62 protein-coding genes and 1 pseudogene (2 of these 63 running past the window's edge) are annotated in these 54492 nt (G+C 65.7%); 28 read left to right on the top strand and 35 right to left on the bottom strand.

Annotated elements, in window-relative coordinates:
* The 8 genes from TSB10GB4_RS16730 to TSB10GB4_RS16695 form a co-directional block, all read right to left on the bottom strand.
* A protein-coding gene (locus TSB10GB4_RS16730) for a biotin/lipoyl-binding protein (protein WP_186396657.1) crosses the window boundary here: on the bottom strand, positions 1-35 show its start. The gene continues 1285 nt to the left of window position 1, outside the view; only the first 35 of its 1320 coding nucleotides appear in the window; the start codon lies at positions 33-35; the stop codon falls past the left edge of the window.
* 135 nt (positions 36-170) lie between these two features.
* A complete protein-coding gene (locus TSB10GB4_RS16725) occupies positions 171-368 on the bottom strand; it encodes a bacteriocin (RefSeq protein WP_186388245.1) in 198 nt (65 codons plus the stop codon).
* A gap of 28 nt (positions 369-396) precedes the next feature.
* Entirely contained in the window at positions 397-807 is a 411-nt protein-coding gene (locus TSB10GB4_RS16720; protein WP_186396656.1) for an NHLP leader peptide family RiPP precursor, read from the bottom strand.
* A gap of 17 nt (positions 808-824) precedes the next feature.
* Positions 825-1220 (bottom strand): NHLP leader peptide family RiPP precursor, encoded by a 396-nt coding sequence (locus TSB10GB4_RS16715; protein WP_186388247.1) that lies wholly within the window; start codon positions 1218-1220, stop codon positions 825-827.
* Positions 1221-1230: 10 nt separating this feature from the next.
* Complete coding sequence (locus tag TSB10GB4_RS16710; RefSeq protein ID WP_186396655.1) at positions 1231-1632, bottom strand: NHLP leader peptide family RiPP precursor; 402 nt, start codon at positions 1630-1632, stop codon at positions 1231-1233.
* 33 nt (positions 1633-1665) lie between these two features.
* Positions 1666-1860: a hypothetical protein gene (locus TSB10GB4_RS16705; protein ID WP_186396654.1), complete on the bottom strand. Its 195-nt coding sequence runs from the start codon at positions 1858-1860 to the stop codon at positions 1666-1668.
* 171 nt (positions 1861-2031) lie between these two features.
* Positions 2032-3069: a helix-turn-helix domain-containing protein gene (locus TSB10GB4_RS16700; protein WP_186396653.1), complete on the bottom strand. Its 1038-nt coding sequence runs from the start codon at positions 3067-3069 to the stop codon at positions 2032-2034.
* A 96-nt stretch (positions 3070-3165) separates the two neighbouring features.
* Positions 3166-5490: an acetamidase/formamidase family protein gene (locus TSB10GB4_RS16695; RefSeq protein WP_186396652.1), complete on the bottom strand. Its 2325-nt coding sequence runs from the start codon at positions 5488-5490 to the stop codon at positions 3166-3168.
* Positions 5491-5767: 277 nt separating this feature from the next.
* Between TSB10GB4_RS16695 and TSB10GB4_RS16690 the strand changes: the two genes are divergently transcribed.
* Positions 5768-7222, top strand: a complete 1455-nt coding sequence (locus TSB10GB4_RS16690) for an acetamidase/formamidase family protein (protein WP_186396651.1) — start codon at positions 5768-5770, stop codon at positions 7220-7222.
* A gap of 223 nt (positions 7223-7445) precedes the next feature.
* Here TSB10GB4_RS16690 and TSB10GB4_RS16685 read toward each other — a convergent pair whose 3' ends face one another.
* Together TSB10GB4_RS16685 and TSB10GB4_RS16680 are read right to left on the bottom strand one after the other, a co-directional pair.
* On the bottom strand, positions 7446-8807 hold the full coding sequence (locus TSB10GB4_RS16685) for an adenylate/guanylate cyclase domain-containing protein (protein WP_186396650.1): 1362 nt from the start codon (positions 8805-8807) through the stop codon (positions 7446-7448).
* A gap of 225 nt (positions 8808-9032) precedes the next feature.
* Complete coding sequence (locus TSB10GB4_RS16680; RefSeq protein ID WP_186396649.1) at positions 9033-9632, bottom strand: TetR/AcrR family transcriptional regulator; 600 nt, start codon at positions 9630-9632, stop codon at positions 9033-9035.
* 100 nt (positions 9633-9732) lie between these two features.
* Between TSB10GB4_RS16680 and TSB10GB4_RS16675 the strand changes: the two genes are divergently transcribed.
* The 8 genes from TSB10GB4_RS16675 (at position 9733) to TSB10GB4_RS16640 (ending at position 14901) form a co-directional block, all read left to right on the top strand.
* The gene (locus TSB10GB4_RS16675) at positions 9733-10305 is read left to right on the top strand and encodes a carboxymuconolactone decarboxylase family protein (protein WP_186396648.1); all 573 of its coding nucleotides are present in this window, start codon (positions 9733-9735) and stop codon (positions 10303-10305) included.
* 143 nt (positions 10306-10448) lie between these two features.
* Positions 10449-10913, top strand: a complete 465-nt coding sequence (locus tag TSB10GB4_RS16670) for a YHS domain-containing (seleno)protein (RefSeq protein WP_186388256.1) — start codon at positions 10449-10451, stop codon at positions 10911-10913.
* A 218-nt stretch (positions 10914-11131) separates the two neighbouring features.
* Complete coding sequence (locus tag TSB10GB4_RS16665; RefSeq protein WP_186388257.1) at positions 11132-11434, top strand: DUF2282 domain-containing protein; 303 nt, start codon at positions 11132-11134, stop codon at positions 11432-11434.
* Positions 11435-11496: 62 nt separating this feature from the next.
* Positions 11497-12348: a DUF692 domain-containing protein gene (locus TSB10GB4_RS16660; RefSeq protein ID WP_186396647.1), complete on the top strand. Its 852-nt coding sequence runs from the start codon at positions 11497-11499 to the stop codon at positions 12346-12348.
* Entirely contained in the window at positions 12332-13096 is a 765-nt protein-coding gene (locus tag TSB10GB4_RS16655; RefSeq protein ID WP_186396646.1) for a DUF2063 domain-containing protein, read from the top strand. The genes TSB10GB4_RS16660 and TSB10GB4_RS16655 overlap by 17 nt, the downstream gene beginning before the upstream one ends.
* On the top strand, positions 13084-13533 hold the full coding sequence (locus tag TSB10GB4_RS16650) for a DoxX family protein (RefSeq protein ID WP_186388260.1): 450 nt from the start codon (positions 13084-13086) through the stop codon (positions 13531-13533). Before TSB10GB4_RS16655 ends, TSB10GB4_RS16650 begins: the two co-directional genes overlap by 13 nt.
* A complete protein-coding gene (locus TSB10GB4_RS16645) occupies positions 13424-14260 on the top strand; it encodes a sigma-70 family RNA polymerase sigma factor (protein WP_371328913.1) in 837 nt (278 codons plus the stop codon). Before TSB10GB4_RS16650 ends, TSB10GB4_RS16645 begins: the two co-directional genes overlap by 110 nt.
* On the top strand, positions 14257-14901 hold the full coding sequence (locus TSB10GB4_RS16640) for an NrsF family protein (RefSeq protein WP_186396644.1): 645 nt from the start codon (positions 14257-14259) through the stop codon (positions 14899-14901). The genes TSB10GB4_RS16645 and TSB10GB4_RS16640 overlap by 4 nt, the downstream gene beginning before the upstream one ends.
* Before the next feature lie 196 nt (positions 14902-15097).
* Here TSB10GB4_RS16640 and TSB10GB4_RS16635 read toward each other — a convergent pair whose 3' ends face one another.
* The 8 genes from TSB10GB4_RS16635 to TSB10GB4_RS16600 form a co-directional block, all read right to left on the bottom strand.
* Entirely contained in the window at positions 15098-15403 is a 306-nt protein-coding gene (locus TSB10GB4_RS16635) for a DUF2249 domain-containing protein (protein WP_186396643.1), read from the bottom strand.
* 104 nt (positions 15404-15507) lie between these two features.
* Positions 15508-16497: an FAD:protein FMN transferase gene (locus TSB10GB4_RS16630; RefSeq protein ID WP_186396642.1), complete on the bottom strand. Its 990-nt coding sequence runs from the start codon at positions 16495-16497 to the stop codon at positions 15508-15510.
* Between the two features lie 9 nt (positions 16498-16506).
* A complete protein-coding gene (locus TSB10GB4_RS16625; protein WP_244570937.1) occupies positions 16507-17040 on the bottom strand; it encodes a nitrous oxide reductase accessory protein NosL in 534 nt (177 codons plus the stop codon).
* The gene (locus TSB10GB4_RS16620; RefSeq protein WP_186396641.1) at positions 17037-17864 is read right to left on the bottom strand and encodes an ABC transporter permease; all 828 of its coding nucleotides are present in this window, start codon (positions 17862-17864) and stop codon (positions 17037-17039) included. Before TSB10GB4_RS16620 ends, TSB10GB4_RS16625 begins: the two co-directional genes overlap by 4 nt.
* Positions 17861-18778, bottom strand: a complete 918-nt coding sequence (locus TSB10GB4_RS16615; protein WP_186396834.1) for an ABC transporter ATP-binding protein — start codon at positions 18776-18778, stop codon at positions 17861-17863. The genes TSB10GB4_RS16620 and TSB10GB4_RS16615 overlap by 4 nt, the downstream gene beginning before the upstream one ends.
* On the bottom strand, positions 18778-20154 hold the full coding sequence (locus tag TSB10GB4_RS16610; RefSeq protein WP_186396640.1) for a nitrous oxide reductase family maturation protein NosD: 1377 nt from the start codon (positions 20152-20154) through the stop codon (positions 18778-18780). Before TSB10GB4_RS16610 ends, TSB10GB4_RS16615 begins: the two co-directional genes overlap by 1 nt.
* A 3-nt stretch (positions 20155-20157) precedes the next feature.
* Positions 20158-22077: a TAT-dependent nitrous-oxide reductase gene (gene nosZ / locus TSB10GB4_RS16605; RefSeq protein ID WP_186396639.1), complete on the bottom strand. Its 1920-nt coding sequence runs from the start codon at positions 22075-22077 to the stop codon at positions 20158-20160.
* A gap of 21 nt (positions 22078-22098) precedes the next feature.
* A complete protein-coding gene (locus TSB10GB4_RS16600; protein ID WP_244570936.1) occupies positions 22099-24336 on the bottom strand; it encodes a NosR/NirI family protein in 2238 nt (745 codons plus the stop codon).
* Between the two features lie 268 nt (positions 24337-24604).
* Here TSB10GB4_RS16600 and TSB10GB4_RS16595 point away from each other — a divergent pair, with 268 nt between their 5' ends.
* Complete coding sequence (locus tag TSB10GB4_RS16595; protein ID WP_244570935.1) at positions 24605-25465, top strand: ferritin family protein; 861 nt, start codon at positions 24605-24607, stop codon at positions 25463-25465.
* A gap of 148 nt (positions 25466-25613) precedes the next feature.
* Here TSB10GB4_RS16595 and TSB10GB4_RS16590 read toward each other — a convergent pair whose 3' ends face one another.
* Both TSB10GB4_RS16590 and TSB10GB4_RS16585 read right to left on the bottom strand, forming a co-directional pair.
* A complete protein-coding gene (locus tag TSB10GB4_RS16590) occupies positions 25614-26273 on the bottom strand; it encodes a response regulator transcription factor (protein ID WP_186396637.1) in 660 nt (219 codons plus the stop codon).
* Complete coding sequence (locus TSB10GB4_RS16585; protein ID WP_186396636.1) at positions 26270-28465, bottom strand: ATP-binding protein; 2196 nt, start codon at positions 28463-28465, stop codon at positions 26270-26272. The genes TSB10GB4_RS16590 and TSB10GB4_RS16585 overlap by 4 nt, the downstream gene beginning before the upstream one ends.
* Positions 28466-28738: 273 nt before the next feature.
* Between TSB10GB4_RS16585 and TSB10GB4_RS16580 the strand changes: the two genes are divergently transcribed.
* From TSB10GB4_RS16580 to TSB10GB4_RS16555, 6 genes are all read left to right on the top strand, one after another.
* Positions 28739-29137, top strand: coding sequence for a hypothetical protein (locus tag TSB10GB4_RS16580; protein ID WP_186396635.1), 399 nt, complete (start codon positions 28739-28741; stop codon positions 29135-29137).
* Positions 29138-29207: 70 nt separating this feature from the next.
* On the top strand, positions 29208-29723 hold the full coding sequence (locus tag TSB10GB4_RS16575; RefSeq protein ID WP_186396634.1) for a hypothetical protein: 516 nt from the start codon (positions 29208-29210) through the stop codon (positions 29721-29723).
* A complete protein-coding gene (locus TSB10GB4_RS16570; RefSeq protein WP_186396633.1) occupies positions 29720-30340 on the top strand; it encodes a hypothetical protein in 621 nt (206 codons plus the stop codon). Before TSB10GB4_RS16575 ends, TSB10GB4_RS16570 begins: the two co-directional genes overlap by 4 nt.
* 337 nt (positions 30341-30677) lie before the next feature.
* Positions 30678-30944, top strand: coding sequence for a hypothetical protein (locus tag TSB10GB4_RS16565; protein WP_186388275.1), 267 nt, complete (start codon positions 30678-30680; stop codon positions 30942-30944).
* A 23-nt stretch (positions 30945-30967) separates the two neighbouring features.
* A complete protein-coding gene (locus TSB10GB4_RS16560) occupies positions 30968-31138 on the top strand; it encodes a hypothetical protein (RefSeq protein ID WP_186388276.1) in 171 nt (56 codons plus the stop codon).
* Positions 31139-31141: 3 nt separating this feature from the next.
* Positions 31142-32380 carry a hypothetical protein gene (locus tag TSB10GB4_RS16555; protein WP_186396632.1) on the top strand — a complete coding sequence of 413 codons (1239 nt, stop codon included), beginning with the start codon at positions 31142-31144 and terminating at the stop codon, positions 32378-32380.
* Here the strand turns inward: TSB10GB4_RS16555 and TSB10GB4_RS16550 are convergent.
* From TSB10GB4_RS16550 to TSB10GB4_RS16540, 3 genes are read right to left on the bottom strand one after another with little or no spacing between them, the layout of a single operon-like run.
* Entirely contained in the window at positions 32352-32846 is a 495-nt protein-coding gene (locus tag TSB10GB4_RS16550) for a hypothetical protein (protein ID WP_186396631.1), read from the bottom strand. The genes TSB10GB4_RS16555 and TSB10GB4_RS16550 overlap by 29 nt on opposite strands.
* Before the next feature lie 51 nt (positions 32847-32897).
* Positions 32898-33386, bottom strand: coding sequence for a hypothetical protein (locus TSB10GB4_RS16545; RefSeq protein WP_186396630.1), 489 nt, complete (start codon positions 33384-33386; stop codon positions 32898-32900).
* Entirely contained in the window at positions 33383-33907 is a 525-nt protein-coding gene (locus TSB10GB4_RS16540) for a hypothetical protein (protein WP_186396629.1), read from the bottom strand. Before TSB10GB4_RS16540 ends, TSB10GB4_RS16545 begins: the two co-directional genes overlap by 4 nt.
* Positions 33908-33992: 85 nt before the next feature.
* Between TSB10GB4_RS16540 and TSB10GB4_RS16535 the strand changes: the two genes are divergently transcribed.
* The 9 genes from TSB10GB4_RS16535 to TSB10GB4_RS16495 all read left to right on the top strand — a co-directional run bounded on the left by TSB10GB4_RS16535 (position 33993) and on the right by TSB10GB4_RS16495 (position 41953).
* Positions 33993-35285 carry a HEAT repeat domain-containing protein gene (locus tag TSB10GB4_RS16535; protein WP_186396628.1) on the top strand — a complete coding sequence of 431 codons (1293 nt, stop codon included), beginning with the start codon at positions 33993-33995 and terminating at the stop codon, positions 35283-35285.
* Positions 35282-35716 (top strand): hypothetical protein, encoded by a 435-nt coding sequence (locus TSB10GB4_RS16530; protein ID WP_186396627.1) that lies wholly within the window; start codon positions 35282-35284, stop codon positions 35714-35716. The genes TSB10GB4_RS16535 and TSB10GB4_RS16530 overlap by 4 nt, the downstream gene beginning before the upstream one ends.
* Before the next feature lie 165 nt (positions 35717-35881).
* The gene (locus TSB10GB4_RS16525; RefSeq protein ID WP_208984847.1) at positions 35882-36733 is read left to right on the top strand and encodes a tetratricopeptide repeat protein; all 852 of its coding nucleotides are present in this window, start codon (positions 35882-35884) and stop codon (positions 36731-36733) included.
* 71 nt (positions 36734-36804) lie between these two features.
* Positions 36805-38037 (top strand): hypothetical protein, encoded by a 1233-nt coding sequence (locus tag TSB10GB4_RS16520; RefSeq protein ID WP_208984846.1) that lies wholly within the window; start codon positions 36805-36807, stop codon positions 38035-38037.
* 36 nt (positions 38038-38073) lie between these two features.
* Positions 38074-38766, top strand: a complete 693-nt coding sequence (locus TSB10GB4_RS16515; RefSeq protein ID WP_186396624.1) for a hypothetical protein — start codon at positions 38074-38076, stop codon at positions 38764-38766.
* Between the two features lie 8 nt (positions 38767-38774).
* Positions 38775-39362 (top strand): hypothetical protein, encoded by a 588-nt coding sequence (locus TSB10GB4_RS16510; RefSeq protein ID WP_186396623.1) that lies wholly within the window; start codon positions 38775-38777, stop codon positions 39360-39362.
* Positions 39359-40087: a hypothetical protein gene (locus TSB10GB4_RS16505; protein WP_186396622.1), complete on the top strand. Its 729-nt coding sequence runs from the start codon at positions 39359-39361 to the stop codon at positions 40085-40087. The genes TSB10GB4_RS16510 and TSB10GB4_RS16505 overlap by 4 nt, the downstream gene beginning before the upstream one ends.
* 70 nt (positions 40088-40157) lie before the next feature.
* On the top strand, positions 40158-40631 hold the full coding sequence (locus tag TSB10GB4_RS16500; RefSeq protein WP_186396621.1) for a hypothetical protein: 474 nt from the start codon (positions 40158-40160) through the stop codon (positions 40629-40631).
* Positions 40628-41953, top strand: coding sequence for a hypothetical protein (locus TSB10GB4_RS16495; RefSeq protein ID WP_186396620.1), 1326 nt, complete (start codon positions 40628-40630; stop codon positions 41951-41953). The genes TSB10GB4_RS16500 and TSB10GB4_RS16495 overlap by 4 nt, the downstream gene beginning before the upstream one ends.
* 56 nt (positions 41954-42009) lie before the next feature.
* Here the strand turns inward: TSB10GB4_RS16495 and TSB10GB4_RS24070 are convergent.
* From TSB10GB4_RS24070 to TSB10GB4_RS16435, 12 genes and pseudogenes are all read right to left on the bottom strand, one after another.
* A pseudogene (locus tag TSB10GB4_RS24070) lies at positions 42010-42203 on the bottom strand (IS3 family transposase); the annotation flags it as partial.
* Between the two features lie 241 nt (positions 42204-42444).
* Positions 42445-42903, bottom strand: a complete 459-nt coding sequence (locus TSB10GB4_RS16485) for a MarR family winged helix-turn-helix transcriptional regulator (protein ID WP_186388291.1) — start codon at positions 42901-42903, stop codon at positions 42445-42447.
* A gap of 36 nt (positions 42904-42939) precedes the next feature.
* Positions 42940-43641 carry an ABC transporter ATP-binding protein gene (locus tag TSB10GB4_RS16480; protein ID WP_186396619.1) on the bottom strand — a complete coding sequence of 234 codons (702 nt, stop codon included), beginning with the start codon at positions 43639-43641 and terminating at the stop codon, positions 42940-42942.
* Positions 43634-44407: an ABC transporter ATP-binding protein gene (locus TSB10GB4_RS16475; RefSeq protein ID WP_186388293.1), complete on the bottom strand. Its 774-nt coding sequence runs from the start codon at positions 44405-44407 to the stop codon at positions 43634-43636. The genes TSB10GB4_RS16480 and TSB10GB4_RS16475 overlap by 8 nt, the downstream gene beginning before the upstream one ends.
* The gene (locus tag TSB10GB4_RS16470) at positions 44404-46266 is read right to left on the bottom strand and encodes an ABC transporter permease (RefSeq protein ID WP_186388294.1); all 1863 of its coding nucleotides are present in this window, start codon (positions 46264-46266) and stop codon (positions 44404-44406) included. Before TSB10GB4_RS16470 ends, TSB10GB4_RS16475 begins: the two co-directional genes overlap by 4 nt.
* An 87-nt stretch (positions 46267-46353) precedes the next feature.
* Positions 46354-47556, bottom strand: coding sequence for an ABC transporter substrate-binding protein (locus tag TSB10GB4_RS16465; RefSeq protein WP_186396618.1), 1203 nt, complete (start codon positions 47554-47556; stop codon positions 46354-46356).
* Between the two features lie 126 nt (positions 47557-47682).
* Positions 47683-48750, bottom strand: coding sequence for an aromatic ring-hydroxylating dioxygenase subunit alpha (locus TSB10GB4_RS16460; RefSeq protein ID WP_186396617.1), 1068 nt, complete (start codon positions 48748-48750; stop codon positions 47683-47685).
* Between the two features lie 24 nt (positions 48751-48774).
* Positions 48775-49359 carry an amino acid synthesis family protein gene (locus TSB10GB4_RS16455; protein WP_186396616.1) on the bottom strand — a complete coding sequence of 195 codons (585 nt, stop codon included), beginning with the start codon at positions 49357-49359 and terminating at the stop codon, positions 48775-48777.
* Positions 49356-49940, bottom strand: coding sequence for an amino acid synthesis family protein (locus tag TSB10GB4_RS16450; protein WP_186396615.1), 585 nt, complete (start codon positions 49938-49940; stop codon positions 49356-49358). Before TSB10GB4_RS16450 ends, TSB10GB4_RS16455 begins: the two co-directional genes overlap by 4 nt.
* The gene (locus TSB10GB4_RS16445; protein ID WP_186396832.1) at positions 49933-50814 is read right to left on the bottom strand and encodes a UPF0280 family protein; all 882 of its coding nucleotides are present in this window, start codon (positions 50812-50814) and stop codon (positions 49933-49935) included. The genes TSB10GB4_RS16450 and TSB10GB4_RS16445 overlap by 8 nt, the downstream gene beginning before the upstream one ends.
* Before the next feature lie 14 nt (positions 50815-50828).
* The gene (locus TSB10GB4_RS16440; protein WP_244570949.1) at positions 50829-52286 is read right to left on the bottom strand and encodes a 6-hydroxynicotinate reductase; all 1458 of its coding nucleotides are present in this window, start codon (positions 52284-52286) and stop codon (positions 50829-50831) included.
* A gap of 189 nt (positions 52287-52475) precedes the next feature.
* Positions 52476-53309, bottom strand: a complete 834-nt coding sequence (locus TSB10GB4_RS16435; protein ID WP_186396613.1) for a ferredoxin--NADP reductase — start codon at positions 53307-53309, stop codon at positions 52476-52478.
* On the opposite strand from TSB10GB4_RS16435, the gene TSB10GB4_RS23980 reads away from it, so the two are divergent.
* The 3 genes in view from TSB10GB4_RS23980 to TSB10GB4_RS16425 are tightly spaced (at most 60 nt apart) and all read left to right on the top strand, a layout consistent with a single transcriptional unit that may run on beyond the window.
* On the top strand, positions 53308-53436 hold the full coding sequence (locus TSB10GB4_RS23980; protein ID WP_256376448.1) for a hypothetical protein: 129 nt from the start codon (positions 53308-53310) through the stop codon (positions 53434-53436). The two genes, TSB10GB4_RS16435 and TSB10GB4_RS23980, sit on opposite strands and share 2 nt — an antisense overlap.
* A 60-nt stretch (positions 53437-53496) precedes the next feature.
* Positions 53497-54402: a xanthine dehydrogenase family protein subunit M gene (locus tag TSB10GB4_RS16430; RefSeq protein WP_186396612.1), complete on the top strand. Its 906-nt coding sequence runs from the start codon at positions 53497-53499 to the stop codon at positions 54400-54402.
* Positions 54399-54492 carry the 5' end (the start) of a molybdopterin cofactor-binding domain-containing protein gene (locus tag TSB10GB4_RS16425; RefSeq protein ID WP_244570934.1) on the top strand. The gene runs 2642 nt beyond the window's last position, so the window shows 94 of its 2736 coding nt (coding positions 1-94); the start codon lies at positions 54399-54401; the stop codon falls past the right edge of the window. The genes TSB10GB4_RS16430 and TSB10GB4_RS16425 overlap by 4 nt, the downstream gene beginning before the upstream one ends.

Below are 54492 nucleotides of genomic sequence, written 5' to 3'. Positions count from 1 at the left end.
TCGTCGAAAGGCTGAGGCAGAGCTGGCAGGCTCATGGAGCAAGTGCCCCCATCGCTTTCCCCTTTTTTCCTGCCGGCGGGCCGATCCCGACCGAATCCGCCAACACCTTCAACCCGCGGCGGGATGCGGCATTGCGCCCGATGCAGGGCTCCGCATCCCCTCGCTTGCCCCTACTTAAGCGTGGGGTAGCCGCCAAACTCCGTTTCATTCCAGATGACCTGCTGCCCTGCCCGCATGCGATCCCGGATGAGCTGACGCTCGTTACGAGACATTCCCTGCGGCCAATCGTAACCGCCACTGATGGTTTCAAGTTCTTCGTCGGAAAGAACTTCATGGTCCGGGGGGATATGGTCGTTCCGCTCACGCATCTCGGCCTCTTCTGCTCAATCCAATCCGTCAGTCCGCAGCAATCGCGGCGCCAACGCCAACGGTGACCGCTCCTGCCTTGACCGCAGGAAAGGCAGCGCCTTGCGTCATGATAATCACGGGGAGGCCCGCAACCATGGTGGTGCCGTAGCCCGTCATGAAGGCCGTTACATGCTTCATCTTGATCTTGTCGAAGAAGCCGCCATTGATCGCCTCGAGGTCCTCATCGGACAATTCCTCGGACAGTTTCGGCGGCAGAACGAGGTGAAGCTGCGCGGGCGTATCCTCCACCACCGTGATCTCGATCCCTTCGGGGATTTCGACGCCTTGCGATTTCAGTGCCCCCTTCGCATCCGCCAGCAGCGCGGCGCGGAAAGCCTCGTCGGTCGCAGCGCGGACGAGGAACTGGGCGTAAGCGTTCTGTTCGATCTGTTCGGTCATTGCTACTGCTCCCTGGTTCAATCCGCGATCACCGCGCCGGCGACGCCACCGCCGATCATGGCCGCTCCGACCAGGGGCGCGGCCGCCCCACCCGTCGCGATGATTGCCAAGGCGCCGCCTCCGATCATGACGGCGCTGGCGCCGATGCCGAAACCGGCCAGATGCTTGAGCTTCAGAAAGCCGCCATTGATCGCCGCAAGCTCGTCGTCCGACATGTCCTCGCTGACCAGCGGCGGCAGGACGAGATGGAGGCTCTCGTGGGTGTCCTCCACCGCCTTGATCTCGATCCCTTCGGGGATCTCAACCCCCAGCGACTTCAGCGTGCCGGTCGCATCCGACAGCAGCGCGGCGCGAAAGGCCTCGTCGGTCGCAGCGCGGACCAGCACCTGCGTATGGGCGTTCTGTTCGATCATCACACACCTCTCAGATTGAGCCGCCGATTCTTGCCCCGGTCGCCTCGCCGCCACGGACCAGCCCTGACGCTTGACGAGCCCCATTGCCCCCGGTTCCTACAATCACACCCGTGGCCAGAAGCCCGCCGAAGGCAGCGCCGATGCCAGCCCCGAGAGTGCGACCGAACCACCCGCCATTGACGGCGCCGAGTTCCTCATCGCTCATCTCTTCCGAGATCTTCGGCGGGACGATGAGATGAAACACCGTGCCGGTGTCCTCCACCGCCTTGATCTCGATCCCTTCGGGGATCTCAACCCCCAGCGACTTCAGCGTGCCGGTCGCATCCGACAGCAGCGCGGCGCGAAAGGCATCGTCGGTCGCGGCCCGGACCAGCACCTGCGTATAGACGTTCTGTTCGATCTGTTCGGTCATCTTCATGTTCCTTGGCTGAAGGGAAGGTCGCGATTATCGCGGCGGCGCAGCAGCCAGGGCGCGCTCGATATGCTCCATCGCATACTCGACAAGATTCGCATTGGGGTCGCGCGGACGCACCGGAGCGGCGGTTCCCGGCGCAAGTCCGCCGACAATGGAGGACAGTTCATCCTCGCCGAGTTCTTCCGCTTCGCTGGCGAACAACTCGCGATCCAAGTCTTTTGTCATTTACAACCCCCTGCTCTCCAGTTTTTTGAGACGATTTCCCGTCCTGCCTACAGAAGATGACGCAGGGGCTCTTTCCGAATTGTGAACTTCCGGCGGCAAAACAGAAACTTCGGACCATTCGTCAAGGAACTGCAACGATCCGCGCACAGATGACGCACAGGGCGCCACAATTCACGCAAATCGGCCGATCCAGGCGTGCCAGCTTTCCGCCTTGCCCTCGCGGGCAAGCGTCCGGGCGCTGGAGACCTGGCGATACTGCCCCGGCGTCATGCCGAAGGCGCGCTCGAAGGCTCTGGCGAAACTGTTGCGATGGGCAAAGCCGTGGTCCTCGGCGATCCGCTCGACCGTCCTGTCCGCCTGCGCGGGATCGGTGAGGGCGCGGCGGGCGAGCAGCAGGCGCTGATGCCCGATATAGGAGGCAACGCCGCCCAACTCCGCGAAGAGATAGGACAGCTTTCTCTCCGAGATGCCGAACAGCCGGCCGAGCGCTGCCGGGGACAGGCCAGGATCGCGAGCATGGGCGCGGATGTGACGGCAGATCGCATCGACGAGCGCGGCCTGCACGCTGCTCCGCCCCACCTCCGGCACCGCCCCCCTGATGGCCGCGACGGCCAGGTCGAGCGTCGGGCCGACGAGCAGCCCCGCCTCGGCGACCGTCATGCCGGGTGCGGCGCGCATCACCGCCGCAAGATGATCCTGGAACAGGCCGACAAGCGCGTTGTCGCGCCGGATCACGGTCATGTCGAGCCCGTCCACCGTGCCCAGGCGCGCCTCCAGCTCCGCGCGGGGCACGACAAGCGTGAGGCTGTCGATATCGGGGATGGCGGTGCGCTGAACCTCCGCCAGATCGGTGACGAACAGATCGCCAGGCCGCACCCCGGCATCGGCGTCCCGGTCGCGGCAGAAGACACTGCCCCGGTCGAAGAACCGCAGGACGAGCTGATCCAGTCCGTCGCGGGCGATGCGGAAGCGGGACCGGTCGAAGGTCTGGGCGGGCTGGATCGAGCGGCCGAGCACCAGCGGCCCGATCTGGAAAGCCTCGACCTGGACGTGGAAGCCACTCGCCACCGGCCGCAGGGAGCGCGCCTCGCCCATCGCGTTCAACTGCTCGCGCCAAAGCTCGAACGCCGCCCCGCCCGCCATGCCGCGCGTGTCGACAACGGACTGCGGAACCCGGTCCCGTGCCTCCTCCATCCCTCCCCCCGTCATGCCGAAGACGTCCCCCATCCCGCGAAAGCGACACCGGTAGATGCCCCGCGGATCGCATCCAGCGCCTGCGCAGCTTGGCCCGATCGCCGCCCGATCTCAACGATCCCCATCGCCCCACAGCGCTTTGGGGATCGTCGCGTGAACGCCGAAATTGCCGTCCGCGACCTGGGTGACGCCGAAATCCGCGCCGAGCGACAGCAGACAATGCGCCTCGTCCTCGTTCATCCCGTAATGCTCCATCAGGAACCGCCGCGCCTGCCGGAACGCATTGCGCATCGCCAGATCGATGGAGGAATGCTGGTAGATCTTCGACTGGGCATCGCGCCCCAACTCGCGCAGATAGTTGGGATAGCTGAAGCTCTGGAGCACCCAGTGGGTTTCGGTCTCGATCAACGGTCCGCTCAACGCCCGCAGAAACGGCCTCCCCTCCCCTGACGCCTTGTGCAGGGTCAGACGAATGTCGGCGGTCAGCGAACATTCGAGCCCGGTACCGTTCACTTCGCTGTCGCCTTGCGCGAAATGACCGTCGCCGATGGACAGCAGCCCGCCCGGCACGGAGACCGGCAGGAAGACCCGGCTGCCCTTGCCGAGCCTCCAATTGTCGATATTGCCGCCGAAGTAACCGGGAGGAATGCTGTCGACCAGATCCTCCTCCCGCGGCGCCAGCGCGACGGTGCCGAAATGCAGCCGCGCCGGGATCTCGATCCCCCGAAGCGCGCGCCAGTCGGGGGTGACCGTCGCCGGATCGACGAGGACGCCGGGATAGTCCATCGTCTCGTGGACGATGCCGAACGGGTCGGTCTGCGGCGTCCAGCGATAGCTGTAGAGCGGCCGCGCCACGTCGGGCTCAGTGAGGTCGATCTCGAAGATCGTGACGGTCTCGCGCCGGGCGCCGGGGACGATGGAATCCTGATACTGATACCCCCACCAGGCCGAGACATTGGAGGCGAACGCTTTCCCGGCAAACTCCGGATTGGCGCAAGGGCGCAGGCGGATGTCCAGAAACTCCACCTCGATCACGTCGCCCGGCTCGGCCCCGCGCACGAAGATCGGCCCTGTCAGGATGTGAACACCGAAGCCTTCGCCCGCGCCGCGCCCGAAGATGGAGGCATTCATCGGCCCCGCTCCGCGCCGGTCGACCGCCTTCCAGTCCCTGGTCCATTCGAACACGCTTTCGGCGCCCGCATCGCCCTGGATCATGCGCTCGGATGCGTCGCCGGCATGCTGGGTCAACGTCTCCACGGTGACGGTCGCTCCCGACCTCACCGTCAGCACCGGCGGCAGGCTCTTGCTCAGATAGCCCCAGTGCACCGTCTGCGCGTTCGCGGGAAGATGAAACCGCGCCTGCCGGAACGGCTCGGCCAGCTCCGTCGTCGGGCTTTCGCCATGGGTGCGAAACTCAGCCGCCGACCGTGGAAACGCCATCGGCGCGGCCGGGCGCTTCAGCGGCTTGCCGCGCTGGAGCGGCCGGCCGTCCGCAACTGTCCCGACCCCCCGTCTGATGTTGCTGGGCGACACTCCATAGGCGCTGCTGAAGGCGCGGCTGAAATAGGACTGATCGCGAAATCCCCACCGCATGGCAATCGCGCCCACCGCCTCATGCGCATGCGCCGGATCAGCGAGCTCGGCCTTGCATCGTTCAAGGCGAAGCCGGCGCACATAGTCCGAGAAACTCTCGCCATGCTGCTTGAACAGCCGCTGCACATAGCGTTTCGACAGGCCTTCGTCGCGCGCCACATCCTGGATCGACAGACCGGCTTCGCCCAGCCTGCGATTGACCGCGGCCGCGACGCGGCGAAAGTTCGCCATCTGCGAATCCGTCCGTTCATGGCCGTTGCCGCGCAGTTCCGCCAGCAGCGCGCCGCTCACCAGTTCGGTCACCGCGACCTCGGCGGCGGCGAAGTCGCCGGCACCGAGCGTGTCGAGGTTCATGGCCAGCGTGCGCAGCACCGGCCGGGCAGCGGACGCCGCCACGGTCCCTCCCAGCACCACCGGAAAGCCGGCACGGTTCCGGCCCACACGCGCCTCCACCGCGCTCCGGGACAGATCGAGCAGCAGGATCGAGAAGTCGCCGCGCATCTCCACCTGCACTCCCGCCTCCGGGGCAACGACGACAAGATCCGAGTCGGCGAGTTCGAAGGCCTTCGAGGGCGCGACGATGCGCCCGCGCCCGGACAGCACGAGCAGCAGCACCAGCGGACCGGGAGCCTTGCCCGGCGCGCTGAAGGCAAAGCTCTGGCCGCGGGCCTGGACCATCGTCATCCTGGCGCCGGCGGGCGCCCGGAACGAGGTCACGGTGCCGGTGTCCAGGCAGCCGGTCTCGGCAAGCGGCAGCAAGCCGACCCCGCGCAGCGTCTGACGCCAGATGTCGGACCGGCCATCGCCGGGCACCGCATCGAGATCGATCTGCTCCACCGCCATCCGGCTGGACCTTTTTCTCGCTTCCGCAGCAAACACTATCCCAGAACCGGGCGGGATACTTGTCCCAGAGCGTCCGTAGTTTTGACTTTACGGAGCGCCGCCCCCGAAGGAAGCCGGCGCAAAAACCACTCAACACATTGCGATAAAAGGATTTTTTTGCCACCAGACGGGGAATGCCGGGGCAACCGGCGCGCCGGTCGGGCGGTTGCGTGGAGCCCGTCGCCAGGCATCATGTGCAGTGCACAATCCATCCATAACCAGAGAGGAACGGCAAATCATGTGCAAAGGCGACGACGTTCACTGCCCGCATTTCGAGGCCCATTACAAGGCGTTCAGGGAAGACCTCAACCCGGAACGGCGGAGCTTCCTGAAGAGCGGCGTTCTGGCGGCGGGAGGGCTTGCGGCCTTCGGCGCGGCCGGCGGCGTGACGCTGGTGACCCCGGCCCTGGCGCAGGCGAGCGCCGCACGCCAGAAAGGCACCCCCAGCTACCATTATCTGCCGGCGACCGCCGACACGGTGCATTGGGGGTATTTTTCCAAGACCCTCAAGCCGCAGGTCGAGATCGACTCCGGCGACATCGTCACCATCGAAGCGCTGACGCATCACGCGGCCGACGACCTGGAACGCATGGTCCAGGGCGACCCCGGCGCCGAAAGCGTCTACGAGTGGACGAAGGACAAGAAGGGCGTCGACCGGCGCGGCGCGGGATCGACCGATCCGGCCGTCTACACCAAGGGCTCCGGCGACGGTCTCGGCGTGCACATCATGACCGGCCCGGTCTATGTCCGCGGTGCCGAGCCGGGCGACGTGCTGGAGGTCCGCATTCTCGACTGCGTGCCGCGTCCGTCCGCCAATCCGGCCTATGCCGGCAAGGCGTTCGGCTCCAACGCGGCGGCGTGGTGGGGCTTCCACTACAAGCACCTGCTCGGCGGCGACAAGCGCGAGGTGGTGACGATCTACGAGATCGACGCGACCGGCGGCAAAAGCTGGGCCGAGGCGGTCTACAATTACAAGTGGACCCCGCAGACCGACCCGTTCGGCGTGGTGCATCCGGTCATCGACTATCCCGGCGTGCCGGTCGACATGTCGACGGTCGATCGGAATTATGACGTGCTCAAGGGCATACGGGTGCCGATCCGGCCGCATTTCGGCACGCTGGGCCTGGCACCGGCCGAGGCGGACTTCGTCGACACCATCCCGCCGAGCCATTTCGGCGGCAACATCGACAACTGGCGCATCGGCAAGGGCGCGACGATGTATTACCCGGTGTCGGTCGAGGGAGCGTTGCTCTCCGTCGGCGATCCCCATGCCTCGCAGGGCGACAGCGAGCTGTGCGGCACCGCCATCGAGTGTTCGCTGACCGGCACCTTCCAGCTCATCCTGCACAAGAAGGCGGATCTGGCCGGCACGCCGCTGGAGGACCTCGACTACCCGATGCTGGAGACCCAGACCGAATGGGTGGTCCACGGCTTCAGCGTTGCCAACTACCTGGCCGAACTCGGCCCCGATGCCCAGAGCGAGATCTACAACAAGTCGTCGATCGACCTCGCCCTGCAGGACGCGTTCAAGAAGATGCGGCACTTCCTGATGACCACCAAGGGCCTGACGGAGGACGAGGCGATCTCGATCATGTCGATCGGCGTCGACTTCGGCGTGACCCAGGTCGTCGACGGAAACTGGGGGGTGCACGGCATCGTCAAGAAGGATCTGTTCTCGGGCCGGGCCGCGTGACGCAGGCCTGACGTCCGGCGAGCAGCCCATGTCTCGTGCCGCCCTCCGACAGGAGGGCGGCGCTTTCCGGTCATATCCGCGGACGGCAGCGGCCGCGCCCTTCGGTTCGAACTGCCGGGACCGTCCGCGCATGACGTCCGCTGCGCTGGATCCCCCGGCAGACCGCGGTGCTCAGGACAAAGACGGCCGGCAGGAACAGACAGATGCCGGCGACCGGGCGGCTCTATGGCAGGGTGAGGATCACTGCGCCGATCTGCCCGTCCGCCCCGTCGATCCGGGCCGCGACGTGGCGGGCTTCGAAGCGGCCGCGATACCCCTGGGCCTGTGCCAGGCGCCAGGTTTCGGCATCGACCATGCAGGTGCTGCCGAACGCCTTGTTGCATTTCTCGATCTTGGCCGAAAGGTTGACCGCGGGCCCGATCACCGTCAGTTCGAGCCGCTCATCCCGTCCCACAACGCCCCAGCTCACCGTTCCGGACGAGATGCCGATGCCGATCGCCAGCGGCTGCCGCAGCGCCTGCATCTCGGGCAGATCCGCCCACCCCTTCAGGTCGGCAAGCACGGCTTCCGCGCAGGCAATGGCATCGGCGGCATAGGATTCGCTATCGGTGCCCAGACCGAAGGTCACCATGATCCCGTCGCCGAGGAACTTGTCGATCATCCCGTTGCGGGCATGCACGATGGGAAGCACCCGCCCCTGATAAGCGGCAAGGACACGCATGACCGCATCGGGCTCGCACTGCTCCGCGATGCGGGAAAAGCTCCTGATATCCAGGTTCATGATCGCCGCCGCTTCCCGCTGTGCGGTACCAGGGATCGGCTGATGCTCGCCGGCGCGGATGGCGCGAGCAACGCCTGGATCGAAGAAGCGCGACAGCCCCGTCGCGGCGGCCTCTTCCGTGACGGCGGTGATCAGGAGACTTCGCGAGCCGTTCACCGCCAAGGCCAGCACCGCGGTCACGGCAAGCATCGAGATGATCTTGTCGACCTCCGCGCCGATCAGCAGCGCATTGGAGGTCAGGTACTCGACATAGGACCGCGTAAGCACGAATTCCGACGGATCGACCTGCCGCACATAGACGATCACGGCACCCCACCCCGCGGCAGCCACCAGACCCGCGAAGATCACGAACTTCGGGTTAAAGCGCAGAGTGCGCAAGGCGATGAAGATGAAGACGTAAAGCAGTGCCGGCGCCTTGAGCAGGAAACTCGCGGGCTGGGCGTACTGATGATGGAAGCTGATGATCAGTCCGTAGAGCAGCGCGAAATCGAAGATGATCGAAACATAGCTCGCCCAGTCCGGCGGTTCCCGCAGATATCCCCAGACGAGGCCGATCACGGCGAGCACGAAATAGGCTGCCAGCACGAACGGCGTCGGCGACAGGCTCCCCGCCTCGAAGGTCTTGGGCGACAGCGCATAAAGGAGACTGAAGAAGCAGATCATCAGCAACTGGATGGCGCGCAGCAGACGCTCGTTGGCCCAGTCGCGTTCGGCGATGCGTCGTCGGATCGCCTCGGGAAGCCTCGAAGCGTCGGCGCCGCCACGCAAGATGCGGCCGAACCGCCGGCTCAGGTCAGCGCGCACGAGGGACCTCCGGGCAGCGAGTGTCCGGCGACGACGTCCCCTGCGCCCCGGTTGGGGCCCCGGTTGGCGCCGCGCCTTCGCTCACAGGGTCCAACCGATCGAGCAGCAGGTCCGCACTGCCTGACATGACGACCTCCTCCAGCCTGTCGCCGCGAGCTTGGCGCCTGCCACCTTCACATGAAAGTCAAGACTGCGCGACACGCACGCTGCACAAGTGCCCAAGCGTCACGAGGTCAGTCCCGCCGTCAGGATCGCGACCGCACCTTTGCTCGTGTCGCGCAACGTTTCGGGAGCAACGCCCGCCCGGGCGCTGAGCATCAAGCCGCGCGCGAGGGCTCCAACGACCGCGGCGACCGTTGCCGGGCTTGCCGCACCGGACATCTCGCCGACCGACTGCGCATGCGCGACGCGCTCGGCGATCCGCGCTTCGACCGCGGCAAACCGCCAGCCCAGTTCCGCCCTCAGCCGCGGATCCGATCCGGCAGCATCGGAAAGAACCGACGCCACGAGACACCCCAACCGCTCGGGATCGGCCGTCGCATGCCGCACGACGGCGTCGAGGAAGGCCGCCAGATCGCTCCGGAAACCGCCGCCGCCGTCGAGAGCCTCGAGGAGGGGCTCGATCCGGGTGCGCGCGTAGTGTTCCACCGCGCTCAGGAACAGGGCCTCCTTGTTGCCGAAGGACTGGTAGAGGCTCGACCGCGAGATGCCCATGGCGCCGGTGAGGGCATCCATCGAGGTGCCCTCGTAACCCATCCGCCAGAACAGACCCATCGCGGTGTCGAGCGCCTCGGTTTCAACGAAGGTGCGGGGACGGCCGCGCACGCGGCGCTCATGAAGTTGTGAACTCATCGTTCCGAAAATAGTTTGCCGGGCCGCGCCTGGCAATATATGGATCGATCATTCCATATTTGGAGACGACCCCATGTCCCAGTCATCCGCCAGCCTCACTCTTGCACCCCTGACCGCGGAAACGGCCGAACCCGCTGCCGCAACCGCTCTGGAAACCGCCGCCAGGAGATTGGGCTTCGTTCCCAACATGTACGGCTACATGGCCTACGCGCCGGACCTGCTCGGCACCTATCTGGCGGGCTACGACGGCTTCCGCCGCACCTCCGGCTTCCAGCCGGACGAGCAGGAAACCGTCTTCCTGGCAGTGAGCGAAGCCAACGGCTGCGACTATTGCGTCGCCGCTCACTCGATGATCGCCGAGAAGATGAGCAGGGTGCCGGCGGACGCGATCGCCGCCCTTCGCAACGGCGGTCCGCTTCCCGACCCGCGCCTGCAGGCTCTCGCCACCTTCACCCGCACCATGGTCCGGACGGCCGGGCGGCCGTCGCGCGCCGATGTCGACGCCTTCCTCGCTGCCGGTTTCGAACCGCGTCAGATCTTCGCGGTGATCCTGGCCATCGGCGTCAAGACCTTCTCCAACTACACCAATCACATCGTCGCGACGAAGCTCGATCCGGCTTTCGCCGCCTACGAAGTGACCGCCTGACCACGGCCGCGCGTCATCTCGTCCAAGGACCGTGACGCATCGGCCGACGCCAGGCTTGCCCTGCCCGCAGCCAGCAAGAAACACCCGGCGACGGCCCGCAAGGCCGCCGCGGGATCGCTCTTGCACCATCGAAAGGAACAGACATGACCAGACTGAATGCATTGCTCGGCGCCTTCCTGCTTCTGTTGTTCTCCGCCGCCACGTCCTTCGCGGGGAGCGAGTTGAACGTGACGTCCACGGGCCTTGCCCTGCGCGGCGTCGATCCGGTGAGTTTCTTCTCGCCGGCCGGTCCCGTCCCGGGCGACTTCAGGGTCACGGCCGTGCATGGCGGTGCCGTCTATCGCTTCGCCAGCGAGGAGAACAAGGCGGCGTTCACAGCCGATCCCGACAAGTACCTGCCCCAGTATGGCGGCTATTGCGCCATGGGCGTGAAGATGGGCCAGAAGCTCGATGGCGATCCGGCCGTCTTCACGATCGTCAACGACAAGCTCTATCTGAATGTCGCTCCGGCGGTCGCCGACATGTGGCGCTCCGAGATGGCGGCAAATATCGAGGCCGCCGACGAGATCTGGACCAAGATCGAGAGCACGGATCCGGGCGCCCTCTAAGCCGGCCCGTGTCCCGGGAGCGGCAACCGGCCGCTCCCGAAACCGCCGCGCCGCCCCTGCGAAGACCGGCCCGAGCGCCGCGCGAAACGACCTCGCATGTTTTTGAGTGTGCGCCCTGCCCGGATCACCTTGCCGTGAAGCTGTAACGGCCACGGCACCGTCCGCGAATTGTTCAATGAAGGCGCTGGAGCGTCTTCGTCGAGAGACAGGAGAATGACATGACAGCACGACACACGAATATCGCCCTGAGCGCCGCTTTGGTCTCCGCGCTCACGCTGATGGCCGCGCCGGTGCAGGCCCAGACGACGGAAAAGTGCTTCGGCGTCTCGCTTGCCGGCCAGAACGACTGCGCCGCCGGCCCGGGCACGACCTGCGCCGGGACGTCCAAGGTCGACTATCAGGGCAATGCCTGGAAGATGGTCCCGGCCGGCACCTGCACCACGATGGAACTGCCCGCCCAGGCCGACGGGACGCCGCGCAAGGGTTCGCTGACCGAACTCAGCCGCGATCTCCCTGCCTGAGGCCAACGCACGGGGCGCGACCGGTCGCGCCCCGCCTTCCTCCAATGCACGGTGCACTCGAGATGCCTCAGTTACCCGCGAGCGTCGGTGTGGGCTTCAAACCGCAGCATTTCATCGACATCACCCAGGACCCCGGCAAGGTCGGCTTCTTCGAGGTCCATGCCGAGAACTACATGGGAGCCGGCGGTCTGCCGCACGCCCAACTCACCGCGCTCAGGGCGGACTATGCCCTTTCGGTTCATGGCGTCGGCCTGTCGATCGGCGGCGCCCGCGGCCTGGATCCCGATCACCTGGCGAGGCTTCGCCAGCTCTGCGAACGCTACCAGCCCGAGAGTTTTTCCGAGCATCTCGCCTGGTCGAGCCACGACACCGGTTTTCTCAACGATCTTCTGCCGCTGCCCTACACGGACGGGTCGCTGAACGTGATCTGCGCTCATGTCGACCAGGTGCAGGAGGCACTCGGGCGCAGGATGCTGCTCGAGAACCCGTCGACCTATGTGATCTTCGAGCAGTCGACGATCGCCGAGGTCGACTTTCTCGCCGAAGTCGCGCGGCGCACCGGCTGCGGCCTGCTCCTCGACGTCAACAATGTGTTCGTGTCGGCGACCAACCACGGTTTCGACCCTTGCGCCTATATCGACAGCTTCCCGCTCCAGCATGTCGGCGAAATCCACCTGGGCGGTCACGTGGTGGAAGAGCTTCCGTCGGGGCCGCTGCTGATCGACGCGCATTCCTCCGAGGTCGCCGACCCGGTCTGGTCGCTCTTTGCCGATGTCGTCTCGCGATGCGGACCCGTCCCAACGCTCGTCGAATGGGACAATGACGTTCCCTGCTGGTCCGTTCTGGCCGACGAAGCCGCGCGCGCCGCGCGCATTCTCCATGCTCCGGAGAAGCGTCATGCGCAGGCTGGCTGAGCTGCAATCCGGCTTTGACGCAGCCCTGCGCGGAGGCCCGCTTCCGGCCGGACTGACGGCGCGGGACCCGGCGGAGGCCGAGCGCCGCTTCAATGTCTACCGCAACAATGTCGTCGTCAGCCTGACCGAGGCGCTGGCCATGCGGTTCCCGGTTGTCCAGCGGCTCGTCGGCAAGGCGTTCTTCCGGCAGATGGCGCGCGTCTATGTCGAACTGGACCGGCCGAAGACACCGGTGCTGACGCAGTGGGGAGACGGCTTCCCCGCGTTCCTGGCGGGTTTTCCGCCGCTTCTGGACTATCCCTACATGGCCGACGTCGCCCGCATCGAGTATCAGCGCGGCGTTGCCTTTCACGCGGCCGACCATGAACCGGCAACGCCGGACCTTTTTGCCAATGCCGACCCGGCCGACCTCGTTCTGGCCTTGCACCCTTCCGTTTGCGTGCTTGCTCTCGCGCATGCGGCGGTCTCGATCTGGGCGTCGAACCAGCCCGGCGCGCTGCCCGGCGCCATCGTTCACGGTCCCGAAACGGCGCTCATCTTCCGGGATCGCTTCTTCAACGTGCCGGTGAAGGCGATCGCGGCCGGCGATGCCGCCATGATCGCCGCGCTCAGCGACGGCCGGCCCTTGCTCGAAGCCGCACAACTCGCCCAGGCGGCTGACCCGGCCCACGACGCCGGACGCCTTCTCGCCGAGTTCATGGCAGCCGGTCTCATCCTCAATGCGGAGATTTCGACATGCAGACCCTGATCAAGCGGCTGAACGGCTGGTTCCAGCTCATTCCCGACGACCTTGTCGCCCTCGGGCTCCGCTTCTTTCCGGCCATGGTGTTCTGGCTGTCGGGCCGCACCAAGGTCGACGGCTTCGCGATCAAGGACTCGACATGGTTCCTGTTCGAAACGGAGTTTGCCTTGCCGATCATCCCGCCGAATGTCGCAGCGGTTCTTGCCACCGTCAGCGAACATGTGCTGCCGGTGCTGATGATCCTCGGCCTTTTCACGAGACTGTCCGCCTTCGGTCTGCTCGTCATGACCGCCGTCATCCAGATATTCGTCTATCCCAGCGCATGGGTCACGCATGGGCTGTGGGCCGCCGCCCTGCTTGCCGTCGTGGTCCGGGGACCGGGCAGGATCTCGCTGGATCATGTGCTGCGTCTTGACGGTCCGCCGCAGAAGACGACCGCATGATGGATCCGGTCTTCGCCTGTCGCACAGGGATGCGAGCCGCCCAGATCAAGGGACGTGCCGGCGCCACGCTCGCTGCCGTGACCGCATGACGGCGTCGCTCGCAACTCTGCGTGATGTGGGTTGCCTCGCGATCGCAAGCCCCGCTAGGTTGCCTCTCGCGGACGCGCGACGGGAGGCCGAGATAGCCGACGCTTGCAACGATCTGGAGGCGCTGTTGACCGCCGCGAACGCAGGCGACGCAAAGGCGTTTGCCCGCTTTCTCACCGCCGTCATGCCGCTTGTCCGAAAGGTCGTCAAAGCCCGCGGGCGCGGGCTGCCGCCGGACCAGCACGACGACGTGGTGCAGGAGGTGCTGCTGGCGATCCACCTCAAGCGCCAGACCTGGGACCCGCGCACGCCGGTGCGCCCCTGGCTCTATGCCGTCGCGCGCTACAAGGTGGTCGACGCCTTCAGACGGCTGGGAACTCACATCCACCTGCCGGTGGACGACTTCGTCGATCTCATCGCGCAGGACGAGCCGAGCGATCTCCTGTCGGATCAGGAGGCCTCGAGGATGCTGGCTCAGATCGATACGAGGTCGGCCGCCATCGTGCGCGCAATCGGCCTTGACGGCGACCGCGCAACCGAGGTCGGCGCCCGGTTTTCGATGAGCGAGGGAGCCGTGCGCGTTGCCTTCCACCGCGCCATCAAGAAGCTGTCCGCTCTTGCGCGGGGATCCGACCGATGACCCGGAAAAGACTGTCCACGGAGGACTTCATCGCCGACCTGGCCCGGGCCCCTGTCCCGAAGCCGTTTGCTGCGTCCTCGATCGCGCTTTGGACCTCGGCGGCGACGGCCCTTGGTGTTGCCCTCTGGCTCTCCCTGATGGGGCTGCGGCCGGACCTCGGCACCGCGTTGAGCGCGCCGGTGACCCTCGCCAAGACAGGGCTGCCGGCGTTGCTGTCGGTCTCCGCATTGTGGCTCGCGATCCGCTCCGCCTATCCCGGCAAGGGGCTCAGGCTGTCATACCTGCTTCTGCCGCCGGCAATGGCGCTTGTCCTGATCGCCGATGCCGCAGCCGCCACGCCGGCACCGTTTCTGACGCAAGCGATGGTGGGCAGTACGGCGATGAAATGCCTGTCCGCCGTTCTCGGTCTGTCGCTGCTTCCGATCGCCGCGGGACTGACTTTCCTGAAGAACGGCGCGAGCACGAATCCGGCCCTGTCCGGTGCCTTGCTCGGCCTTGCGGCCGGCGCCGGAGCGGCGGCCGGCTATTCTCTCGCCTGCACGGAGGACTCTCCACTCTTCTATGTAGTCTGGTATGGGCTCGCGATTGCCTCGGCCGGCGGCGTCGGCTCTCTCGCAGGTTCGCGCCTCCTCAGGTGGTGATTGCGAACAGACCCAGGCCTGCTGACAAGAATTGTGAACACCGATGAGGGGCATCCTGCGACCGATGCGCCTCAGTCAGATCGCCGTGTTCAGCCGTCTTTGCCTGTTCCAGATCGCGCAAGGGGGACCGACAGTGCGCGAGAAGCCTGCCGATCAGGCGTGAACAAAAAGGGCGCCTCGCGGCGCCCGTTGTCGTTCAGCCGCAGCCACCGCCGCAACACTCGTCGCGCCTTTGCTCCTCGACCAGCCCTTCCTTGCCCACGAGGACATGCCAGTCGACAGGACCGAGGACCCGATAGGTCCAGGAAAACTGGCCGGGAATGGCTTGCTGGAACTGGTACAAGAGCCCCTGCGGATCATGATCGTTGATCAGTTCGAAACATTCACCCGGGAGCAGCGCGTCGTACTGGCGGAAGACCAACGAGTGACGTTGCGGCCTGGGCAGCGATCGCAGATCCACAATAGCGACAGGCCGATCGGCATGGGCAGGTGTAAGGGTCATGGCGCACTCCGATGTTGATGCGGATGACCCTGTTCTTAGGGGGCGAATGAGCGGCCGTCCTTGTCCGGGAACAAACTCCCGCCGGCAGCGTTGCCTCGCCCGGTTTACGGAGTTCTCCAGCCGTCACGGCTGTCGGACAACATGACGTCGATGTCGCCTTCACGCTTGACTACCGCTCGGATATCCTCAGACGACATCAAGCTGAACGCGGTCGAGAATGCATCGGCTTTCGCAGCATCCCGCGCGGTGACGGTAACACTCCTGTCGCCGGTCACGCTCGCCCCGGTGCGGGGGTTCAGCAAGTGCGTGAAACGGCCCGCGGCGTCGAAGCTGAAGCCCGCCGCGCTCGATGTGGCCACCGCCTTGTCGACCAACTCGATCGCGGCCGCGCGCCCGGCAGGGGTAGCCACGTCCCGGATGCCGACCTGCCATGGACCACCGTCCGGTTTCGATCCGAGCACGCGGATCTCGCCGAGATCGATGATGCTCTTTTCGATGCCACTCCGACGCAGAAGCTCGACAGCCCGGTCCGTGATGTAACCCTGGGCGATGCCGTTGAGCGTCAGGGCCATGCCAGGTCGGCCAAACGCCACACGGCTCTGATCGAAGCTGACCTTGTCGAAGCCAACCAGATCGAGAGCCTCACGGATTTCGGTCGATGTGGGACCGCCGGCCGAAGCACCGGGCATCGAAAAATGCTCTGCCAGCACTTTCCACAGCGGCTGGACCGTGGGGTCGAACACCCCACCGGTCACTTCCCAGGCCTTGCGACAGGTCTCGAGAAGCGCGACCAATTCGGACGGAGGCATGGCCAGGGCGCCCAGCCGGTTCAACTGCGAAATCGCCGAGCCGGGCCGGTAGAGACTGAAGATCTGCTCGAGCCTGTCGACCTCGGACCGGACCTGCCGAAGCAGGCGCTCCGCAGCGACGGGGTCCTGATGGTAGATCACCAGGGAGGTCGGCGCGCCGAGCGCCTGCCCGCGCCAGCTCACCGCCTCTTGCAAGGGCGTCGCCGCAACGGCCGGCCAGGCTAGGCCGCAGCCGGCCGCCGCGGCGGTGATCGAGATGAAGCGTCGGCGGTTCATGGTGCCCATGGCGTGCCCCTATTGTGTCGAACCCGCCGCCCCAGGCGCCGTTGCCGCGTCACCGGGCCCCAGCACGTAGTCGACAGGGATGTCCTCGAACGTCACCACCTCGCCGCCGTTGTCCTGCGCAAACCGCTCGGCGGCGTCCCTGGTGGAGAAGGGAACCGTCTCGGCGGCCCCCATTCCGCCCCTTGCCGAACTGCCGATCACATAGAAGGCGGCTCGCGCATCGACCCAGTTATCCGCGCCCGGATTGTCCCAGTCCGGCGCATGCTTCATGTCGGACACATAGACGGCGGAGTAGGTCTTGGGTTCCTCCGGAAGCATGGTGAACGCCACCGCATCACGGGCGGAGGAAAACCAGATCGGCTCGGGTCCGAAGATGACCTGCCCCTTCGGGCCGGGATGCTCGAGCACGTTCATGCCGCAGTAGCGCCCCATGGCGTCCTGCGTCAGGGCAAAAGGCTCCGGCAAGGCGGCAGAGCCTTCCTCGCCGCATCCCGCCAGACCGAACGCGGCGGCCGCGATGATCGGAAACAACAGGCGTCTCACAGTTCCCTCCTGGAGAAAACCAGGGCAGCGGCGGACAACGGCACCGCCACCCAGACAAGCAGCGCGCCGACCAGCGTGGCCGGCGAAAGCGCCGCATTTTCCGCAACGCCGCCCATGCCCGAGAGGGCTCCGACATTGCCGGAGCTCAGGTTCAGCAGCCGGTATGCATCCGTCGGATTGGCCAGCAACAGAGCGTCGAGCACCCCGCCGCTGATGATGCGGCCCTGATCGACGACCAGCAGGCCGAGAAGCGCCATGTCATAGATCAGCACGTAGAGCAGCCACACCCCGACCGCGATGCCGCCGGCGGTGCCGCGCTCGCGAACCAGCACGCTGACGAGATAGCCGATCGCGATGAAAACGGCTCCGAGCAGGATCGACGACAGGATCATCGAGGCAAACGCACCGAAGCTGCTTCGATCGATATCCGCGCCGGTCACCGCCAGCGCAACAGCAGCGGCCCCGTAGCCAAGCAAGGTGGCAAAGGCGAGGATGGCCAGATGGCCGGCGAACTTGCCTGCGATCACCTGCCAGCGCCCTACCGGATAGCTAAGCAGGAGCAGCATCGTGCCCCGCTCCATTTCCCCGACGATGGCGTCGTGCGAAATCAGCAATGCGATCAATGGCACGAGGAAGATCGAAAGGCTCGACAGGCTGACGATGACGACGTCCAGCGCGCTGGCGCCGACATTCCCCGTCGGGGCGCTGCCGAGAAAGGTCAGCGTCAGGGCCAGCGCCGCCAGAAGCAGCGTCGTGGCGAGGACCCAGCGGTTGCGCAGCCCCTCCTGGATTTCCTTGCGGGCGATAATGAAGATGTTGGTCACTCGCCCCTCCCCCGCGCCTCAAGGAAATGCGCGTAGAGTTCGTCCAGTGTCGGCGGTATCACGTCGAAGTCGGCAACGGGAGCGCCCGGCTCGGCGACCCGGCGCAGCACCGCGACCTTCTCCCCCGGCTCCGCGTCGATCTCCAACTGGCGCCCGTTGACCCGTCGCCAACCGCCGGCGCGGGCCCAATCGTCGGCTGCGGAAACGCCCTCGCCAGCCAGCGTGAGACGGATGCGTGTCGGCAGACGGGCGATCCGCCGGAGATCGTCGAGCGTTCCATCGGCGATCTTGACGCCCCGGTCGACGATCACGACGCGGTCCGCCCTGCCTTCCAGCTCGGTCAAGGCATGGGAAGACAGCAGCACGGTCGCGCCGCCGGCGCGCAGCTCCGCGACGATGTCGTAGAAGCTGCGGCGCAATGCCGGATCGAGGCCGGTGGTCGGTTCGTCCAGCAGCAGCACCCGCGGCTGCCCCAGAAGCGCCTGCGACAGCCCCAGCCGCTGGCGCATCCCCTTAGAATAGGTGCCGACGCGCCGGTCGGCCGCGCCCCCCAGCCCGACCCGCTCAAGCAGCGCTCCGGTCGTCTCCACGGGCACGCGTTTCAACCGGGCGTAGAAGGCAAGGGTCTCGCGGCCCGTCAAAGCCATGTTGAAGGAGACGTTTTCCGGCAGATAGCCGAGCCTGCGGCGCGCTTCGAACTGTCCGGCCACCGGGTCTTCGCCAAGCACCCGAACCGTGCCGGCGGTCGGTTTCACCAGGCCGAGCATCAGTTTGATGAGCGTCGTCTTGCCGGCGCCATTGTGACCGACAAGTGCGATGGTCTCGCCTTCGCGACACACGCAGGAGATCTCACGCACCGCCTGCACGGCGCCGTAGGACTTGGCAACGTTCGATACCTGGACCGTCTCGACCATCATTGCTCCATCCGCATCGGTCTTGGGGGCGTCATCAGCGGCCGGCTGTCGACCACGCCGCCGGGCAGCAGAGCCGGAAACTGCGCCTGTGCCCAGCGGATCACCTGGACGGCAGGGCTGTTCACGAGAACCTTCGCCTGCGGCGCGGTCCACAGCACCCTGTCGATGATGTCGTTCGGGCGGTAGGGAGTGTCGCCGATCCCGTCGCCGTCCAGGTCGAAGGCCGGATTGTCGCTCCAGTAGTTTCCTCGCCCCTCGAACGACCAGTCGAGGTGCCGCGTCCCGACATACTTCACCTGGTGCCTGTTGCCGATGAAGGCATTGTCGGTCATCGCGTTGCTTTCCGACCCGGCGGTGAAATGGATGCCGATGGCGCAGCCCTCGAACCAGTTTCCGGTCAGCCGGTTGCGGTTCGCATTGTAGATGAAGACGCATTTCTCCGGGCCAAGCCGCATCCCCCCGCTCACGCGACCGGCGGTCTCGCGCTCACCCGGGAGGCCGTGCACCCCGTCGATCCGCGCCGCCGCCGTCCATCTGTGGATCGGAAGCGGCCGGCCGCGCACGATGTTTCCGGAGATCTGCGACCCGTTGGCGTAGTTCAACAGCAGGCCATGGTCGCGGTCGCCATCGGAGATGTTGTTGGTGACACGCAACCGGTCGGAAAACATGATCGCGTAGCCGACGGTGTTGCCCGACGACAGGTTGTCGCTGACCTCGCTGTCGTTGGTGTACATGTAGTGGATGCCGAAGCGGACATTCTTCAGCGTGTTGCCCTTGAAGACGTTGCCCTGGCTCGTTTTCGTGAAAATGCCGTCCCGTCCATAGCTGATCTCATTGTCGACAACCTGGGCGCCGGGGGCATTCCACACCGAGACGCCGTCGCCGGCCTCGCTGGTGCGCCCCTCCCGCAGGCCGACGATGCGATTGCCCCTGGCCAGCGCGTCCCTGGCTCCGTGCAGGTAGATGCCGACGAGGTTGTCGAGGATGGCATTGTCCTCGATGCGGGCCCCTGTCGCCGTCTGTGCGACGAACACCCCGGAATCCATCTCGAAAAGGTCTCGACCCGACCCCCGTATTTCAAGGTCGCGGACAACCGCGCCGGGTGCCGTCACGGTGATGACGCTGCCCTTGCCGTTGCCGAGAACCACCGCCCCGGCCTCCCCTTCGAGCGTCAGCGACGTATGAAGCGTCACCGGCCCGGCATGCTCGCCGGACTGGAGACGGATCACGTCGCCCGGCGCGGCGGCATCGACGATCGCCTGCAGGCCGGCGCCCCCCGGACGGTGCTCGATGACCCGCGCCGAGGCAGGCGCCCCCACGGTGGCGGCGAGGACCGCCGCCACCAGGGCTCCGATGAACGTGGAGCCGGATCGCATCGTTCAGGCGCCTTGCGGTTCGACGAACATGCGGCCCTTCATCTCCATGTGCATCGCATGGCAGAACCACGAGCAGTAGTACCAGTAGACACCCGGCTGGCTGGCGGTGAAGGTCACCGAGGCGGTTGCCTGCGGTCCCACCTCCATGTTGACGCCGTAGTTGATGACGCAGAAGCCGTGGGTCAGGTCCTCAACCTCGTCGAGGTTGGTGACATAGACCGTGACCTCATCGCCCTGGCGCACGGTGAAGTCCTCGAGGCCGAACGCCGGTGCAACTGAGGTCATGTAGACCCGCACCTTGTTGCCGTCGCGGATGACTTCCGAATCGCTCATCAGATCGATGCCATCGGCCTCGGCCTGAGCCACCGCATCGGCGAAGAACGGGTCATCGCGGCTCCACACATGCACCGGGTTGATCTTCGAGCGGTGCACGAGCGTCGCGTCATGCGGCTCGGCGAAGGTCGGATTGTCATGCACCAGCACCATCTCATCGCCCGAGATGTCGATGAGCTGGTCATTCTCCGGCTTCAGAGGGCCGACGTTGAGGTAGCGGTCCTTGGAGAACTTGTTCAGAGAGATCAGCCACTTGCCGTCCGCCTCCTTGGTCTGGCCCATGGAGGTGTGGTTGTGTCCGGGCTGGTAGTGGACGTCGAGTTTCTGCCGGATCGGGTCCACCTGTTCACCGGCATAGGCACGCTTTGCGTCCTCGATGTTCCACTTGCAGACCTGGCTGTCGATGAACAGGGTGGTGTAGGCGTTGCCGCGTCCGTCATAGGCCGTGTGCAACGGCCCGAGGCCCAGTTCCGGTTCGGCGACGACGGTGTCCCGCGGCAGGATCTTGTCGTCGAACAGATCGTCGAACTTGCGGACGTCGAAGACGGTGACCGTCGGCGACAGCTTGCCGTTCGCCACCACATGGATGCCATCCGGCGCGGTGTTGATCCCGTGCGGGCTGTTGGGCACAGGAACATAGCGGGTGTAGGGCGATCCCTTGCGGCCATCGACCACCGGCACGCCGTTGAGCTCCTGATAGTCGCCGTTGGCGACGGCCTCCTCGATCCGGGCGAGGTTGAAGATGACGATCCAGTCCTGCTCGTTCGCCATCATCTCCGCGAGGGTGACGCCTTCCTCCGAGTTGTAGCAGGTGGCAAAGGCGTACTTGCCCTGGTAGTCGGCGTCGACATTGTCGAGATTGCCGTCGACCATGACCTGCCACGCCACTTCCATCGTCTCGCCGTCGACGGCGGTAAAGATGGCATGGTAGCTGCTCTTGTCCCCCATCGTCGTGCCGTCATTGGGGATCGGCACGCGGTCCTCGCCGTTGCAGAAGACATAGCCGGTCCTCGGATATTTCTGCACGCGCAGGCCATGCACGGTGTGCTGGTTCGGCAGTTGGATGATCTTGTCGCACTTCATCACGTCGAGACGGATGCGACAGACCCGCGTGTTCGCCTTGTCGTTGGCATAAAGATAGCGGCCGTCATAGGTGCCATCGGTGAAGGAGGGATGCGGGTGATGCAGGTCACCGTTGAGATAGGTGGCACCCTTGTCCTTGAGGAACTCCTTCGTCTGAGGAAGCAGACCTTCGGTCAGCACCTTCAGGCTCTCGTTGGTCTGCCCCCAACCGGTCGCGCTGCAACGGTTGAACACCGGGATGCGCATCAGCTCGCGCATCGAGGGTGCTCCCACGACCCGGATTTCTCCAGTCTGGCCGCTGGAGAAGAAGACATAGTATTCGTCGAGCTCGCCCGGCTTGACCTCATAACTGCTGCCGGAGGCCGACTGCGCGACCGCTGGCGTCACCGGCCCACCCGAGAGGGCAAGGCCGCCGCCCATACCGGCCGCGCCTGCAGCCGCCACCGCAGCAGTGCTACCAAGCAACTGACGCCGATTGACGCCCTTGTTCTTATCTTCCGACTGCATCGCCTTTCTCCCGTTTCGGTTCTAGGTGGTCGGTCGCGTCACGGCGCCCGGAGTTTCAATCCGGGTTCCCTTGTGTGAAATGACCGTCTTCACAGGCCCCTCGCCTCGCGATGCAGGCGAAGAAAGGGCCTGGAACTTTTCCCGCTTCAATCGCACCTGGATCATGTGCGGACAGCGCTGATCGTCGTGATAGAGCTCCTGGCAATGCATGCAGTAGATGCATTCATTGACGTTGATCTGCCCCTCGGGATGGATGGACTGCACCGGACAATCCTTGGCGCAGCGCTGGCAGGGAGAGCCGCATTCGGGCCAGCGTTTCAGCCATTCGAACATCCTGATGCGCCCCGGTATCGCCAGGGCAGCGCCGAGCGGACACAGATAGCGGCAATAGAATCGCTCGATGAACAGGCCGGCGGCGAGAAGGGCGAGTGCGAAGACGACGAAGGGCCAGTCGCGCACGAACTTCAAGATGATCGCCGTCTTGAAGGGCTCCACCTCGGCCGCGATCTCGGCCATCGCCACCGAGTAGAAGGAGAGCCCGAACAGACCAAGGAAGATGATGTACTTGATCGGCCAGAGCCGCTCGTGCAGGCCGAACGGAACCTTGATCTGCGGCACCTTCAGCCACTGCGCGATGTTGTTGGTCAACTCCTGCAGCGCGCCGAAGGGGCAGAGCCAACCGCAGAACGGGCCACGCCCCCAGAACAGCAGTCCGGCTGCAACCGCCGCCCACAGGATGAAGATCAGCGGGGCGGAGAGGAAGAACTCCCAGTTGAAGTCGGTGATCAGCGCGTTGGTGAAGGTGAGGACGTTGACGACGGAGAGCTGTGCGTTGGCGTACCAGCCGAGCCAGACCAGCGTGAAGACGAGGTAGCCGCGCCGTATCCAGCGATAGAGCACCGGGCGGCGGACCAGCCAGTCCTGGAAGAAGAAGATCGCGGTCAGGACCAGCAGCGCCACCACGGTGATGGCGATCGAAACCGTATTCATCTTCCAGATGCGCTGCCACAGCGGCTCGTCGTCCGCGGCCAGACGCGCCTCGGCGGCGGCATCAAGGCCCGGCGCCTCCGGCTGGACGACCTGCTCGCTCGGTGCCGGCGCGGGCGCGGCGGGCACCTGCGTCACCGTCACATATGCGTCGGGCAGCGTATAGCCGAGTTCATAGGACAGGGTCGCCTTGTCGCGCGCGCCGATGCTGCGTTGCACGAGGAGCTGCAACTCCCAGGGTTCGGTGACATCGAAATCGAAATCCTCCGGCACGACGAAGAGCGCGATCTCGCGCAGCCGCGGCGCACCGTCCGCCGCCAGATCGGCGAGGCGGGTATGGTTGCGGTCGCGGAAGCGGATGCCCTGGCCGTCCTGCAGAAGCTCGACGCGGTCGAAGATGCCGCCGCGCACGTAGCCGGAGCCCTTGAACGAATAGGCGCCGTCGCCCGCCACCACGATGGCCTGCTGACCCGGCTTCAACCGCTGGACCAGCCGTTCATACTGAACCTCGCCCAGCAGGCTGCGGCCGATCGTCGGCACACTGACCGGGGCGATATAGAGCTCGATGAACTGGTCCTGAGGATCGCGCGTCTCGGGTCGCTCCGCAGCTTCCGGGCGGCCGATCTCGCGGAATGCCTCGCTCACCTCGCCTACCGACAGACGCAGGGTTCGCACCGACCCATCGCCGATGAGCGTCTCCCAGTCGCGCAGTTCGCTTGTGGTGAGATCGACTTCTCGGGTTTCGGTCGGCGCCATGACCTGCGCCTGGGTCGCTGCGAGCCGATTGCCGCGGATGAGACGTACGGCGGAGCGCACGACGCTGTCCCCCATCACCAGCACGGTCACCGTGGCGCCGCTGACGATATCGACCTGCGGCGGCCGGACCGCCCCGGCGGAGACGCGTCCGAGGTCCTGCCCGATCAGCGTGTTGAGGGACGCGACGACCTTCTCCTCCGGAATGCCGATCAGCACGATCGGCTCCTGATGGTCGACCATCTTCAGGCCGCGAATGACGCCCGCCTCATCGATGCCGACGAGAATGTGGATGGGCTTGCCCGAATAGCCGATGGCGCTGGTGACGTCCGAGTTCAGATAGACATGCCCGACGAGATCCCGGCCACGGAACACCGGCGCCATCGGAGGATCTCCCTCGATCTCCCCGTACCGGTCAGCGCCCGCAAACAGCTCGCCGGGCTGCGCCCTGGACAGGAACTGCTCCAGGCGACCGGCAGCACCCGCCTCGAACGACAGGCATGGGACCAGCAACGCCATAACCAGCACCCGCAACAAAGCGAGCGCCGGGGCCGTTAACAGGCGGGGGTGGAGGGCCCCCAGACGGATCCAATGCATGTTCCTGCTCGTCCTAACAGGGACAACCGAAGCCTGCCGCTGGCGGCTCGCCAGCAGATCCAGGTTGTAGCCCTCCCCGTTTCATGAGGCACTCCAAGGCACCGGTCTTTGTTCCCGGACAAACTCCGGAACAGATCAGATGCTATGGATGGGGGACCCACGAGGAAGGTTGCCACGCAGGGAGGCTGCCGTGACGCTGCTGAGATCGGAACCGTTTGCGGAAGTGGAGACCCTGGAGGAACTCCTGGCCATCGCCTACCGGATGGAGCAGGAGGCCTTCGGCAACTACACCGACCTTGCCGAGCGGATGCGCCGGGAAGGACGACCGGACCTCGTTCCGGTCTTCGAGCGGTTGGCCGGAGAAGAGGCCCGACATATCGACAATGTTGTGGACTGGTCGCAGCGGATCAGCGGCACCATGCCGGATCTGGCGAAGCTGCAATGGGAACCGGCGGACACCTTCGACGATGAAGGCGCAAGCGCCATCGCGCCCGAGTTGATGGGGGCCTACCGATCGTTCTCCATGGCCGTGCGCAACGAGGAGCGGGCTTTCCTGTTCTGGACCCATGTCGCGGCTCAGACAGACCAGGACCCGTTGCGGCTGGCGGCGGAACAGATGGCGCGCGAGGAACTCGGTCACCTGACAACGCTGCGCGTGGAACGCCGCCGCGCCTTTCATGCGGAACGGGCGGCCAAGGCACAGCTCGAAGCGGCCTCGCTGCCGGACCTCGAGCTGCGTTTCGCCGACCTGCTACAAACAGCGGCGGCCCGCCAGGAGGGAGCGAGCGGCTCCGGCCTGGAGGCGGCGGCCCGAGAAGCCCGCGAACGAGCGGCCGCGCTTGCCGACGCGCCGTTCGGCCCCTCTCCGCTGGTGCAGGATGGGCTTCGGCCGGACGTTCTCGGGCGAGCGGTGCCGCTGTGCGAGTTGCTGCTCGACTGCTATCTCGACTTCGCTGAGCGCCTGCCCGGTGAAGAAGACCGCACCCGCGCGCAACGCTTTGCCGGACGCCTCGTCGCTTGCCGATCCGCGTTGAGGGACGTGCAGCGATGAGACTTGTGGGCACTGAGCCGTCACGGGTCTTTCATCCAGCCGCGATCGGAGATGGCGCCGCTTTGAGCCGCACAGGGAGAACCTTCTCCGGTTTTCCCTTCCTCTCCCTATGGCTATCGGTAGAAAAATTCGGAAGTTCGGACCTTGTTTACTTGTTCTTCTTGTTGACGGCGGGGGCCTCTCCGAGGCCCAGCCTTGCCGCATGCCAGGACGCTTCGGCGCGCGAGGAAATACCGAGCTTGCGGTAGATGTCCTTGATATAGCTGGCCACCGTATTGTCCGAAATTCCCAGCGTGTCGGCCACCTCGCCATTGCGCAGCCCCCGGCCGATCAAGCTCAGCACCTCGCGCTCGCGCCCCGTCAGATTGTCTTCCGGGGCGGCCGGGCCCGTTCTCTTGAAATGCTCCATGATCCGGCGCGCGACCGAAGGCGAGAGCGCGGGGATACCCTCGGCCATCTGCTTGAGCTGCCGCACAAGCAACTCTTGGGGCTGCTCCTTGAGCAGATAGCCCTGGGCACCGGCTGAAAGCGCGCCCACGATCGATGCGTCATCGCCCATCACGGTGGTGACGACACAGACGGCTTGGGAGCGCAGGAGACGCAGATTGCGCAACACATCGAGGCCGGACCCGTCCGGCAGGCCAAGATCGATCAGCGCGACGTCGTAGTCGCACGCCGCCGCCTGTGCGATGCCTGCGCGCATGCTCGCCGCTTCGTGGATTTCGGCCTCGTCGAAAGCCGCGGTGACGATCTCGCTCAGCCAGCGGCGGGTTTCACTCAGGTCCTCGACGATGAGTATCTTCGTCATTGCGCAATCCGTGCAACATCTATCGCGAACTCTGCCTCAATACGGGTGCCGACGGCCCCGCTTGCGACGTTGAAGCGGCCGCCCAGGCTTGTCACCCGCGCCTGCATATTGGCGAGCCCGTTGCCGGCCTGGACGCTGCCGGGATCGAAACCGGCGCCGTCATCGGTGACGGAGAGCTTTATGATATCCCCCTCGAGCCGAACCGTGACGCTGATCGTTTCCGGCTGCCCATGCTTGAGTGCATTCTGGACCGCCTCGCGGACGACCGAGCGCACCGTATGCGCGGCGGTCAGCGGCAGGATCGCGGAGCCGGCATTCTCCACTGTCCATTTCATTTTCACGCCGGCGGCGAACAGATGCTCGGAGATTTGCGAGCGCAGATCGGCCAGCATCTCATCGAAGGAGAGGTCGGGATTGGAGGCGTTGTTGATAATGTCGCGCAGGTCCGTCAGCGTCTCGCGGATCATCATGTCCTTGCGGGCCAGCCCGGGGCTGTGCAGCGCGCCCATCAGTTGCACACCGATATTGTCGTGAATGTCGCGGGCGATGCGTTCACGCTCCTCGGCGACGCCTTTTTCGTAGGCTTCCCGGCTCTCCAGCGCATTGGCCAGCATGGCCGTGAGCTCGGCCGCCAACTCCGCGTCACGCAGGGAAAACAGCTTTCGCCCCCCGCCCGCATAGTCCAGACGATAGTCTGGCAGGCCACGGGGACCCGGCACGGCGAGCGCCAGACCGTCATCGATCAGCGCTGGAGCCTCCGCCTTGCCGGGTGCGATGGACAGCGGGCGAAACGCATCCTCCAGGAGCGCGCGCCAGCGCGCCTGCTGGTCACGGCCCGGCGGGGTGAGCGCCACGTCCATCACCTGGCGGAACAGGTTTCCCCGCGCAGGCTCGGCGCGGCGCAGCACAAGACGCGCCAGCATGTCGCGCAGGGGCAGCCAGGCCAGCGCCACGATCAGCAGCGACAGCGCGAAGGCCGGTGCGCGCTCATCGACAATGGTGACGATGAGGATGGCATCGAGCGCAAGAAGAAGAAGCACGCCGACAACGTAGAAGAGAATGCGGAAGGCCCATTCATCGAGCTGGAACAGGCGATACCGGGCAACCCCGAGCGCAACCACTACATAGACCAGCAGGAAGAACAGGAACGCTTCACCCTGCGAGACGACGGCACCGATCCCCAACGCATTGGGCGCTATGACCGTGACGACGAAGCCACCGGCCCCCACGATCACCGCCAGCCCAAGCCAGGCGAGCGCCGCCCGGTCGCGCGGGTGCCCGCGCGTGACCTTGAACTGGATGGCGACCAGAATGACGATGGTGAGCATGGCAAGAACCACCGCCAGATGGAAACCCAATCCCGGCCCGCCCGCCAGTTGCCGGATATCCACGATCTGCCAGGCACCGAGAACAACAGTGGGAACCGCCAACCAGCGGGGCGACACCAGCCTTCGGGGATAGACGAGAAACAGCCCGATCATGCCCACGCCGAAGGTGAGTGCTCCGATGTGGTTAAATGTAGAAAGAACCCGGAAAAGTCCGCCCGGAAGCGCCAGTTCCCGTGTGGAATAGACGGCGGCTGGGAAGGCCGAGATCATCAAGCCCGCGCCCGCCACCAGCAAAAAGCGTGTCGCCCATTCGCCGCGCCTCAATGCCCAGATCCACGCCCCGATCCAGAAACCGGCAAGCCCCACGCCGATCTGCATCCAGAAAGCCACCGGCAAAGAGGAGACCGGGCGCTGTCGACCGGGAGAGACTGAGTAGGTTTGTGTTTGGCCCAGAAACGCGACGCCCAGTTCAACCCCGCCGATGCTGCGCAGAACCGCGGCAATCTCATCCTGCCGCGCGAAGAAGGCGCGCATATCGGCATAAGTCTCGAGTGCGTCCGGTTCCTCCACGAGATCGCCGGGTTCAAGCCGGACCCTCCTTCCGTCTGAACCTGCGACCTCCACCAAGGACGCGACAGACGCGGGTATTCCCGCGCCCGGCTGCTCGGCTGCCGGGCTGTCCTGCTCTATTGCGTCGATCCACAAACCGTCGAAGCTGACCGGAATTGCCAGTCTGGGTTCAGCCTCGAGCTTGAGCCCCAGCCAGCGCTGATCCATCGCCAGACCCAGCATAACCGCCGCCAGAACTACGCTGAGTGCGATGGCAGTCGACAGCAGGACGTTGGGGGTGAAGCGGACAAGCAAAAGCCGAGGCCTCCTGTGGCAACGGAAAGGTCAAGGTCAAGCTGCAGCAGGCGACAGCGGACGCCCGGCGGTTCAACTCCTACCTAACCTATTGCCGCACCTCTTTGCCATAACCCCCCTGAACAGGGGGTGCCCCGCTACACGCGTGGGCCTGACCCTGTGGTCCCAGGTGTGGAGATCGGCGCGGGGAAACGGATATGGCGATGATGCCGCCTGTGTGCCGAACGGTGGCTTTGCCCAGACGACGGGCAGCAGGCCCGAGCGAGGGGGGACATGAAGGCGTTCGCGGTCATCCTGGCACTGTCCATCGGATTTCCGAACGGGTCGGCAAAGTCAATCGAACGCGCCGAGGCCCACCTCGATTGCCTCGGCCTTTACGCCCTGCTCAAGATGGCGGCGCCGACCTTCGCCAATCTGGCCGAAGAGCGCATGGACCGGGTCCGGCAGAGCTATTTCCGCGACCTGCCCTTTCCTTCACCCGTGCCCATGCCGCTGACCAGCGGCGAGATGGAAGAGCAGGCCAGCGCGCGGATGCGGGCGCGCGGGGCACGACTTGCAGACACGGTTTCCGAGGAGGATGTGACGCGCGAAACCGATGCCTTTCTTGCCGACATTCACGCCTGCGACGCCCGCTATGGTCTTGCACCGACCCCGACACCCTGGCGGGATTGATACCCCCTGAACAGGGGGGTGCGGGGATGCAAGCACTGTCCGATCCTGCGACAACAGGAGGATACCCCCCATGAAAGCGACACCCGCCCGTCTCGCCCTTGTCATGTCCGCGGCGCCCGGCTTTCCCGCCTGGGCGCGGCTCCCCGCCGGCGGCGAAGGCATCAGCGGCCTCCATGCCGGGAGCGATCTGCGCGAACACGGTGAACATGGCGTCGTGCCGGACATTGCGGTCAGCGACTTCGAGGGCCGAACGGAGTTGTGCATCGACGGCACGCTGGGCTTCGGTCCTGTTCTCGCCGGAGCGAACCGTGAATTTGCTGATGCCGCGGGCAGCTTCGCGATCTGCGGGTTCCTCCTGACAAAGCCGCGCGGCGTCAACAATGCCGGTCATATCGAATTGCAGCGCGAAGAGTGGCTGCCCGAAACGGGGGTTTACGGTTCAGCCAGTTTCCACGGCCAAGCGGCCCGGCACGATAGCGGATTGCGGCAGATCGCCGGCACACCTCTGGCCGGGCCGAAATTGGAACTCTGTTCCGATCTGATCGCTCCCCGGTCCTGCCATCGACAGCGGATCGGCGACCAATGACCAGCGCCCTCGAACAGAGCCAGCATGGCCATGTCTTCCGACCTGGTCGGCTTCGCCGACAACGGGCCTATTGGCTGGACGGCGCCGTGCTGCATTGGCGCATTGGCTCCAGAGAGGGCCATGTGGCGCTCACCGATATCGCGTCCCTGCGCCTCAACCTGCCCGCGACCCCCCGGCTGGCGGCGAGCTGCGTGCTGGTCGAGAAAACGGGCCGGGTCCACAAGCTCTCGGACATCTACTGGCCGCGCTGGACGAGGGAGGAACGCCCCTATTGGGGCCGGCTCCAGCGGCGCGAGGCCACGTTTCGCGCCCTGACCTTCACTCTGGCGCGCCGGCTGAACAAGGCCAACCCGGACGCTATTCTCGAAACGGGGCCGGGCCGGGCCGAATGGCTCGCTACCTGCGTCGTGGCCCTGCTTGCCGCCGCCATCGTCATCGTCGGTATCGCGCTGATGGTTGTTCACGGCAGGTTCGAGCCTGCTGCCGCTGCCTTCATGGCAGTCGCTGCGATCTATCTGCCCGTGCTCTGGCCGGTCATCCGTTCGGGCGGCCCCAAACCGCTCCACCCGGACACCTTGCACAACGCCAACCCACCACCCGACTGGGTGGATTGGTGATCTGACTCCACGTGCCCCCCTGAAGAGGGGGGAGAACCGACCGCGCTGTCCCGACAAGATGACATTGACAACTATCCAGAGGGAAAATCCAAATGAAGCATCCGCTCAAGATCGCCCTGGCCCTGTCCGTAGCGGCACTTCTATCCGCCTGCAGCACAGCCGACATGGAACATTTCACATCCGGCGGTCCGGGCGTTTGGCCGAACGGCACGTCCTACGGCTCGTCCACGTCTGTTCGCACCTACCAGCCCCCCAGGTGCTACCAGACATCGCGCACGCATCAGACATGCTACAACTGACGAAGCGCGGGTAGCGGGGCGCTGGCCCAGGGGCACCCATGCGGTCGATCATGTTCAGCATCGTCTTCGCCGCTATCGTCGCGGCGCCCGCGCATGCCCAACTTCCCTTCACCCTGCGGGACTGCCTCGCCGATCGGGACGCGGACGCCAGGCTCCATATCTGCTCGATCATGTCCGGCACCGAGGAGGAAAAGGCGTTGAGCGACATGCAGGGCGCCATCGCCGATTTCCGGCAGGTGATCGAGGAGAACCCGGAGCATATCGGCGCCCGTCAGGCTCTTGCTGACATGGCTGCACAGCCATGACGCACGAAACGGAGACGCCCGTCATGACCTTGCGCAGAAAGATCACCGTGGTCGCCCTTGTCGTGCTCGGCGTCCTTCTGGCAGCGGGCGCGTTGCTGGGCTTCTGCGACGTCTACCAGAACCATATCGCCAGGGATTGCGGGGCTGAGTGCGGCACGCCACCGTCCGACGGAACCGTTAGCGGCGGCTTTTGAGGGATGGCAGGGGCAAGTGATCGCTACGAGCATCATTTCCATGAGCACACCGTCGATCAGTACGACAATCTGCTGACGCTGGCGCGCTATCTGGTCGTCAATGCCGGGAAGATCGACGCCGCTGGCGGGCTGCTGTTCGATCGCGCCTATATGCCGGATTTCGAGCCGATGCCCGAGGGTATTGCCGCTCATCCCCCCGCCGCCCTGCCGCCGCTGGCCCATGGTCCTTTGGCCGGCATCGCGGCGCTGCCCGGCGAGGACTGGCAAGACTATTGCGAACGCGCTTTCGGCATCGAAATTCTACCCTACGACCCCTTCTGCCTGTGGCTGCAATCGCCGCTCTGGGCCAGGACCGAACCGAGCGCCAAGGGTGCGGGGCTCCGGATCGTCTATCTGCTCGATGTCGGCGTGCCGCACGATCATGTCGAGATTTCCATGGGCCAGGCCTGGACCGATTATGACAAAACCGGCTTTCTGTGGGACAAACTCGATCTGCCCCTCGAACTCTTCAAAACCGGGGTTCACACGCCGATCCGGGAATGGCCCGAATGGATCGGCGCGTCCACGCTCAACGCGCGCCGCGCCGCCATCACGCTCAATGCGGACAATCTGCGCGAAACCCTGATCGAACGCGACATCGCCCGGCCCGAGGATATTGCGGGCCTGAGCGACGAGGACATCCGTCAGCTCGAGTTCACGACTGGCGCGTTGCCGCGCAGCTACCGCGATGTGCTTTCCCTGATCGGCCATCGGGCCGGGCGGCTGGTGGACGACCGCGAACTCCAGATCTACGCTGATCAGTTGCCCGAGGTGAACCGCATGGGACGCGAAAGGCGCGCGGAATGGGAGGCGGAGGGGGGCGATCCCGTTCCCGACGTCGCCATCTTCATCGGCGCGCGCTATGGCATGTCACCCTGGTTCATCCTGCAGGACAGCCGCACCCACTTCCCCCCTCGCGGGGATTCCCCTGTCTTCCTCTTTGATACGGATACGGGAAAAGTCACGCAGACCTCGATCAGCGTCTGGGGCTGGGTCGAGGGGCTGGTCCGCGATGCCGAAACCTTCATCGCCGAGGGCATCCCCGAGAAGAACGCCCGCCGGGGCTATTCTTCCGGCCTCCCGCCCCTGGCGATGAAGTACAAGCAGCAAGCGGAAAGGGATCGCAATATCACCATCGCGATGATGGCGGGCGCAGTGCTGCTCGGCGTCGTTCTCAGCCTCGTATATCTACTAACGACCTGACCGGCACGAACAGCCGGCGTGCCAATGCCGCGCAGGCGATGGCGGCAAGGATATGCGCGGCGATGACAAAGGCATACTCGGTGGGCGTTTCGACGCGCAAGGGGTCCTTTCCCCCGAAGTCGGGAAGGCCGAGGCCCAGTGGAACGGCCAGCGCCACAAGCCCGCAAAGGGCTGCGAGGACAAGTGGGACGGTGCCGGTGCGCCGATACCAGAGCGCCATGGCAAAGCCGACGAGGATCCCCTGGAGCCAGCCGCACGCGAAGGCCATGTAGATACCGACAACGACGACAAAGATCAGGCCCTTCAATGAACCGGAGGGCATGAACCGAACGAACTCCAGCAAATCGCCAAGGCCGAGGGGGGCGACAATGACGATCCCCACGAGCGGCCCGAGAACGGCGAACAGCGCCACGATGCCGGCAAACCGCCGCCAGCAACGCCGGTGCCGCCGGTCCGTTTCAGCCATGGGTTCAGTTGTCACTACTCCCCCCTTCCCAAATTGCCGGGATTGCCGGCGCTATCGGAAAATCCGGCGCACGATCCACGTGCAGACGACCGTCGCCAGCACGTGCGCGACAAGCAGCGTACCAACCCAGCGCACCAGTCCTTCCGGCGGCACCACCGCGGTGACCGCAATCGACATCAGCAGCCAGACAAAGAGCGCGACAATGAGCGCGGTCCGCCAGGAGATCCCGCCCTTGCGCCGGTCGCGAAACGCGACTGCAAGACCGACCGCCACAGCGGACATGCTTCCGAAGGCATAGGCTCCTATGGCGAAAAGCGCTGTTCCCATCACGATGCCGCCCCAGAACAGCCGGGCGATATCGGAAAAATCGCCCCGGGCGATCTCGACACTCACGGCATAGACCGCGAAAAGCCCGTTCACCGAAAACGCACCCAGAAACGGCCCGAGCAGGGCATAAATGGCGACGATTCCGATAGGTCGTCCCCAGGATTGCGAACGTGACCGAGGCTGACCCGCCATCATCGGGTCTGGCATGTTCATTGGTTTTTCCCCATTCCGGATCTGCTCGACACGGCTGGACGGCCGAAGATCGCCCGCGCCACCAGCCAGCACAGGCCTGCCGCGGTCAAATGCGCGAGCAGCATGGCGAGTTGTGCGATCCGTTCGCCTTCCGAAGCCCAGGCAGGATCGCCCTGACGCAAAGCGGCAAGACCACCCAGCGCCAGCGCGCCACCAAGGGCGACATGAAGGGAGATCACCCCTTTGCGGGCATCCCACGCGGCCGTCGCAACGCCAATCAACAGCGCCGGGGCGCCCCCAACGATGTAGGACAGCGGCAGGCCGAACGCGGTGCCGAGCAGCAGCATCCCCGAGAACATGCGGGTCCTCGCCATCCAGCCGTCGACGGCAAGGTCCGAACTTGCAGCCAGCGTGGCAAGAAGGATCGAGATGGCCAACCCGCCGACCGGCGGTCCGAGCACCGCAAACACGGCCACGATGCCGGCGAAACGGCGGATGGAGGGTTGGGGTTTGCTGTCCTGGACCTGCTGAATATCTGTCATGGCGACAGGCTGCACGCCCGCTCGACAGGCTGCACCCCCCTGAACAGGGGGGTGTGGGATTCTCAAGACTCCATACGCTCACGTCATGTCGGAGAGCCTCGTCAGTATCGTCACCCTCACCGCTTTCGCCGCCGGCCTGTTTTATCTCATAGGCGGCGTCGCCCACATGCGCTCGCTGGTCCTGGATTCGATGGCCCGCGAACTTCTCACCATGCTGGGCAATGGCGAGGCCGGCCGAGAGCGCTGGCGCGCGCGCGTGCTGACGGCCGGGGCGGCGCTGACCTTTGCCTCCGGGCTTTCGCTGCTTGCGCTGTCGCGCTGGACATTGCCGCTCTTTGTCGCCAACGCAGCGCTGCAAGGCTTCTATCTTGTCTGGGCGACGCGCGCCTTCTCACCGCAAGAGGGTGCGGAACCGAAGGGCCGCCGAAGCACGGTCCGCGCCTTCATCCTCTATCTCGCGGCGCTCGGCTTCGTCGTCGCGCTCGACCGGCTCGGCCTGTGGCACGTCTGGCTCGAGCCCGTCCTTGTCGAACTGGCGGTCATCGCCGCGCCGACAATCGCGATTTCGTTGTTCTTCCAACGACGGAGCAGACCGGCGAGCACCTCTTCCCGCCCGGCGCTGGACGAACGGCCTGTCGAAGCGACGGAGCCACCGGCGCGCCCTGAACGCCTGCGGCTCATGCCCGAATATCACTGCGCACCGCTCTGGGACGACGTGCGCGGAAACAACATTGACCCCGGCGGCCTCGGGTTGAGCCCTGAATTGTCGCAACGCCTCCATAGCTGGGATGCCCTGTTTCAGGCGACCTTCAATGAGGCCGATCCCTTCGCCTCCGGATTTGGCGACATCGCGGCAGAGTACGCCTGGGCCAAACAAGGCAATGCCATCGTACAGGCCCTCGCAAAAGAGTGGCCTGGACCGCTCAGCAACCAGATTTCCGCGCTCGCCATGCTGGTGCGCGATGCCCGCCAAGACCTTGGGCCTTGGGACGAGCTTCCCGAGGATCGCCTTGCGGCGATCGGGGAGAAATGCGGCGTTGCGGAGATTGTGGCCGCCATCGTCTGGCTCGACGAACTGTCTCGCGAAACCGACGCCTTGCCGGAGTGGGATGGCGACAGCCAGGACGACATCGCAAGAGCGCGGGCAATGCTCCACGGCATTTTGGCGAGGGTTCCCGGCCGCTATATCGAGATCGTCGCCAGCGGTCTGCAAAGCCCGGAATGGCATACCCGTGTCCATATCGCCATGGCGTTGGCCGGGCACGACCGCGCCCGCGCCCTGCCGATCCTGCGCGATGCGCTGACGCGCGAGGAAGGCGAAACCGCCCGACAACTGATCGCCATCATATTGGCTGATGCCGAAAGCGAGGGACAATGACGCGAGGCAGTCCGAACCGCATTGCCAGCCTCGCGCTGATTGCTGCCACCATGAGCGCGCCGGTGGCACTGGCCCAGGATTTCTCCCCCTATTTCAAGACGACCGGCAGGGGCGCCTACGACCTCTACAACGACACAGTCCTGTGCAGCGCGGTGCTGGAGCGGGCGCTCGAAACCGACCCGAAGGGCGAACAGCGCCCGGAGTTCGGTAAGGGCATCACCTACACCGTCAACTTCGCGCGGTTCCTGCTTGAAAGCGGCAATGTCGTCGACATGAGCGGAGCGATCCTCGCGCCCGACAACCTGCCCGTCGACCGGCGCAACGCGCGCGCCGACTGGCAGGCCGTTCTCTTTTCGCTCGAGGAAGAAGGCGAGACCCCGGATGCCGAGATCGCCCGCTGCCTTCGTCTTTACGGACATGACTGGGAATGATGGTGCCACAGGGCTGGGCCGAATTCGACCTGCGCACGGCCCTTGGGCCGCATGTCGGGCTCGGCGATGTGTTCTGATCCCCCCTGTTCAGGGGGGTGAGCGCAGTTCCGGCGGTCGATAACCTGCCGGCACGATTTCGCGGATTGGAGGATAGCGATGCGTTTCTTGGGTACTGTCGACGCGGTTCGTTCCCTTCTGCTCGCTATCGCACTCACCCTTTCATTGACCATCCCCGCCTTCGCGCAGAGCTTCGAGGACGGCCAGGCCGCCGCGCAACAGGGAGACCCCGCCTCCGCCATCGCGATCTGGACGCCATTGGCCGAGGCCGGGAATCCGGAAGCGCAATACTGGCTGGCGGAGTCCTATTGGGGCGGTTGGTGGGGCGTGCCCGAAAACCCTGAGCGAAGAGCGTACTGGCATATGCGCGCCGCCGAACAGGGTCATGCTCCATCCTTCGTCCAGTTGGGTCGGATGTACGACTCGGGTCATCATTTCGCGCAGGACGATGCCGCAGCCGCTGAGTGGTATGCCCGTGCCGCCGAAGCGGGAAACGCGGACGGCCAGTATGCGCTTGCCCATCTTTATCAGGAAGGTCGCGGCGTAGCACAGGATCTGGAACGGGCGCACGTCCTTTGGGAAACCGCCACCCTGCAGGGTCACGAAGCCGCCAGGCTCGAACTGTGTGAGAGATCCGGCCGCTTCTGCCGTACCTGCGTCGCTGATCCCCAAACGTTAGAGATACGGCAGTTGCGGGGAAGTGACCCGATGTCATTTCTCGAGGAACAGGAACTCATGACCGCCTCGTGGGCCTGGGACGATGACATCATCATCGAAGGAAAAACCTACAGGAAATCGGGTCTGCCGCAGGTCCGCACGTTCGATGTGCTCGAGTTCTTTGCCTTCAGGGACAAGGTGCCGTTCATGATCGACAGTGGAGATGGACCGGAGCCCAACGTGATCTACGCGCTCTACAAGGGCCTGGACTGCGAAGTGCAGCCTTACCGGATCGTCTTCTGAGAGCCGTCCTCCCGGACCTGCGCCTTCGCGCCGTGGTCGATCTGCAGGACCCTTCACAACATGAGGCTCTTATGATGTGCAATTTGGCCCCAGGTGCGGCAATTATCGCGATCTGCTCCCTTACCTTGTCCCTATCCGCCGCCCCGACCTTTGCCGGCATGGTGACGTTTCAATCCACGCGGTTCTCGACCGCCAAGCCGGTGCCGCATCTCCATTACGAAGGCGATGTCGTGCCCGGCGATCTCGATCGGATCGTCGCGGCAGTCCGTCAGTATGTCGACTGCGATCCCAGGACGCCGCCCGATACGGGTGGGAACTGCGCCGTCTTAACCATGACCAGCGAGGGCGGAAACTATGTCGAAGGCCTCAAAATCGCGCATTTCCTCCGCGAAAACGCCATCGCCACCTGGGTTAAGACAGGTTCCTATTGCTATTCGGCCTGCGCCTTCGCCTTTCTCGGCGGCTCGGGCCATTCGTCCTGGCCAGCGCCGGGAGACTATATCGACCGCACCATCGAGCCCGGCGCCGCGCTCGGCTTCCACGCGCCCTATGTGACGGCGGACTCGCTTGGCCAACTCGTCGCCCAATATGGCGTCGAGGAGGTTCTGGGCGGCAACCGCGAAAGCATCGCCCTGATGATCGACCAACTCGTCTACTGGAATGTCGATGACGGCGTACTCTCGCGCATCACCAATATGGGCGCCGACGAGGCCTATACCGCATCCACCGCGCAAGATCTCTATCTGCTGCGCACCGCCCTGCCGAACGCGCCGCGCCGGATGTGGGCGCCAGACCCGGCCGAGGCACTGCGCAATGCCTGCATGCGGCTGCTCGCCCATCATCAAGACGTCTGGCCCTATGACGTGCGGGACAGGGTGTCGGGCGAGATCATCTACAATCTGGGGATCGATGATCGCGGATGGGATCTGTCGGGATACCAGCTCGTCGGCGCTCCCGGCGGGCTGACCGTTTCCTATTGCGCTGTCCACACCGCGGATGCTCATCTGGGTGCCAACGCGGACGTCGCGCTCTATTACGGCCCTGGCGTCGAAGGCCATATGCGCCCTGCGCTGACCTTCTTCCACCGGCCCGAAGGCTGGTCCACCCTCGCCACCGGCGGGGTGGCTGCCCAGCGCATTTTCCAGAAGGGCGGCATCGGCCATTTCTTCATGCCGCCTGACGCCGAGCTTGGCGGCGCCCATGCCCTGACCTGGCGGCTGGTGGGCGAGGACTTTTTGAAAACCGGTCGGCTCGGACAATACCCCCCTGAACACGGGGGTGAGCGCGGCATCCTCCGCCGCTAGCCTGCGTCCACGGTTTGATGGATCGGGAGGATTGAGATGCGGCTTTCGGGTTTCGCAGGCTGGATGAGGGTTGCGCTCGCTGGCGGAACCACGACACTGGCGGTGCTTGGCGCCGCGCCTGCGAGGGCCCATGCCGAAACACCCGATGACGCGGCTTTTGTGGCCGCCTTTGGCGAGGTCTGCATCCCCAAGCGATTGAGCTATCGGGGTACGCTGGCGCTGGCCGAGGAACTGGGTTGGCGTCCTGTCGTCACTGGTGACAACGCAGAATACGACCGGTTCATTACCCATGCCGCCGACCTGCTGGCAAGCGAGGTCGCAGAAGACCCGGACTTGTACCAAGGATCGGGCGGCGCGTGGTTCACCCGCCAGATCGGCGGCCGCTCCCATCTTCTGACGGTCAGCTACCTGCTGACCGGAGTCATGGATACCATGGGGTGCCATCTCTACGATTTAGGAGCCGCTGCGCCCCTCGATCCCGAGGCGGTGACGAGGTTGCTGGGACAGCCCATCGCCTACACCACGGATGGCGGCGACCCATTCTACGCCGTCGATCCGGCTGTGCTCGTCACCACCGTCTGGGGGCCGCCGCCCGACCTGCCGCGCACGCTCGACACCTATCTCACCTTCATTCCCGAAGGCAGCGAGGTGGCAGCTAAGACGGGGTTCACAGGTTTGACGCTCAAATTCTCGACCTCGTTGCCGGATCGCGCGGAGTTCGAACAATGACAAGGCTGTTGACCGCCGCCGCGCTCTTCCTTCTTCCCCTGGCTGCGCTGGCCCAGGGTCCGGTCGTCGGCCCGGCGACCTGCGAGGCCGAGCGGGCCGTCTATGAAATGACCGCCCCCGATACGGACGACGTCTGGCGCATCGGCCTTGTGCCGGCGCGCAACATGGCCAGCATCGCCTCCGATCTCTATCTCAAGCTGACCACGCCCCGGCGCGACTACTGGTTCACCTTCTCCGTCTCCCAGGGCTATGCCGGCATATCGGTCTTTCCCGTCACCGATCCATACGCGGAGGGAGGCCCGCGCGACCTGCTCGGCTCGCCCTTCGGTGCGAACCCCAACGGCGTCACCGACCCCGACATCCTGAACGCCCTGCGTTTCCTCACGCTCGACGCCGAACTCAATATTGCCTTCGAGCCTCCCATGAGCGGCGAGGAGGCGCCACCCTATATCATGCTGCCCGAGATCGGCCGCGCGCTCTGGTATGACGCCGCGGCGCTGACCGACGATGAAACCGCCGACCGCGATCCGATGCCGCGCGGCGTGTTCAGGCGCACTCAATGTCTTGTCGCTCCGCATCCACAGGCAGGGCCATGAGAGCGGCCCTCCTCGCCCTGCTTGCAGCCCTCGCGCTGCCTGCTCCGGCCGGCGCCGAGTGGAGTTGCGCCGACGCGACTTATGCGTCCGAGGTTTGCCCGTGGTTCCGTGAGGCGCCGTGGTTCGGTGAGGCGGCGGATGGCTATGCGACGCCGGGCGTGGGAATGCGGTGGTCGAGCGACGGCTACCCTCCCGGCAGCGCGGCCATGAACTGGAACGACGGCATCTATGTCATCGCCACCCTTCCAGCCGCCGGGCCGCGTGACGCCGCCGCGCTGCTGGTCGACATCGCCTATGAACCGCATTGGCAGCAGGGTCAGGCGCGCGCCCTCACGCCGGAAGCCGTGATCGTGCGGCTGGGGGAAAAGGAGTGGCGCGCCGACGCGCCGGAGTACCCGCTGCCTACTTCGGACCGGGTCCACTGGCCGCCGCTCTATGTCGAAGGAAATCTCTACCGTTTCACCTTCGGCCCCGATCTTGTCGCCGCCATGCTGGCCGCCAGCGCCACCGCGCCGCACAGCTACCGGGACATCTTTCTCAGTGACGATCCAGCGGCGGTGCTGCGTTTCGAAATCCTCTTCCGCGACGCCGATGGCGGCATGGTGTCCTCGAACGACATTCTCGAGATCAACAGCGGAATATGCGAAACAAATTGCCAGCCGCGCCTGTCCCTTGCCGGCTTTGCCGAGGCTTATGACGGGAGCGCGGCGGATGCCAATAAGTGAGCCTACGTCGGCAAGCGAGACGTCGCCCCCGGTTCCGCCATCCTGGTTCGAGGGTCTGACAGGCGGAGAGATGCCGCTCCGCATCGCCGCCGCTACCGCGCTCGACGACTTCGCGGATGCGCTGAGCAATGCCCCGCGCTGGCTGCTGGAAACGGGGAGCGGCGGCGCGATAACGCTACGGGTTTGCTCGCACCGCCAGGGGGAACGGCTCGAAATCCTGGTAGAGTGGGCCGGCGAGCGTGCGCAGATCGTCCTTGAACCGCACGCTTCGGACTGGCTGTCGATTGCCGCAGTGTGTAGAGGCCAAGAGGTCTTTCGCGCCTGGCTCGACCGCCCCTATGAAGAATTTGAGTTCTGGCCCAAAGGTGCGGCGATCCCAAGGCGCAGGAGGATCGATGCACCAGGACGCATCGGCAAGCGGCGCAACTGGATCAACCTCTTGGCAGCGGCATGGCCGCAATTGGCGCGGTTCGCCAATGCGGCCGGCATCGTGGCGGCGATTGAAGCGGGAGGGCCGGTGCCGGAAAGGTCGGGTCAGCCATGACACTGCGTGCGGGACATCGGCGCAGGTTGCGCGCCGGTTTGGTGGTCGCCGCAGCGCTGGCGCTCGCTGGGTGCTACGAGACGCAGATCCCGATCATCACGCAGCAGAACGCTCACGCCAGCCCGGTGATACCCGATGGCCGATATTGCGAGATGACTTTCGAGGATACCCGCCCGGTCACGGGGATTGGCCAGTGTATCACCCTGACCTGGGTGGACGGAGCCAATGGCTGGCGCACAGACAATCTTCTGCTTCCGGGCGACGAGCATGGCGTCTCCATACGCGCCCGCAAGCTGGGTCACGGAAACGACGCGGTCGGCCTCAGTGGCTTCTTCATGGTGCAGGCCGGCCCGCAACCTCGTCAGGCCGCCATTGGCGGGCGAGCGGTTCCTGTCGCCACGGCCCGCCTGATGGCGGTGCTGAGTAGGGGTGACATGTTCGCGATTGTCGATGCGCACCTGCGGCAGGAGGACATCATCACCCGCGCACGAGAGCGGGATGTCGGGCTTGCGATCAGTGAGCGCCGGCCGACCATCGCATTCTTGAGCCGGCTTACGTTGGATAGGGCAGACCTCGTCGGAGCCTGGCTGGCGCGCGAACTGACCCACGAGGTCCATGCCGCCGCCTTTCCTGGGGCGGAGCCGGAAAGGAATGCGATCCGAATCTTCGTCCCTGGCGACGTCGCCGACAGGGAGGGGCCGGATGGGCTGGCTGCGCGCGCCCGGACGATGCTCGATGCGGTGGTGTTCGAGGCCGGCGTTCTCAATCAGGCGCTGAGTCTCGGCCAGCCGCCGGCCCGGATCGATCCCGGCCTGCTCGATCGGACCACACCGCAGGTATCGCCCGCGCCTTCGTCTCCGCCCGGGACGCCATCACCGGCGCAACCCGCGCCTTCTGCCATGGCTGCGGCCGTCCAGGCCCCCTACGACAGGTTTCGGCGCTGCATGGGATTGCTGGAAGGTGCCCAGTCATATGCCACCGTCCTGTCGGTCTCTCTCGGAAACATGGCAAGGGAGGCGCACTTTGCCGGCCGCACTGAGACAGCCGGCAAAGTGCGGGGGCTGCGGGATGTAGTGAAAAATGAGATGGCCGTGCTCACCGCGCTCAAGGCGCATTGGGTGGATCTGGAGGAACGATTTGAAGCCCTCGGAGCAGACCGACGGGCGGGCGAAGCAAGCTTCCTTCTCGGCAAGACGGAATTCGGCATGCCGGACGAGAGCCGCCTATGGTCCGGTGGCGGAGAATTGAGAGCCGCCTTTCAAAAATTGCAGACCAACAAGGATACCGTGACGGCCTGTTTCAGTTCGATGGCGACACCATAGAGCGTGCCGCTGACCTTGCCCCTGTGTGGCCTGCTGCCGGTTTTTCGGACACCAGGTTAAGCTGACATAGCTTGTTCCTCGATCTCGACGGGGCGGAGATGACCGAGTGCCAAGTGCGTCGCCGAGGGTTGCAGACGCGCTCGATGTCATCGAACACATCCGCCCTCGCCTCATCCCGCGCCCTGTAGATCTTGCGGGCTGCCCGCTCGGTTTTCAGCGAGGAGAACAAGTTCCCAGCCGCAGCAATGTCCCGGCCGAATTCTGCCGGGAAGCGACGGCTGGATCTGGACGGGATGATCGGCTCGGTTCCTCGTCCGGTCAGGACGTCGCGCAACCAGTTCGCGTCGAAGGCCCCGTCGGCGTAGGCGAACTCGCCCGGCACCGGCCAGGTCTGCCGCACGAACCAGTCGCGTGGAGATGAGAGCCGCCTATGGCGGCGTAGGGCGGGTGCGAACCGGTCCGGCTCTTCGCCGTTGCAACTCCGCTCCCGCCTATTGCAGCTTCTTGAGGAGGCGATGCAGGGTGCGCTGCTCGGCGGAGGTGAGAGGAGCCAGCGTTTCGGCGCTGACCTTCAAGCCGAGCGGCGCGGTCGCCCTGAACCGGGCCCAGCCTTCGGCGGTAAGCGAGATGAGCTGGCGGCGACGGTCGGACGGATCGCGGTCGGCGCGCAGCAGGCCACGAGCGGTCAGCCGGTCGACGACGCCCTTGGTGGTCGCGACATCGAGACCGACCGTGCGCCCGAGCTGGTTCTGGGAGACCGATCCAAGCTCGGTAAGCCGGGCAAGCACGGCGAACTGCGTCGGCGTCAGATCACCGATGTGCTCGGAAAACAGCACCGCGTTGCGCTGGTAGGCCTTACGCAGAAGATAGCCGACCTGCTCGTCGATCACATAGCCGTGGTCGGGAGACAGGGAGGCCTCCTCGACCGTGTCGTCGGACTTGCTCGTCACGAATATGTCCCGGTTGTTGCCGCGGAGCGGCGATCCTCACACGGAGAGATAGGCATCCCGTATCTCCGGCTGAGCTTCAAGTTCGGGGAAACTCCCATCGAACTTCTTCTCTCCCCCCTCGATGATGACGGCACGGTCGGCAACCATGCGGGCGAAGTGAAGGTTCTGCTCGGAAATGATGACCGTCAACCCCTCCTGCTTCAACCGTACGATGGTATGAGCCATCTGTTCCACGATCACCGGCGCGATGCCCTCCGAGGGCTCGTCGAGCAGCAGCAGTTTCGGATTGCCCATCAGCGTGCGGGCGATGGTGAGCATCTGCTGTTCGCCGCCGGACAGGGCCTTGCCGCGATTGTGGCGCCGCTCCCAAAGGTTGGGGAACAGCTCAAACAGGGTCTCCACCTTCCAGTTGGGCGCGCCCTGGCGGCGCGGCTGGCGGCCGACCTCCAGGTTCTCCAGGATGGTGAGATCCGAGAAGATCCTGCGCTCTTCCGGCACATAGCCGAGGCCAAGCCGCGCGACCTTGTGTGAAGGCAGACCGACCAGCGAGGTCCCGTCGAACCGGATCTCGCCGGAGCGCGGCCGCACGAGCTGCATCACCGACTTCATCGTCGTGGTCTTGCCCGCGCCGTTGCGCCCGAGCAGGGCGGCGACCTCACCCCGGCCCACGGAGAACCCGAGATCGCTCAGGATATGCGCCTTGCCGTAGTAGCTGTTGACATCGTGCAGCTCAAGCATCGGCGCCCTCCGTCGCGAACAGCGTGCCGCCGCCGAGATAGACCTCCTGCACGCGCGCATTCGCGCGCACCTCCGCCGCCGACCCCTCGGCGATCAGCTCGCCCCGGTTCAGCACCATGATGTGGTGGGAATGGGCGAAGACGACGTCCATGTCATGCTCCGTGAACAGCACGCTGACGCCGCGCTCGCGCACGATATCGGCCGTGAGCTGCATCAGCCTGATCCTTTCGCGGGGAGCCATGCCCGCCGTCGGCTCGTCCATCAGCAGCAGGCGCGGCCCGTGGGCGAGCGCAATCGCCAGTTCCAGGCGCTTGAGGTCGCCATAGGCCAGAATGGCGCAGGCGCGGTCCGCCTGATCCGCCATGCCCACGGTCTCCAGCAGCGCCATCGCCTCCTCGCGATAGAGCCGGTGGGCGCGCGGCAGCATCGCGAACAGCCGGCGGTGATGGGAGATCAGCGCCATCTGCACGTTCTCGGCCACGGTCATGCTCTGGTAGGTGCCGGTGATCTGGAACGTGCGGCCGACCCCCAGGCGCCAGATCTCGCGGGGTGGCCGCCCGGTGATGTCGCGACCATCGAACAGAACCCGGCCGGAGGTCGGCTTGAGCTGGCCCATCAGCATGTTGAAGCAGGTGGACTTGCCGGCGCCGTTGGGACCGATCAGGGCCTTCAGTTCGCCCGGCGCGACCTCGAAGCTGACGCCATTGACGGCCTTGATGCCTCCGAAATGCTTGGCAAGGTTCTCCACCTTCAGAACGGCGGTCATCGCGAGGCCTCCTCTTGCCGGCCGAGGCCGATGCGGTCGGCAACCTTGCGCAGCGTGCCGACGATGCCGTCCGGTGCGATGATGACGACGCAGATGATCAGGAGCCCCATGATCAGCCGCCAGTATTCGAGACGGATGAGCCAGTCCTTGACCCCTTCGAGGAAGGTGGCGCCGACCACGCCCCCCGAAAGCGTCTTCACGCCGCCGAGGAAGACGACGATGAGGGCGTCGAAACTCTTGGAGATCTGCATCTCGTTCGGAAAGACGGAGCCCTTCGAGAACACGAACAGCGCACCCGCGACGCCAGCGATGGCGCCGGCCAGCGCGAAGCCGATCCATTGCACCCGGCGCACGTCGATGCCGGTCGCCTCCGCCTGGCGGGCGCTGTCCCGTGTCGCCCGCAAGGCATAGCCGAACGGCGAGTGGACCACATGGCGCAGGAACAGGATGCCCGCCGTCACGAACACCAGGGTGAAGTAGTAGTAGGACGTCGTGCCGGAAAGCCAGGCGGACGGCCAGATGTTGACAAGGCCGTCGTCACCGCCCGTGACCTCGTTCCACTGGAAAACCAGAGACCAGCCGAGCTGACTGAAGGCGAGGGTGAGCATGGCGAAATAGACGCCGCTGAGGCGGATGCAGAACCAGCCGACGACCAACGCGATCAGGCCGGCGGAGATCGGCGCCAGCAGGAAGGCGACCTCCATCGGCGTATCGGCATAAGTGATGAGCAGCGCCGCGACATAGGCGCCCGCCCCGTAGAACACCGCATGGCCGAAGCTGACGAGGCCGCCCGTGCTGAGGATGAACTGCAGCGAGGCGGCAAACAGGCAGAAGATCAGGATGTCGATGACGAGGACCTGGGAGAAGCTCGAGCCGAACACCGGCAGCAGCGCCAGGGCCAGCAGCAGCAGACCCGTCAGGGCGCGGCCCAGCGTGCCGAAGGGCCGCACCGGGCGATCAGGCTCTCCGACCTGACCGTGCTCGCCCGCCTTCTCCTCGCGCCCGAACAGGCCATAGGGCCGGATCAGCAGCACGATGGCCATCACCACATACATCAGCACCAGCGTGCTCTGCGGCAGATAAGCGACGCCGAACACGTTGAGCACCGAGATCAGCACGGAAGCGAGGAAGGCGCCGGTGACCGAGCCCATGCCGCCGATCACCACGACGACGAACACCGCCGAGATGATGTTGAGATCCATCAGCAGGTCGGCGCCGCCCTTGGGCAGTTGGATCGCGCCGCCCAGACCGGCCAGCGCCGAGCCGAGGAAGAACACGCCGGTGAACAGCCACGCCTGATTGACGCCGAGCGCGCCGACCATCTCGCGGTCCTGTGTCGCCGCCCGCACCAGGATGCCGATCCGCGTCCTGGTGATCAGCCACCACAACGCGAACAGGATGAAGGGGGTGATGGCGATCAGCGCCAGATCGTATTGCGGTACCGGCTCGCCGAGGATGCGCACGACCGAGGTCAGGCCGGGGGCCCGCGGACCGAGCCTGTCCTCCGCGCCCCAGACCATCAGCGCGAGATCCTGGATGACGAGGATCACGCCAAAGGTGGCGACAAGCTGAAACAGCTCCGGCGCCCGATAGACGGGCCGCAGAACACAGATCTCGATGACCACGCCGATCAGGCCGACGATCAGGCCCGACAGCAGGATCGAGCCCCAGAAACCGAAATGCCCCGGCAACGCGGCCATGAGCGTGACGCCGACATAGGCGCCGAGCATGTAGAGCGATCCATGCGCAAAATTGACGATGCGCGTCACACCGAAGATCAGCGACAGACCGGAAGCGACCAGGAAGAGCGCTGCCGCATTCGCAAGTCCTGTGAGGATCTGTGCCACAAAGAGACCCATGGCGTTCTTTCTACCGACGATAAGGAGGGGGCGTTGCCCGCCGCAACGGGAGCGGCGGGCCGGTCTCGGGTGCGATCGTGGCGAGGCCTACTTGGCCGGACGCATCGCCCGGATCTCGTCTTCGCTCGGCATGTAGGGGGTCGGATCCTTGAACGACCAGTCGACCATCACGCCCTGGCCATCCTGCACGGCGGTGACGCCGAGATACGCGCCCATCGTCGACTGGTGGTCGAGCGCGCGGTAGGTAACCTCGCCCATCGGCGTGTCGAGGGTGAGATCCTTGAACGCCTCCAGCAGCGCCGGCGTCTCCGTCGAACCGGCTTTCTCGATCAGGGCGGCGATGGACTGCACCGTCATGTAGCCGACGATGCTGCCGATCTTCGGCGTTTCGCCGGGGAAGGCAGCCATATAGCTGTCGACGAAGACCTTTTCCGGGCCGCTGGTGAAGCCGTACCAGGGATAGCCGGTCACGATCCAGCCTTCCGGCGCCTCAGCACCGAGCGGCTCCAGATATTCCGGCTCGCCGGTCAGCAGGCCGTAGACCGTGCGTCCCTCGAACAGGCCACGCGTCGTGCCCTCGCGGACGAACTTCTGCAGATCGGTCCCGAAGGTGACGTTGTAGATGGCATCGGGCTTGGAGGCCTCCAGCGCCTGCACCTCAGCGCCGGCATCGATCTTGAACAGGGCGGGCCACTGTTCGGTGACGAACTCGACCTCGGGCTTCAGGCGCGTCAGGCTCTCCTTGAAAGCGGCGACGGCCGCCGTTCCGTAGGCATAGTTCGGGGCGATGGTCGCATAGCGGATCGCGTCCGTCTTCGCGGCCTGCTCGGCCAGTATCGCGGCCTGCACATAGGTCGAGGTGCGAAGGCGGAAGGTGTAGGGATTGCCCGACTTCCAGACGAGATCGTCCGCCAGCGGCTCGGAGGCGAGATAGATGTAGCCCTTCTCGCCAGCATAGGAGGAAATCGCGAGGCCGACATTCGACAGGATCGTGCCGGTCAGCATCACCGCGCCGTCGCGCGTCATCAGTTCTTCGGCGATCTTCACCGCGTCGCCGGGCTTGCCATCATCATCGCGGAAGATGAATTCGAGCGGCCTGCCGAGAACGCCGCCGGCGGCGTTGACCTCCTTGAGCGCCAGCTCGATGCCTTTCTTGTAGGGTTCGGCGAAGGCCGCCATCCGCTTGTAGTGGTTGATCTCGCCGATCGTGATCGCATCGGCGGCAAGCGCCGCCGTGCTCGCCGAGAGAAGTGCGACGGCTGCCGCCGTCCAGGTTTTCAAGCTCTTCATCTGTCCCTCACTCTGGTTGGTGCGCGACGGTCTTCGACCGTTCGTCTTTCTGGCCTTGTGGTTGTCTTTGTCTGGCTCTTCCGGGGGGCCGGGCGCGCGGACGCGCCAGGCGGGGTGCCGCCGCCGTCAGTCGTGGTAGACGTAAGCGGGGGTCGGGTGCGAGGCGATGTCCTGCGTACGCTCCTTCTCGATCAGCTCGGAAATGCGCTTGCGGTAGACCATCGGCCCCTTGTCTATCGCGATCCGGATCGGGCGCCGCTTCCGCGGCCGGTCCTCCTCGGCCTGGATCGCCTCCAGGATCTGCTTGTCTTCCTGGAAGGCTTTCCGCAGCAGGGCGTCCATCGTCGCGGCCGCGTCCTCGTCGTCCAGCGCGGTGTTGCGCAGGTGCATCCAGCGGTCGATCGTGTAGTTGGCGCTGACGGGTGTGATGAAATGCAGCGCGAAGACGCGCACGCCCTTGTCGCGCTCATCCTCGCCGATACAGGCGCGCGTCGGCGCGCTGCCGAAGTCGATCACCGCCGTGCTCGGCGTATGCAGATGGTAGTAGTGCCAGCGGTCGACATTCTCCGTGAACCCGCCGAAGACCTTGAAGAAGCCGACCGGCTCGCTGTCGCGGATCCAGCGCCAGGCAACGATCGCCTTGCCTTCGGTCGAAACGTGAACCGGCACGTTCTCGGACGCAGAGTTGCCGAGCGTCGTCGGGTGCACGAAGCTGACATGGGCGGGGTCGACCAGGTTTTCCGCCACGTTCAGGTAATTGGCCTTCAGGTGCAGCGCATCGCCCTGATGTGCCGCCCAGGCCGGATCGGAGAATTCCGGCATGTCGAAGACCTCGTCGGGATCGGCTTTTTCCGGGTCTCCCATCCAGATCCAGACGATGTCATGGCGCTCGACGATCGGGTAGCTGACCACATAGGCCGAGGCCGGCAGGTTCGACTGGCCGGGAATGCGCACGCAGGCGCCCGAGGCATCGAAGGTCATGCCGTGATAGCCGCACTGCACCGTGTCGCCGATCCGCTTGCCGAGCGACAGCGGCAGCAGGCGGTGCGGACAGCGGTCCTCCAGCGCCGCCACCGTCCCATCCGACTTGCGGAAGAGAACGATGTGCTCGTCAAGGATCGTGAAACGTCGAAGCTGCCCGTCGATTTCCGACGACCAGGCGGCGACATACCAGGCGTTCCGCACGAATTCCATGGCTGTTTTCCCCTCTGACACACGCTATCTCAAGCCGTCGTCGCCCCTGATCTCCTGGTGGGTGAGCCCGCCGAAACGGGCACCGGGCCGTCCGCCCGTCGAAAGTGCAATGGCAACCAGCGCCTCGTCCGCCCGCGGGCCATCGGCAAGACGAACCTCCATGGCGTCGAAATGGGAGCGCACATAGGCCGCGTCCTTGTGGCCGAGCGGCACGTCGATCGACTGGCCCGGCCCGCCCATCTTCTTCGCCGAGGGAACGAGCGCCTTGCCGCCGCCGAGCACCGCGCGCATCGGCGCGCCGAGGCGCGGATGCAGCAGGGCGGCGGCGTGTTCCAACTCGCCGTTCTCGCCGATCATCGCCGCCTTGCCGAAGCTCTGGATCGCCGGAGCCTCGACGGCGAGCGCGGCAAGCGCACGGCGCGTCAGCAACTCGCCGATCTCCTCGGACAGGGCGACCAGCGCGGCGAGATCCGCGTGAAACCGTCCGGCGCAGGGGTTGCCGATGACCGCCACCGCGGCGGCCCGACGGGCCGGCGGCGTCACCGCCTGGCCCATCTCGAGCCAGGTGTCCTCCACGCGGGTGACGATCTTGCGGATCGCAAGGCTCATCTCAGCCCGTCCTTGCCGACGACCTCGGACGCTTTCAGACCGCCTGCGCGGTTGTGGATGCGCGGCCCCGTGGTCATGACCAGCACGAGCAGCATCTCGTCGGCACGTGGGGAATCGTTGAGGCCGACCTCCATCGCGTCGAAATGCGAGCGCACATAGGAGGCGTTGGTATGGGTGATCGGTACATCAAGCCGTGTGCCCGGCCCGCCGACTTTCTTGGTCGACGGCACGATCGCCATGGACGCGGGCAGCACCTCGCGCATGGAATAGCCACCCGGCGCGTGCCAGAGGGCGCCATGTTCCAACTCGCCGGCCGAGCCGATGATGGCGCCCTTGCCATAACCCTCGACCACGGACGGATCGCCGCCGAGCGCGTCGATCAGGTCCCTCGCCATTTTCAGGCCGAGCGGCTTGAGGTCGTCCATGAAGGAGGTGATCTCCTCGACATACCGACCCGCGAACGGGTTCTGGATGACGCTCAGTGCGGCGGCGCGCTTCAGCGGCGCGGATGCGACCGGGCCACCTTCATGATGGATTTCCTCGACGATGATGGCGCTCTTGCGCAGGATCGGCTCAGGCACAGGCTTTGGTCCTCCAGGAATCGAACGAAAGGGGCGCCCCGGCGGCGGAACCGCCGGACACGGTCAGCCGCTCGCCGGCCAGCGCGAGGAAGGCGCCCCGGATCAGCCCCGACCGCATATGGGCGCGGGCGACCGCTTCGCCGCGCGCAAGAGCCCGGCCGATCTCCAGCGGCGACAGCGGCGCCACCCCGACGGTGACCGGGCGCAGGCCGAGGTCGCTGTCGGGAGCAAGGTCGCGGGCCGGCACGCGGGTCACCCGGGGCGAACCGGGAAGGTCGACCGCGTTGGCGATCAAGGTCGCTGCGGCATCGGCGCGGGCCGCTGTTTCGGCCAGAACGGTCACCGCATCGGCGATGCCGAGCGAGTGAGAGCGTCCGCGCCAGCCGCTGGTGGCGATGCCGCCGATTCCCTCGCCCGGCGCCAGCGTGACGATGCCGCCCGCTGTGCCCGCCACCGGATCCTCGCAGATGCCGACGCGGAAGGTTCCTCGCGCGAGGTGGAGTGCGATGTCGCCGCCATTGTTGACATAGGCGCGGTCCAGATCGCGCCCGGCGATCAGGGCGGCAAGCACATGGTCGGCGACGCTGCCGGCGACAGCGGCCATCGGCGTGATGAAGACGGGGGCGAACGGGGCGACGGCGGCGGCCATGCGACGGGCGACCGATCCTTCGGGGGGAGGCCCAGCGGGCGGGCGCAGCCGCGGCAGTTCGGCGACGAGATCGTCGAGAATCGGGCCGAAGGCCGCGCAGGCCTGTCGGTAGGCCAGCGCCACCTCGCCGGCCTCGCCGCTTGCCTCGATCACCAGATCGATCGGCCCGTGCTGAAGGTGCAGCCGGCGGCCATCGGCCAGAAGCCTCGCGCTCGCGCCGGACATGCGGGCCGCGGCACTCATGCCGAATGTCTCCGCCAGGGAAAGTTGTCGGGACCCGTCGGCCAGGGATTGCCGGAAGAGGGCTGCACCCCGCGCCGGCCCTTGAGGATATGGTCGTTCTGCCGGCCGGTCTTGCCTTCAAGGGCCTCCGACAGGGGCATCACATAGTCCATGTGGCCGCCGAGCGCCCGGTAGTCCTCGGCGCGCATGGTGAATTCGATCGGCGCGACCAGCGCCGGTGTCGGCACATAGCCGAAGGCGTTCCGCGGCAGGCGCGTGACGTCGGCCATGAAGGTGATGCCGCCGCCCGGCCAGACATAGACCGGCGCGCCGCCGCAGCTCACATAGGTGAGCGCGCCCTGTACGGACCGGGTCAGGCCGACCGGGTGCTCGGTGACGCCGGAGCGCAGCGATCCGCCGGCGCCGGCCATGAACAACACGGAGGTCAGTGCCGGCTCGCAATTGTCGGCGATCCGGCGAACCGAGGGCGCCAGCCGCGCGGGCATGTCCTTGCCGACGGGCAAGAGCGCTTCGTCGAGCTCGAAATAGGCGGCATGCTCGCCGGTCGTCGACACCATCAGGAGGGACAGGCCCGGCCACGCCACCTTCGGGTCGAACGCGCCCAGGATCGCCAGCGGATCGGTGAGATCGGTGCCGCCCCAGCCGGTGCCCGGGTCGGCGACCTGAAAATAGCGGCCCGGCGTCGAGCGGCGGCCATTGATGCGGATGCCGGTCGGCGCCCAGCCGATGACCTTGCCCGCCTGATGCTCGGAAATCACGCCGGTGATGTGGTCGTCGACGACGATCACCTCGTCGACCAGCCCCTTCCACTGCGCGGCGAACATGCCGACCGTGGCGGAGCCGCAGCCGACGCGCATGCGCTCCTCGGTCTGGCCGTTGATGACGGGGGGCCGGCCGGCCTGCACCGTGAGCGCCGCACCGCCGTCGATGGCAAGCTCGACCGCCTCGCCGTTGCACAGCGCCAGCATGGTGGAACAGGTGACACGGCCTTCCTTCTTGGACCCGCCGGTCAGGTGATGGACGCCGCCGAGGGACAGCATCTGGCTGCCGTATTCGGAGGTGGTGACGTGGCCGATCACCTCGCCATCGGCGCGAACGGGCGAACACTCGTCGCCCAGATGCCGGTCGGTGTCGATCTTCAGCTTGACCCCGCAATAGCTGAAGATGCCCTCCGTGACGACGGTGACCATGTCGACGCCATCGACCGTCGAGGCGACGATGAAGGGGGCCGGCTTGTAGTCGGGATAAGTGGTTCCCGCGCCGATCGCGGTGACGAAGCCGCCCTCGGAGGGGAGGATGTCGCCATCCCATTCCTTGTCGAGGAAGGGAACGATCTCGCCGCCGCTTTCGGCGCGCTGCCGCAGGATCGTGAGCGGATCGAGACGGACGAGTTGGCCGCCGTCATTGGCGTATCGATCGCATGCGCCGGAGCGGCCATCGGCGATGTAGCACATCACCGGGCAGGCATCGCACCTGATCTTCGCAGGCTTTCCATCGGCTGCAGTCAACGTCGTGACTCCTGCTGGCACCCATGCTCGCTTCGTTAGTATGCAAACATGTATGGGATTTTGGTGTCAATCGGCTTTGCGCGCCTTCCGCGCTGATTTATCGAGCAGCTCTGCCGCGTGTCGCGGCAGATCGGGTCAGTCGACGAAGGCGCGCTCGACCACGAACTGAGCTGGCTTGTTGTTCGCCCCCTCCTCCAGCCCATGGCCAAGGCACAGTTCCTTGGTGTCTTTGAGCATGGCCATGGAGCCGCAGATCATGGCGCGATCCTCGGCCGGTCCCATGCGCGGCACGCCGAGATCGTCAAAGAGCTTTCCCGAGGCGATCAGATCGGTGACCCGGCCCTGACGGGGAAAGGGTTCACGGGTGACGGTCGTGTAGTGGTGGAGACGTCCCTCGACGAGTTCGCCGATCAGCGGATCGGACCGCAGCGCCGCGACGAGATCCTCGCCGTATTTCAGCTCCGAGGCGGTCCGACAGCCATGGACGAGATGGATGGCCTCGAACTTGTCATAGGTTTCCGGGTCGCGGACGAGGCTGGCGAAGGGAGCGATACCCGTGCCGGTGGAGAACATCCACAGCCGCTTGCCGGGCAGCAGCGCGTCGTTGACCAGCGTGCCGGTCGCCTTCTTGCGCATCAGCACCGTGTCGCCGGGACGGATCTTCTGCAGATGCTGGGTCAGCGGTCCGTCCGGCACCTTGATCGAATAGAATTCCAGTTCCTCGTCCCAGGCCGGGCTCGCCACGGAATAGGCGCGGAACACGGGCTTCTCGGCATTCGGCAGGCCGATCATCACGAATTCGCCCGAGCGGAACCGGAACTCCGGCGGACGGGCGATGCGGAAGCGGAACAGCGTGTCCGTGTAGTGCTGCACCTCGCGCACGGCAAGGGCGTGGCAACCGGCCGGCACGGCAAAGGAAGAAGGCTCTCCCGCCAGGATCGGGCGGTCGTTCGCGAGTGTCTCCGTCATGATCTGGGCGCTCCTTGCGGCGGGGATGACGACATTTATCGTTCGTATGCAAACGAAAAATGTCGGCTGGCGCAACGAAAAAATGCATGATCAAACTTTGGTCAGAATGGCGCATCCGAGTGCTTGACAGGAATTTTGACTGAGCGCTAACGTTGTTAGTATGCAAACGAAATGAACTGAGGCAGCGATGCAGGTTCGCACCCCGGATTCTCACAGGCCGGATTCCGACAGGCCGGACTATCACAGGCCGGACACGGTGGGCGACGCGCTGGCCCTGCTTGCCGGGGGCGAGGCGCGCGTGCTGGCGGGCGGGACGGATTTCTTTCCCGCGCTCGGAGGACGCCGGCCCCGGGGCCGTGTCGTCGACCTCGGCCGCATCGCCGCGCTGCGGGGCATTGCGCGGCAACGGGACGGCTGGCGCATCGGCGCCATGACCACCTGGTCGGAGATCGCCCGGGCGGACTTGCCGCCGCTGTTCGACGGGCTGCGGCTGGCGGCCCGAGAGGTCGGCTCGATCCAGATTCAGAACGCGGGAACCATCGCCGGAAATCTTTGCAACGCCTCACCCGCCGCGGACGGCGTCCCGCCGCTGCTGACGCTGGACGCCCGTGTCGAACTCGCCGGCCCGAACGGCCCTCGCGAGCTGCCGCTCGGCGACTTCATCCTGGGGGTCCGCAAGACGGCGCTCGCCCCCGGCGAGATTGTCACCGCGATCCTGGTGCCCGACTGGAGCCCGGCCCATAGCCCGGTTCGGACCCATTTCCTGAAACTCGGTGCCCGACGCTATCTGGTCATATCCATCGCCATGGCAGCCGCCGCCGTGGCGCTCGACGGCACGGGACGGATCGGCGAGGCACGGGTCGCCGTCGGAGCCTGCTCTGCGGTGGCGCGCCGCCTGGCCGGCGTGGAGGCCGCCCTTCGCGGCGCTGAGGCCTCCGGGACGGCGGTCCGCGCGGCGGTGGCGGAGGCCGCGCTCGCCGAGCTTTCGCCGATCGACGACGTCCGCGCCAGCGCCGACTATCGCCGCGACGCGGCGCGCGAGCTGGTTGTCCGTACCGTGATGGCGGCCATCGACCAGGGAGCACAGAGATGATGCCGATGCAGACCGGGGACGCCACCGGGGTCCCCCTCGTGCTCAACGGGCAGCCCGCCCGCATTGACGCCGATCCGGTCGAGCGCCTGT

Source organism: Stappia sp. TSB10GB4 (assembly GCF_900185745.1).
Lineage (GTDB): Bacteria > Pseudomonadota > Alphaproteobacteria > Rhizobiales > Stappiaceae > Stappia.
The sequence above is the reverse complement of the archived record's forward strand: the minus strand, read 5'-3'. Positions and strand labels throughout refer to the sequence as shown.

Excerpts from the sequence above, each read along its gene's own strand:
- TSB10GB4_RS16675 (WP_186396648.1), top strand. The coding sequence starts at position 9,733 with ATGTCCCAGTCATCCGCCAGCCTCACTCTTGCACCCCTGACCGCGGAA.
- TSB10GB4_RS16520 (WP_208984846.1), top strand. The coding sequence starts at position 36,805 with ATGATGTGCAATTTGGCCCCAGGTGCGGCAATTATCGCGATCTGCTCC.
- TSB10GB4_RS16615 (WP_186396834.1), bottom strand. The coding sequence starts at position 18,778 with ATGGTCGAGACGGTCCAGGTATCGAACGTTGCCAAGTCCTACGGCGCC.
- TSB10GB4_RS16455 (WP_186396616.1), bottom strand. The coding sequence starts at position 49,359 with ATGAGCCTTGCGATCCGCAAGATCGTCACCCGCGTGGAGGACACCTGG.
- TSB10GB4_RS16545 (WP_186396630.1), bottom strand. The coding sequence starts at position 33,386 with ATGAACATGCCAGACCCGATGATGGCGGGTCAGCCTCGGTCACGTTCG.
- TSB10GB4_RS16440 (WP_244570949.1), bottom strand. The coding sequence starts at position 52,286 with ATGTGCTACATCGCCGATGGCCGCTCCGGCGCATGCGATCGATACGCC.
- TSB10GB4_RS16550 (WP_186396631.1), bottom strand. The coding sequence starts at position 32,846 with ATGGCTGAAACGGACCGGCGGCACCGGCGTTGCTGGCGGCGGTTTGCC.
- TSB10GB4_RS16535 (WP_186396628.1), top strand. The coding sequence starts at position 33,993 with ATGTCGGAGAGCCTCGTCAGTATCGTCACCCTCACCGCTTTCGCCGCC.
- TSB10GB4_RS16515 (WP_186396624.1), top strand. The coding sequence starts at position 38,074 with ATGCGGCTTTCGGGTTTCGCAGGCTGGATGAGGGTTGCGCTCGCTGGC.
- TSB10GB4_RS16540 (WP_186396629.1), bottom strand. The coding sequence starts at position 33,907 with ATGACAGATATTCAGCAGGTCCAGGACAGCAAACCCCAACCCTCCATC.
- TSB10GB4_RS16430 (WP_186396612.1), top strand. The coding sequence starts at position 53,497 with ATGCAGGTTCGCACCCCGGATTCTCACAGGCCGGATTCCGACAGGCCG.
- TSB10GB4_RS16530 (WP_186396627.1), top strand. The coding sequence starts at position 35,282 with ATGACGCGAGGCAGTCCGAACCGCATTGCCAGCCTCGCGCTGATTGCT.
- TSB10GB4_RS16555 (WP_186396632.1), top strand. The coding sequence starts at position 31,142 with ATGGCAGGGGCAAGTGATCGCTACGAGCATCATTTCCATGAGCACACC.
- TSB10GB4_RS16705 (WP_186396654.1), bottom strand. The coding sequence starts at position 1,860 with ATGACAAAAGACTTGGATCGCGAGTTGTTCGCCAGCGAAGCGGAAGAA.
- TSB10GB4_RS16635 (WP_186396643.1), bottom strand. The coding sequence starts at position 15,403 with ATGACCCTTACACCTGCCCATGCCGATCGGCCTGTCGCTATTGTGGAT.
- TSB10GB4_RS16690 (WP_186396651.1), top strand. The coding sequence starts at position 5,768 with ATGTGCAAAGGCGACGACGTTCACTGCCCGCATTTCGAGGCCCATTAC.
- TSB10GB4_RS16630 (WP_186396642.1), bottom strand. The coding sequence starts at position 16,497 with ATGGGCACCATGAACCGCCGACGCTTCATCTCGATCACCGCCGCGGCG.
- TSB10GB4_RS16720 (WP_186396656.1), bottom strand. The coding sequence starts at position 807 with ATGACCGAACAGATCGAACAGAACGCTTACGCCCAGTTCCTCGTCCGC.
- TSB10GB4_RS16670 (WP_186388256.1), top strand. The coding sequence starts at position 10,449 with ATGACCAGACTGAATGCATTGCTCGGCGCCTTCCTGCTTCTGTTGTTC.
- TSB10GB4_RS16560 (WP_186388276.1), top strand. The coding sequence starts at position 30,968 with ATGACCTTGCGCAGAAAGATCACCGTGGTCGCCCTTGTCGTGCTCGGC.
- TSB10GB4_RS16610 (WP_186396640.1), bottom strand. The coding sequence starts at position 20,154 with ATGCGATCCGGCTCCACGTTCATCGGAGCCCTGGTGGCGGCGGTCCTC.
- TSB10GB4_RS16565 (WP_186388275.1), top strand. The coding sequence starts at position 30,678 with ATGCGGTCGATCATGTTCAGCATCGTCTTCGCCGCTATCGTCGCGGCG.
- TSB10GB4_RS16715 (WP_186388247.1), bottom strand. The coding sequence starts at position 1,220 with ATGATCGAACAGAACGCCCATACGCAGGTGCTGGTCCGCGCTGCGACC.
- TSB10GB4_RS16580 (WP_186396635.1), top strand. The coding sequence starts at position 28,739 with ATGAAGGCGTTCGCGGTCATCCTGGCACTGTCCATCGGATTTCCGAAC.
- TSB10GB4_RS16660 (WP_186396647.1), top strand. The coding sequence starts at position 11,497 with ATGCCTCAGTTACCCGCGAGCGTCGGTGTGGGCTTCAAACCGCAGCAT.
- TSB10GB4_RS16475 (WP_186388293.1), bottom strand. The coding sequence starts at position 44,407 with ATGACCGCCGTTCTGAAGGTGGAGAACCTTGCCAAGCATTTCGGAGGC.
- TSB10GB4_RS16645 (WP_371328913.1), top strand. The coding sequence starts at position 13,424 with ATGGGCTGTGGGCCGCCGCCCTGCTTGCCGTCGTGGTCCGGGGACCGG.
- TSB10GB4_RS23980 (WP_256376448.1), top strand. The coding sequence starts at position 53,308 with ATGATCTGGGCGCTCCTTGCGGCGGGGATGACGACATTTATCGTTCGT.
- TSB10GB4_RS16445 (WP_186396832.1), bottom strand. The coding sequence starts at position 50,814 with ATGTCCGGCGCGAGCGCGAGGCTTCTGGCCGATGGCCGCCGGCTGCAC.
- TSB10GB4_RS16700 (WP_186396653.1), bottom strand. The coding sequence starts at position 3,069 with ATGACGGGGGGAGGGATGGAGGAGGCACGGGACCGGGTTCCGCAGTCC.
- TSB10GB4_RS16570 (WP_186396633.1), top strand. The coding sequence starts at position 29,720 with ATGACCAGCGCCCTCGAACAGAGCCAGCATGGCCATGTCTTCCGACCT.
- TSB10GB4_RS16505 (WP_186396622.1), top strand. The coding sequence starts at position 39,359 with ATGAGAGCGGCCCTCCTCGCCCTGCTTGCAGCCCTCGCGCTGCCTGCT.
- TSB10GB4_RS16465 (WP_186396618.1), bottom strand. The coding sequence starts at position 47,556 with ATGAAGAGCTTGAAAACCTGGACGGCGGCAGCCGTCGCACTTCTCTCG.
- TSB10GB4_RS16655 (WP_186396646.1), top strand. The coding sequence starts at position 12,332 with ATGCGCAGGCTGGCTGAGCTGCAATCCGGCTTTGACGCAGCCCTGCGC.
- TSB10GB4_RS16500 (WP_186396621.1), top strand. The coding sequence starts at position 40,158 with ATGCCGCTCCGCATCGCCGCCGCTACCGCGCTCGACGACTTCGCGGAT.
- TSB10GB4_RS16495 (WP_186396620.1), top strand. The coding sequence starts at position 40,628 with ATGACACTGCGTGCGGGACATCGGCGCAGGTTGCGCGCCGGTTTGGTG.
- TSB10GB4_RS16710 (WP_186396655.1), bottom strand. The coding sequence starts at position 1,632 with ATGACCGAACAGATCGAACAGAACGTCTATACGCAGGTGCTGGTCCGG.
- TSB10GB4_RS16640 (WP_186396644.1), top strand. The coding sequence starts at position 14,257 with ATGACCCGGAAAAGACTGTCCACGGAGGACTTCATCGCCGACCTGGCC.
- TSB10GB4_RS16575 (WP_186396634.1), top strand. The coding sequence starts at position 29,208 with ATGAAAGCGACACCCGCCCGTCTCGCCCTTGTCATGTCCGCGGCGCCC.
- TSB10GB4_RS16695 (WP_186396652.1), bottom strand. The coding sequence starts at position 5,490 with ATGGCGGTGGAGCAGATCGATCTCGATGCGGTGCCCGGCGATGGCCGG.
- TSB10GB4_RS16480 (WP_186396619.1), bottom strand. The coding sequence starts at position 43,641 with ATGCTTGAGCTGCACGATGTCAACAGCTACTACGGCAAGGCGCATATC.
- TSB10GB4_RS16470 (WP_186388294.1), bottom strand. The coding sequence starts at position 46,266 with ATGGGTCTCTTTGTGGCACAGATCCTCACAGGACTTGCGAATGCGGCA.
- TSB10GB4_RS16665 (WP_186388257.1), top strand. The coding sequence starts at position 11,132 with ATGACAGCACGACACACGAATATCGCCCTGAGCGCCGCTTTGGTCTCC.
- TSB10GB4_RS16590 (WP_186396637.1), bottom strand. The coding sequence starts at position 26,273 with ATGACGAAGATACTCATCGTCGAGGACCTGAGTGAAACCCGCCGCTGG.
- TSB10GB4_RS16435 (WP_186396613.1), bottom strand. The coding sequence starts at position 53,309 with ATGACGGAGACACTCGCGAACGACCGCCCGATCCTGGCGGGAGAGCCT.
- TSB10GB4_RS16460 (WP_186396617.1), bottom strand. The coding sequence starts at position 48,750 with ATGGAATTCGTGCGGAACGCCTGGTATGTCGCCGCCTGGTCGTCGGAA.
- TSB10GB4_RS16650 (WP_186388260.1), top strand. The coding sequence starts at position 13,084 with ATGCAGACCCTGATCAAGCGGCTGAACGGCTGGTTCCAGCTCATTCCC.
- TSB10GB4_RS16725 (WP_186388245.1), bottom strand. The coding sequence starts at position 368 with ATGCGTGAGCGGAACGACCATATCCCCCCGGACCATGAAGTTCTTTCC.
- nosZ (WP_186396639.1), bottom strand. The coding sequence starts at position 22,077 with ATGCAGTCGGAAGATAAGAACAAGGGCGTCAATCGGCGTCAGTTGCTT.
- TSB10GB4_RS16600 (WP_244570936.1), bottom strand. The coding sequence starts at position 24,336 with ATGGCGTTGCTGGTCCCATGCCTGTCGTTCGAGGCGGGTGCTGCCGGT.